Raw genomic sequence first — 44,121 nt, forward strand, 5'->3', positions numbered from 1 at the left:
AACCGCCGGTGGCATAGGCCGCGGTCACGACACCGTGGGTGGTCACGGTCTTGCCGGCCAGCGGGGACTGGGTGCCGGTGCCCTGGATGTCAGCGATGGTCGCTGCTTCCGGCTCGGGATCACCGCCTCCGTTGTCCTCGCCGGAGCCTTGCGGGGAGATGTCTTCGCTGAGGCTGAAGTCCGCCGCGTTGTTGTTGCTGTCGGCACCGTCGGCGCGGTTCATCGACCGCACGTCCGTGTTGCTCTTCGGCGGCTGGGCCGCTGCGGTCTCGAAGGTGTTCGAGGTGCCGTAGCCCAGCAGGTCCACCACATTCCTGCGGTCGACCACCGAACCGCTGCCCAGATCGGCCACTGCGCCGGCCTGGTTGGCTAGCAGCAGGGTGCCATTGGTCCCGGAGGGCGACAGGCTGGTCACCAGGTCCGGTTCCGGCAAGTCCTTGCCGCCGGGACCGTTGGAGTTGGCCTGCACCAGGAAGTAGCCGCCGGCCTCGATGCTGCCGGACAGCGCCGCCACACCCGTGGGGGTGGCGGTTCCCGTGGCCGGCCGGTACTGCAGCGACCAGCCGTCCAGGCTGACCTCGGCGTCGGTGGGGTTGTAGAGCTCGATGAACTTGTTCCGGTAGGCAGCGCCGGCGCTGCCGCCGGACAGGTACGCCTCGTTGAGCACCACATGGTCGGCACCGGTGCCGCCGCCGGCCTTAATGGCGGAGGGCAGACGGAACGTGGTTCCGGAGGCGGCAGCGCTCAGTTCGAAGTAGCCGCCGTCCAGGTTGGAAGGAGCGGTGAATTCGATGGAGGCACTGCCATCTGCCACCGGGAAGGTGCCCAGCTCGGTGCGGGTGCCGGCCGCGTCAACGTAGGCCAGCGACACCTCCTTGTTGACCGGGGCGCCCAGCGAGGTCAGGTCCAGCTTGGCCAGCTTCACGCTGACCTGCTGGCCGGGGCCGATGGATTCCGGTGCCCCGGTCACCTGCATGGTGCGGCGGGCGAAGTCGGGCGAGAGCGGGCTGTTGTCCTCGATATAGGCGATCCAGGCGTCTCGGTCCACCAAGCCGGAGTCGCGGGTGTCAGCGCCCTTGGTGAAGACGTGGAAGTTGTCGCCGCCCTGGGCCAGGAAGCTGAAGGTGCCCACCCGGTAGCCGCGTTCCGGGTCCAGCGGTTCGCCGTTGACCCAGACGCCGGTGATGCGCTCGCCTTCGGGCAGCGCCGCGTCGTAGGTGTAGTTGACGTTCTTGCTCAGGCCCAGCTGCAAGTAGGCGCGGCTGGGCACCTCGCCGGCTGCGGTGCGCTGCCATTGCTGCTCCAGCATGGTCTTGAGCTGGGCGCCGGTCAGCGTGGTGGTCCACAGGTTATTCAGGAACGGCAGCACCCCGTTGGCCTCGGCGTAGGTGACCGTGCCGTCGGGCGCGTAGTAGAGCTCGTTCCGCAAGCCGCCGGGGTTCACAACACCGATTTCGGCACCGCCGCGTTCGGCGGAGGCCAGGGATGCCAGCAACGAATCGGCCACCAGGTTGCCCAGCGTCGATTCGGAGCCGCGGTCGTCCCGGTCCGGCGCGGAATCCGCGTCAGGCCCGTCAGGCAGGAACGCGGTGGTGATGTCGCCAGTGACCGAGCCGACCGGCTGGGCGCCGACCTTTTCGGCGTTTTCCAGCGCGGCCTGGACGATCGAGGATACTTCGGCCATCCGCGGATAGGCGGATACCAGTTCACCATCGGCGGTGCCGGTCCGCGGCACGACGGCAGCGGTATGCGCCAGCACCTCACCGGTTTCGGCGTCGTAGCTCAGCTGGACCTGGCCGATGTTCGCGCCGTAGGAACCGGTCTGCACCACGGGCCGGGTCTTGCCGTCCGCGCCGGGAATAGGGGCGTCGAAGCTGTAGGCCTGGTGGGTGTGGCCGTTGAAAATAACGTCCACGATCGCGCTCGTCTCGTTGACGATCCGGTTGAACACGGCACTCGCCGCCACGGCGCTGGCCAGGTCCGCGTTCGTGTTGGCGCCCTCGTGGTAGGAAGCCATAATGACGTCGGCTTCGTCCCCGGCGCCGTCCGTCAGCTCCGCCGCCACCCGGTTGACGGCGTCCACCGGATCGCCAAACTCCAGGTCGGCGATCCCGCCCGGGGACACCAGCGAGGCAGTTTCCTCGGTGACCACGCCGATCACGCCAACGGTCACGCCGTTGACCGGGACCAGCTCGTACTCCGGCAGGGCCGGTTCAGAGGTGCCGGCCCGGTACACATTGGCGCCCAGTTGGGGGTACTTGGACGCAGGGGCCACACGGTCCCTCAGGTCGGCGAAGCCGCGGTCGAACTCGTGGTTGCCCACCGCCGTCGTCGCCAATTCCAAGGCATTGAGCACATCGATGGTCGGCTGGTCCTGCTGCGTGGAAGACGCGAAGACCGAGGCGCCGATGTTGTCGCCGGCGGAGGTAAGCAGCGTTCCCTCGGGGTTCTGCGCCCGGAGTTGTTCCACGGTGCCCGCGAACTTGACCGTGTTGGCGTCGATCCGGCCGTGGAAATCGTTAATGCTCAGAAGGTTGAGTTCGACCGGATCGGCCGCATGCGCAGGTAACGCCGCGAAGGGCGCCGCCACCAGGCCTGCCGTCAGGACCGCAGCCAGCGCGGTCTTCGGTGATGAAGTAGCCATTTGGCCCTATCTCTCAAGGTGAAAGTGATGATCCGCGCACCCAGGGAACGGCTGCGGCACGGCTGCACGGTGCAAGCACCGCTCCCCAGTCCAGCTGGCAGGGATGAACGGGAGGTTACCCGAGGGCCAGAACCAGCGGAATACTTCTGTGAAAGAACAGCTTCAAAGGGGATGAAACGTTCGCTAGGGCTTGACAGAAAGGTCTAGGCCTGTAGGGCCAGTGGACCCGGCGGGCTTCGGGCATGCTAGGCAGAGTGGTGCAGGATCCGTGGGCCCTTGGGCAGGGCGAGCCGCGGCCGTGCGCGACCCGCTCGACTACCGGCGGCTGTCCTTGAGCGTGCCGGTGGTGGGCTCATCCTTGGCGCCCACCAGGCAGAGCAGTTCGCGGTCCTGCTCGCTGCTCCAGCTTGCCTCGGTGGGGTTCAGATGGATCAGCTCCAGCGCAGAGTCGTCGTAGGGGATGCCGGCGAAAGCCTTGAACTCTGCCACGCAGAACTCTTCGGCCTTGGCCGCCACTTCCTTGTCGCCGGGGTAGTCGCCGTCGGGCAGGTTGCTGGACGCGAACGCCTCCAGTTCGTGCGGTTGATCGCACGGCACGAACTCCACCTCGGTGAGGCGCTCGGCGCGCGGGTTGTTCAGGCAGTCGCCCACCTTGATGGTGTACGCGCCGGCGGAAGCGGCTTCGGTCACGGCACCGGATGCATCCCGCGGCGGCTCCTGCGGGCCGCCCAATCCGCAACCGCTCAGCGCTGCCATGAGGACGACGACGGCGGACGCCTTGAGCGGGCGGCGGCGGACAGGCGCGGACTGATTGGGCACGGGGTCTCCTCGGCTTAGGGGTGCAACGACTCGTAGCCGAGGGTATACCGGCGGCGCGGGCGAGGCAGAATACGCGCCCACCTTGACCGTGAGGTTCCCCGTCTTATGACGTGAAAAGCAGCAGGTGCCCGGCCGGACGGCCTGGACACCTGCTGCTGAAGCGGAAGGTATGGGATTTGAACCCATGAGACGGGGTTACCGCCTACTGGTTTTCAAGACCAGCTCCTTCGGCCGCTCGGACAACCTTCCTCGCCTTGTAGTCTGTCACGGAGGGGCGCGCGCGGGCAAAGTGCGCGCCCGCAACGTTTCTGCGTCCGGACAAGGCAAGTGAGGCTGGCAATGAGAGCGGTGTTTTATGAAGGAGCAGGCGGCCCCGAAGTCCTGAGGCTGCGGGACACTGAAGCCCCGCAGCCGGCCGAGGGCGAAGTGGTGATCGACGTGGCTGCCGCCGGCGTCAATCGCGCCGACGTGCAGCAGCGCATCGGCGTCTACCCGCCGCCTCCCGGCGCCTCCGAGATCCCAGGCCTGGAAGTGTCCGGCCGCGTGTCCGCTGTCGGCCCTAACGTCACCGCACCCCGGGTCGGCGACGAAGTGTGCGCCCTGCTGGCCGGCGGCGGCTACGCCGAACAGGTTGCGGTCCCGGCAGGACAGGTGCTGCCGGTGCCCCGGGGCGTGGATTTGGTGACGGCCGCGGCGCTGCCGGAAGTGGCCGCCACGGTCTTCTCCAACCTGTTCATGGCCGCCGGCGTGCAGGCTGGCGAAACCGTACTGATCCACGGCGGGGCCGGCGGCATCGGCACCATGGCCATCCAGTTGGTCGCCGCTTTCGGAGCCGTCCCGGCGGTGACGGCCGGCAGCCAGGAAAAGCTCGACGTCGCGCGTGAACTGGGTGCCGAGGTGCTGATCAACTACCGCGAGGAAGACTTCGTGGAGCGGATCAAAGAGGCTACCGGGGGCCGCGGCGCGGACGTCATCCTGGACGTCGTGGGTGCCAAGTACCTGCAGCGGAACGTGGACGCCCTGGCCACCTCCGGTCGGCTGGTCGTGATCGGCCTGCAGGGCGGGGCCAAAGCGGAACTGAATCTGGGCCAGCTCATGGCCAAGCGCGGCGCGGTCATCGGCACCACCCTGCGCTCGCGGCCTGCGGAGGAAAAGGCCGCCATCATGCACGCGGTTGCCGAGCATGTCTGGCCGCTGGTGGTGTCCGGGGACGTCAAACCGCAGGTGCACCGAACCTTTGCTTTGGCGGATGCTGCCGCGGCCCATGAGTACTTCGATTTGGGCGCTCACACCGGCAAGATCCTGCTCACCACCCGCTGAAAAGGGCGGCTCCGTTCCCTGTAGACGGCCGCGCTGCTACGGTGCATCGTTAATAGCATCGGCGTTCTATGAAGGGGGAGCATCATGAGTGAGAAACCCACCGGAGCCCTGCCCGGGCAAGCCGGAAACGAGCCGGATTCCGACCTGCTGGTCCAGGACCCGAACCTGCCGCCGGTAGCGCTGGATCCGGCTGCGGAGGCCGCGCAATACAAATGGACGCCTACCAAGGTTGTTATCTGGGTCGCCATCGCGCTGTTGGGCGGGGTCAGCTGGAGCATGCTCGCCTTTTCGCGTGGTGAAACGATCAACGCGATCTGGTTCGTTTTCGCCGCCGTCTGCACGTATTTCATCGGCTACCGCTTCTATTCCAAGTACATCGAGAACAAACTGACCCGCCCCAACGACCGGCGAGCGACGCCGGCGGAGTACAACGCGGACGGCAAGGACTACGTGGTGACGGACCGCCGCGTGCTCTACGGCCACCACTTCGCCGCCATCGCCGGCGCTGGACCGCTGGTCGGACCCATCCTGGCCGCGCAGATGGGCTACCTGCCCGGCACGCTGTGGATTATCGTCGGCGTCGTCCTGGCCGGCGCGGTGCAGGACTACCTGGTGCTCTTCTTCTCGATGCGCCGCGGCGGCCGCTCGCTTGGCCAGATGGCCCGCGAGGAACTGGGCCTTATCGGCGGCACCGCCGCCCTGATTGCCACGTTGACCATCATGATCATCATCGTGGCCATCCTGGCCCTGGTCGTAGTCAACGCCTTGGGCGAGTCGCCCTGGGGCGTCTTCTCGGTCTCAATGACCATCCCGATCGCCCTCTTCATGGGCATCTACCTGCGCTTCCTGCGGCCGGGCAAGGTCAGCGAAGTCTCCATCATCGGCTTCGTGCTGCTCATCGCAGCCATCGTCGGCGGCGGGGCGATTGCCGAAACCGGATGGGGCGCGGCAATCTTCACGCTGGACCGGACCACCATCGCCTGGGGCATCATCATCTACGGCTTCATCGCGGCCGTGCTGCCGGTCTGGCTGCTGCTCGCTCCGCGCGACTACCTCTCCACCTTCATGAAAATCGGCACGATCCTGATGCTGGCACTGGCCATCGTGCTGGTCCGGCCAGAGATCAATGTCCCGGCCTTCAGCGAGTTCGCGGGCCGATCCGACGGACCCGTCGTCCCCGGTTCGCTGTTCCCGTTCCTGTTCGTCACGATCGCGTGCGGCGCGCTCTCGGGGTTCCACGCGCTGATTTCGTCCGGCACCACGCCAAAGATGCTGCAGAAGGAGAAGCAGAGCCGCTTCATTGGCTACGGCGGCATGTTGATGGAGTCTTTCGTGGCCATCATGGCGCTGGTCGCGGCCATCTCCATCGACCGCGGGATCTATTTTGCAATGAACTCCTCGGCGGCGGCGACCGGCGGCACGGTGGAAGGCGCGGTGGCCTTTGTCAACAGCCTGGGCCTGTCCGGCGTCAACCTGACGCCGGATATGCTCACCGAACTGGCCCGTAACGTGGGCGAGCAATCAGTGGTCTCGCGGACCGGCGGTGCGCCCACCCTCGCCGTCGGCCTCTCGCAGATCATGCACACGATGATCGGCGGCGTCACGATGATGGGCTTCTGGTACCACTTCGCCATCATGTTCGAGGCGTTGTTCATCCTCACCGCGGTGGACGCCGGAACCCGCGTGGCCCGCTTCATGCTGCAAGACACCATCGGCAACGTCCTGCCGAAGTTCAAGAACATGTCCTGGCGCCCCGGTGTCTGGATTTGTACAGCCATCATGGTGGCCGGCTGGGGGTACATACTGATCCTGGGCGTCACCGATCCATTGGGCGGCATTAACACGTTCTTCCCGCTCTTCGGCATTGCCAACCAGTTGTTGGCGGCCATCGCGCTCGCGGTCTGCCTGGCGATCGCGGCAAAGCGCGGAGCCTTCAAGTACCTGTGGATCATCGCGCTGCCGTTGGCCTTTGCCTCCGTGATCACCATCTGGGCTTCGATCTTGAAGATCTTCAGCCCGGATGTGAAGGTGGGCTACTGGGCCAACAACATCGCCAACCGCGATGCCCTGGCGGCTGGCAAGACCAGTCTGGGGAACGCCAAATCGGTAGAGGAAATCGAGGCGGTGATCCGCAACACCGCGGTGCAGGGCACGCTGTCAATAGTCTTCGTCGTCCTAACCATCATTGTCATCGCCACCGCATTGATTGCCACCTACAGATCCTGGCGGCTGGGCGGCGAGCCCTCGCACGAGGACCCCGCAGTGGTGTCCTCCATTTACGGGCCGGCAGGCCTCATTGCCAGCGGGCCGGAGAAGGAACTGGAGAAACAATGGAACGCCTTGCCCGCTGCGGCCGGGCGGGGAAGGACGGGCCAGAGTCATGTCGAGCATTAACTGGCCCCAGGCACGGCGCGGCTGGCGGAGCTTCGCTTGGTACTTCAAAGGAGTGATGGGCGAACACGCCTACCAGGACTATTTGGAGCACCATCGGCGGACCCACCCGGGCACTGAACCGATGAGCGAACGCGAGTTCTGGCGGGACAAGACGGACCGGCAGGAGAACAACCCGCAAGGCCGCTGCTGCTGACTCGAAAATAACGACGGCGGTGCCCGCACCGGAGCGCTGACAAGGAACGTTCCGGTGCGGGCACCGACGCGCCCTGAACAGGACGGGGTCCGGTCTGCGCCGGGTGGCGGTCTCTGGCAAGATGAAAACATGAGCGAAGAGCAGACGTCGCAGCCCGAAGAACCGGTCATCGTCGGCGCACTGTCCGGCCAGCCCCAGGAAGGCGGCGAACCGCAGCCCGAGGAGGCCGACGCCGACGCGCCCCGGTCCGGCCGCGGCGGCTCCAAACTCGCGGACCTGGTGGACGAACCGGCCAAGGTGATGCGGATCGGCACCATGGTTCGCCAGTTGCTGGAAGAAGTACGCAGCGCACCGCTCGATGATGCGGCCCGCACTCGGCTGGCCGAAATCCACGAGCGGTCCGTCAAGGAGCTCGAGGACGGGCTGGCGCCGGAGCTGGTCGAGGAGCTGCACCGCATCAACCTGCCCTTCACCGACGACTCCACACCGTCGGACGCCGAGTTGCGGATTGCCCAGGCGCAGCTGGTCGGCTGGCTGGAGGGCCTGTTCCACGGCATCCAGACCGCCATCGCAGCACAGCAGGCGATCAGCCAGCAGATGGCCGCGCGGATGCAGATGCGCCAGCTGCCGCCCGGCACCATGATTGCCCCGGGCGTCGTGATCGGCGATGACGGCGAACCGCGCCGCGCCACCGGGGCCGAGGGGGAGAACGCCGGCCAGGGCGCCGAACGCCACGTCGGTCCCGGGCAGTACCTCTAGGACCGTGGCGCTCTTCGGCGTTGCCCGGCAGGCCCGCCGGGACGATAAGGAACTCGGCAAAGGAATCTGGCGCCGCGCGCATGACCGGTTCCGGCGCGCCCTGGAACGCTACCATCAAGTCCTCGAAGGCGTGCAGGACGACGGACTCTACGGCGAACTGCTGCCCATTGCCAACCAGCTGGCGGCGCTGTTGCCCCGGGTGCGCAACTGCTGTGTCGCGGCGCAATCGAGGCATCCCACCGACGGCTTGGACATTCCGGGCGGCGCCTTGGCCGAGGTCCACCGAAGCCTCTCCAAGGCCGGCAACTCGCTGGCTGCCACAGCGCAGGCAGCAGCCATGGCGAGGCTCGGCGGCCCCCAGGGCTATGCAACCGGTGTAGAGAACGTGCGTCGCCACGCCGCCGTCGTCCTATCGGATCTCGCCGAGGCCGAGCGGCTGCTGGCCGGCCTGGAGCGCGGCGGCGCAGGGCAGCGTTAGCCGGCACCAGGCTATCGCCACCGTGGCCTCCGGGATCTGGCCGTGCCATCATGTTGGCAATCAGGTGCCAGTGTCGACGGCCCGGTGCCGGGCGGAATGGACGCACGCTCATGGCCTACATCAACTATCTCGGCGATGTGGGAGAGGGGGATCTCGTCGCGGCCGGTGGCAAGGGCGTTGGCTTGGGCGGCCTCATCCGGGCCGGGGTACCGGTGCCCCCGGGCTTCGTGCTGAACACCGCGGCCTACGCAGCTTTCGTTGACGCCAACCACCTTGCGGCGCGCGTCCAGGAGCTGGCCAATCTGGGGCCGCAAGCGGCGATGCAGGACTACCAGCGGGCCTCGGAGCAGATCCGCACCCTGTTCACCGGCGGCATCATGCCGGACGACGTCGCCGCTGAACTCGGCGCTGCGTACCAGGCGCTAGGTGACGGGGATACGCCGGTGGCGGTGCGCTCCTCCGCCACCGCCGAGGACCTCGCCGCGGCGAGCTTCGCCGGACAACAGGACAGCTACCTCAACGTGCACGGCGCCCAGGCCCTTGCCGCCGCCGTGACAGACTGCTGGGCTTCGTTGTGGACGGCCCGCGCCATGGCCTACCGGGCGCGTGAAGGCATCGGACCTGCGTCGGTGCGCCTGGCGGTGGTGGTCCAGCGGATGGTCAGCGCCGACGCGGCCGGGGTCATGTTTACCGCTAATCCGGTCAACGGCCGCCGCGACCAGATTGTGATCAGCGCCGCCTGGGGCCTGGGCGAATCCGTGGTCAGCGGCACGGTCACCCCCGACAACATCGTCATCGACGCGGGGACTGGCCGCGTGCTCTCGCGGCGGACAGCCGGCAAGGAAGTCATGACTGTGAGCGCCGAGCAAGGCACCCGGGAGCAGCCGGTTCCGCAGGAGCTCCGCCGCCAGCAGGTACTGGATGATCCGGCCGCTACGGCGCTGGCCCGCTATGGAGCGCGGATCGGGGACCACTTCGGGGCGCCGCAGGACATCGAGTGGGCACGGACCGGCGACGGGTTCTTCTTCCTCCAGTCGCGGCCCGTTACGGCGCTGCCTGAACCGGCGGCTGACCCCCTGGACAGCTGGCCCCTGCCCTACCGGAACGGGCTCTACTTCCGCGCGAGCATCGTGGAACAGTTGCCGGACCCGCTCTCGCCGCTGTTTGCTGACCTGGTTGACGGCGCGGTGTCGCGGTCGCTCAGAGCCCTGATGGACGAAGCCGTGGGCAAGAACGTGATTCACGACGGCGATGTGGGGCTGCCCACCGTCAACGGCTACGCCTACTATTACTACCGCAGCCGGGCGATGGTGCGGATGATCGGCCGGACGCCCACCGCGATGATGGCACTGGTGCGCGGCAAGGCCCACATGGGAGTCACCGGATGGCGGGACTACTCCCACCCCCGCTACGAGCGGATCGTTGCGGACTGGGCGGCGAAGCCGGTGCGGGAACTGTCGGGCGGGGAACTGTTCGGGGGCGTGCAGTCCTTGGTTGATGCTTGTGCCGTCTACTACACGGCGGTGCAGTCCATCATTCCGCTTGCCGCGACCAGCGAAATCTGCTTCACCGCGTTTTATAACAAGGCCGTCCGCCGAACCGAAGATCCGCCCGCCGTGACGTTCCTGCTGGGTTATGACAGCGAACCCATCCGGGCGGAAAAGTCCCTCTATGACCTCGCTGCCTGGGCCCGTGATGTGCCGGGGCTGGTCACGGTGCTCCTCGATACACCGTCGACAGTGCTGGCCGAATCACAGCGCGAGGGAACCCCTCCAGCCGGGGTGGATCCTGTCCTCTGGCGGCAGTGGCAGCCGCGGCTGCAGGCCCACCTCGACCGTTTCGGGCATGCGGTCTACAACCTCGACTTCATTCATGCGGTGCCGGCCGATGATCCTTCACCGCTGCTGGAAACCGTGAAGTTCTACCTGCGCGGCCAGGGCCACGACCCGTACGAACGCCAAAGCATGTCGGCCGCCCGCAGGGAGGACCACACCAACCGCATCGCCGCCCGGCTCGGGCAAACCCGCAAGGCCGCCGCATTCTTCCGGTTGCTGCGGTGGGCGCAGAACGTCGCCCCCATCCGCGAGGACGCACTGGCCGACGTCGGCCTGGCCTGGCCGCTGGTCCGCCGGATGCTGCTGGAGCTCGGACAACGGCTGGTCGACGCGGGCGTGATTGCAGAACCTGCCGACGTGTTCTGGCTGCGCCGCCAGGAACTGGCCAGCGCCGTCGACTTCGGCCTCGCCGCCCCGCGAAACCGCGAAGCCCCGGCGATCCGCGGCCCGGAACAACCCGGAACACCGACGGTAGCCATCACTGGAACAGACCGTCCCGTTCGGGCAGACGCAGTCGAGGAGCGCAAGATGCTGTGGCGCGGCCAGCTCAAAGCCGCCGCTCCGCAATTGCTGCCCGAAAGCCGGCTGATGGAACGAGCCTTCGGGTCCATGATGCCCGCACGTCCGCAGCAGGCTGAGGGCGCCATCAAAGGGATAGCAGCCAGTCCCGGCCGGGTCAGCGCTCCGGCTCGGGTTTTGGGCGGGCCGGAGGACTTCGTCCGGATGACTCCTGGAGATGTGCTGGTCGCCCGCATCACTACTCCTGCCTGGACGCCGCTGTTCGCGATGGCCTCGGCCGTGGTCACCGACGTCGGCGGGCCCTTGAGCCACAGCTCCATCGTGGCCCGGGAATACGGCATCCCCGCCGTGCTCGGCACGGCAGTGGCCACCCAACGGCTCGCCAGCGGCCAGCGGATCCACGTCGACGGCGACGCCGGCACCGTCGCGATCGACAACCCGCCCGCTACCTAAGGGGTATGTGTTCGTCGCATTTCTTCGGCAAGGGCAGGATTTTGATGTTCTAGCTGGGCGATGACGTTCTGCACGACGTCCGGCTGCTTGTTCTGGCTGAGCTTCGCTCTCGCGTCGAACCGTTCCACGAGCATCCGCAGTCCGACGGTGCCCTTGGCTATGCGGCGGGTTCCCTCTTCGTCTTCGCTGAGGTGCCGGCCGCCGGGATGATGCTGCTCAAAGTGCTCGGTGAGACGGGTGAGCATGTCGTAGTTCTCCTCATCGCTGAGGATTTCCGGCGTTCCGTAAAGATGTGCGGTGACGTGGTTCCAGGTCGGCACCAGATCGCCGGGTGCGTACCAGCTGGGGGATACATAGTCGTGTGGGCCCTGGATGATGACGAGGATTTCGTGGCTGCCGAGCTCGTGCAAAGTGTCGTCGGGGCGGCCGAAGTGGCTGACGATGGTGATCTCGTCACGGTCTTCGTCGAGCAACACCGGGTAGTGCGAGGCAACCAAGCCGTTGTTTGTGGCGGAAACGAAGGTGGCCCAGGGGTTGTTCCGAATCAGACGCTTGACTTCGGCCGGATCGGACAGCAGGTAGGCGGGCGTGTGCCGCATGAGGGGAGTTCCTTTCGGGAATGCGCCGAGGCAAGCCAGGTGAACAAGGGTCTACCCGGCCAGCATGCCACCTTCTCAGTCCTCAGGGATACGAAAAACCCCTAGAACCATGGGTCCTAGGGGTTTGCTGGAGCCCCCTGCCAGAATCGAACTGGCGACCTTTTCATTACGAGTGAAACGCTCTACCGACTGAGCTAAGGAGGCGGGACGCTGCACCGTTGCCGGGCTGAATCCACGAAGAACAACTATATGGGAGCCGTGGCGGGACGGTCAAAACGGACCGGCCCGCCGGGACCGGCCGGCTCAGGAGCAGACGGTGCCTTCGGCAGGCATGGCCCCGTCGGCGAAGTAGCTGTCCACGGCCTCGCGGATGCAGGTGTTCCCACGACCGTAGGCTGTGTGCCCCTCGCCCTCGTAGGTCAGCAGCGTGGCTGACTGCAGTTCCTTGGCCATCGATTCGGCCCACTCATAGGGGGTGGCGGGATCCCCGGTCGTGCCGATAACCAGGATGGGGGCGGCGCCCTCGGCGTGGATCGGGGCGCGTTCGCCTGTCGGTTCATACGGCCAGTCCCGGCAGTTCGCCCCGCCGAAGGCCAGGTAGCGGCCGATGGTGGGGGAGGCCCGCTCCAGTTCCTTGGCGTCCTGGCGCATGCCGGCCAGATCGGTCACCATCGGGTAGTCCAGGCAGTTGATCGCCATGAACGCGTCCGTGGTGTTGTTGGTGTAGTGGCCGTCGGGATCGCGTCCGGCGCCGGCGTCCGCCAGCAACAGCATGTTGCTGGGATCACCCCGGAACGCGGTGCTCAGGGCCTGCGTCAGGACGGGCCAGCTGGCGTCGTCGTACAACGGGACCAGCAGGCCGGACACGAAGGTCCCCACCGGGACCAGTCGGCCGTCCGGCGCGGTAAGCGGGCTCTCTTCGACGGAGCGGATCAGGTCCCGCAATTGGTCAACGGCGTGGTCCACGCTGCCGCTCATCGGGCAGTCGGCATTGTCCAGGCAATACGCCGTGTAGGCGTGTATGGCATCCTCGAAAGCGGCCGCCTGGCCCAGCGTGACCTGCTCGTAGCTCAGTGCGGGATCCAGCGCGCCGTCGAGCACCATCCGCCCCGTCCGTTCCGGGAAAAGCCCGGCGTAGGTAGCACCGAGGAACGTGCCGTAGGAAAAGCCCAGGTAGTTCAGCTTTTCGTCACCGACCACAGCGCGCAGGATGTCCATGTCCTTGGCGGCGCTGACCGTATCAACATGTCCCAGCACCGGACCGGTCTTCTCCTCGCACTTGGCCGCGAGTTTGGCGGCGTCGTCGATGGCCCGCTTTATATCCGCATCCGAGTCGCGGTCGTAACCAGTCTGCCGGGCCTTATCGCGTTCGGCATCGGTCTGGCAGGTCACCGGTGCGGACCGCTGGACCCCGCGCGGGTCGAAACCAACCAGGTCGTAGTCGCTGCGGAGCTGCTTGGAGAACATCGTCTGCAGGCCGTCGCGCAGCAGGTCGTAGCCGGAGGCGCCGGGACCGCCCGGATTCACCAGGATGGACCCCTGGGCGGAACCGCCGGCGTCGCTTCGGATCGCGGCAATCTTGATTTTTTCGCCGCCGGCGTCCGCGTAGTCCAGCGGCACGTCTATATCGGCGCACTCCAAACCGTTCTCGCAGGGCTTCCAGTCAACGGTCTGCGTGTAGAACGGCATCAGCTCTTCGGCCACGCCATCGGTCACTTGGGCCTGGTCCGCGGGCCCGCGTGCCTGTTCCGGTGCGATCACCGAACAGCCGGAGCCCAGCAGAAGGACGACGGCGGCCAGCACCGCCGCAGCGGAATGGCGCAGCTTTGAGGCGGGAAGGCTGGTGCGGGGCATGCGGGCGGCTCCTGGGTAGTGCTGCGGCGAAAATCGGGTAGGACTCAGAGCAGGCTAACGGCCATGGCTTCCATGGCTAAAACGGGGGCAACGTTGGTGCCCAGGCGCTGCCGGGCCTGGGCGATGGCGTCCATCCTGCCCAACGTCTGTTCGGGGGTGGAACGTTCCGCGTAGCTGATCAGGTCCTGGCGCAGGTAGTCGTTGACCAACTCGGTGCCGGTGCCCAGTTGCAGGGTAAGCACGTCCCGGAAGAAGGTGCTCAGGTCGATCAGCACCCGGTCCAGCGAGTCGCTGAGGCTGCGCTTGGCACGACGTTTCTGGTCTTCTTCCAGCCGCTTGAGCTGGCTGCGGATGGCCGGCGGCATGGCGCCTTTTTCCGGCGCACCCAATGCGATCAGCAACGCTTCGCGTTCGGCTTCGTTGCGCTGTTCGGAGGCGGCTGCGGCGTCGGCGTTGGAAATATCCACCAGCTCGCCGGCGGCGGTGACGGCATCGGCCACTCCGCGCAGCCGCAGCGGCAGCCGAACAATCGTGTCGCGCCGATGGCGCGCGTCGGCGTCGGAGGCCAGACGGCGGGCCACACCGATGTGGCTCTGCGAGACCCGGGCGGCGAAAGCGGCCAATTCAGGATCAGCGCCGTCCCTGCGGACCAGCAACGCCGCAACGTCGTCGGCCGGCGGAATGCGCAGGCTGACCGGGCGGCAGCGGGAGCGGATGGTGACCAGCACGTCCGCCGGGCTGGGAGTGCACAGCATCCAGATGGTCCGCGGCGGCGGTTCCTCGATGGCCTTGAGCAGCACATTGGTGGTGCGTTCGGTCATCCGGTCCGCGTCCTCGATGATGATCACACGCCAGCGGCCCGAGGACGGCTTGTCCTGCGCCTTGCCGACCAGCTCGCGCATCTCCTGAATGGAAAAGGTCACGTTCTCGGTGGCCACCAGGGTGGCGTCCGCGTTGGAGCCGGCCAACACGGTGCGGCAGGCGTGGCAGGTTCCGCAGCCGCGCTCGGCCGGATCCTGCTGTTCGCAGAGCAGCGCGGCGGCGAAGGACTTGGCGGCGTTGCTGCGGCCGGAGCCGGGCGGGCCGGTGAACAGCCAGGCGTGTGCGGGGCGTTCGGCGGCCGCCGCGCGGCTGAGCTGTTCAATCACCGCGCTCTGGCCGGGCAAGTCGGACCAGACGCTCACGAGATCAGCTCCTGGACCCGGTCCATGATGGCTTCGGTAATGTCCTCCCGGGCGGCGCTGGCGTCCAAGACCAGATATTTTTCCGGAGCAGCGCCGGCCAGCTCCAAGAACGCCCCGCGGATCCGCGAGTGGAAGTCGTCTGGCTCGGACTCCAGCCGGTCTTCGGCAGCGTCGTCGGCCGTACGGCGGTCGCGGCCCTGCTGCGGGGCGACGTCCAAGAGCACGGTCAGGTCCGGCAGCAGCCGCTCCGTGGCCCAGAGGTTGAGCTCCCGGACTTCGGTCAGGCCGAGTCCGCGGCCGGCACCTTGGTAGGCCACCGAGGAGTCGATGAAGCGGTCGCACAGCACCACGTCGCCGCGTTCCAGCGCCGGCCGGATGACCTGTTCCACGTGGGCAGCGCGGGAGGCGGAAAAGATCAGTGCTTCGGTGCGGGCATCGATCTCGCCGTGGCCGTGTTCGAGCACCAGCGCACGCAGCTTTTCGCCAACCGGCGTGCCGCCCGGCTCCCGGGTGCGGAGCACCGTGCGCCCCATCGCCCGGAGGCGGTGCTCGACGGCGGTGGCTTGGGTTGATTTTCCGGCCCCGTCCCCGCCTTCGAATGCGATGAAGAGGCCGCTGGCGTGGGCGGGCTGGCGGTCGGAACTCACCTGATTAGCCTAGCCGGAATCGTCGGGGCACGCGGGACGGTCACAGTTAACGTGTGGATGGGGGCGGGTACTAATCTGCTGTCATGACTGACGCCTCCTCCCGCGACCTCCAGCATGCTGAGCATCTTGCTCCGGACACCGTGGTGGTGGCTGCCGGACGCCCGCCTCGGGACCACGATGCCCCGGTCAATCCGCCGGTGGTGCTGTCCTCCACCTTCTTTGGTCGTGGCGAAGTGGTCCAAGGGGACCGCGCCTACGGGCGTTATTCCAACCCGACCTGGGATCCCTTTGAGGAGACCTTGGCCGAGCTGGAGGGCGCCTCGCTGCCCGGCCTTGTCTTCGCGTCGGGCCTGGCCGCCGTCTCGGCGGCGTTGTCGCTGATTCCCTCCGGCGGGGTGTTGGTGATGCCGCGGCACAGCTACCAGGGCAGCCTGGCCATGGCCGAGCAATTGGCCGAGCGGGGCGAACTGGAGTTGCGCACGGTGGACATTGCGGACACCGACGCCGTGACAGCGCAGCTGGGCGGCGCCGACATGTTGTGGCTGGAAAGCCCAACCAACCCGATGCTCGAGATCGCCGAAATGGAGGCTCTGGCCAGCGCCGCCCATCAGGCCGGTGCCCTCGTGGTCGCCGACAATACCTTTTCCACGCCGTTGGGGCAGCGTCCGCTGGCGGCGGGGGTCGACGTCGTGGTGCATTCGGTGACGAAATATCTGGCCGGCCATTCGGACGTGGTGCTGGGCGCCGTCGTGACCTCCAACGAAGAGCTGCGCTCCAGGCTGCTGGTGCACCGGTCGCTGCACGGGGCCATCGCCGGTCCGTTCGAGACCTGGCTGGCGCTGCGCGGCGTGCGGACCCTGGCGCTGCGGGTCGAGCGCTCCCAGGCCACCGCCGGCGAGTTGGCCCGCAAATTGCAGCAGCACCCGGCGGTGGAGGCCGTGCGGTATCCGGGCCTGCCCGAAGATCCAGGCCATGCCCGGGCCGCCGCCCAGATGGACGGCTTCGGCTCCATCGTCGCCATCCAGGTGAAGGGCGGTGCTGCCGCAGCGGACAAGGTCATCGACGCGCTGCAGCTGTGGCTGCCGGCAACCTCGCTCGGCGGGGTCGAGTCGCTGATCGAGCGGCGCCGTCGCCATGTTAATGAGCCGGACAGCGTGCCGGAGGACCTGCTGCGGCTCTCGGTGGGGATCGAGAACCCTGCCGACCTGTGGGCGGACCTGAACCAGGCGCTGGTCGCGGCCGACGTGTGAGGCTGCCGAAACATACCGCCACCAGTTAGGCTTAAGGCGTGCAACTTGCCTACGAGATCCAGTACTGGCTTTACATGGTCCTGGGGCTGATAGCCCTGGTTATTGAACTGTGGGCGCTGGCCGATTGCGTGGGCCGCAAGGCCGACTATTTCCAGGCCGCGTTCAAGAAGACCAAGGGGTTCTGGCTCGGCGTGCTGGTGGCTGCCACGGCAGTCGGCGCGTTGGCCGCTTTGGGGGCCGGCGGCCTGGGTACGTGGATGATCTTCCAATTGGCTGCCGCCGCGGCGGCCGGCGTCTATCTGGCGGACGTCAAGCCCGCCCTGATCGAGGTCAAGGGCGGCGGGTCGGCTTACCCCTGGTAAGCGGACCGCAACATGCATCGACTGTGCTGATCTGGTCCACCGCCTGAGGCGATTCCGGGCGTTACAGCGGTTGGGGAGCAACCGCTTTCCACGCGACGGTGACCTCGCCCAGACGCCAGCGCGAGGGGCCATCCAAAACCGGCCATCCGGCGTCGTGCAATGATTTGCACATGGCCAGCCAGCGCTGCCGGTGCCCGAACGGGGCCAGTGGCGCCGCGTCTGCCCACGCGCGGTCCAACGCCCGCAGATAGCGGTGCACCGGCTCGCCGGGCACGTTGTGATGGATCAGGGCCTTGGGCAGCCGCTCGGCCACTTCCGACGGCCGCGTGAACGCGCCGAAGCGCAGCGAGATGCTCAGCGAGAGCGGTCCTTCCGGGGCGACGGCGATCCACGTGGCCCGGCGTCCGATTTCATCGCAGGTGCCGTCGACGAACAACCCGCCGGGGGCCAGCCGGCCGCATACGGTGTCCCAGGCTGCGCCGAATTCGGACTCTGGGTACTGCCGCAGCACGTTGAAGGCGCGGACCACCGTGGGCCGCCGGCCGGAGACCGGGATTTCGAACCCGCCCTGGCGGAAGCTCAGGCCCGGGCGTTCCAGCGGCTTGGCGACGGCGACGCGGGCCGGCTCGATTTCAATGCCGATCACTTCAACATCGGCGCGCACCCGGCAGAGGCGGTGATGGAGTTCGACGGCGGTGGTTGGCGCGGCTCCATAGCCCAAATCGATGACCAGCGGGTCCGCCGCCCGGCGCAGGCGGGTGGCTTCGGGGCCGGCTAGCCAGCGGTCCATTCGCCGCAGCCGGTTGGGGTTGGTGGTGCCCCGGGTAACAGTTCCAATGGGTCGGCGGACCGGCCGGCTGGCGGTCGTGGTGGTCTGGGGCACGAAAAAAAAGAATAAGCGGCCTGCTGCCCGGCACAGGTCGCAGCGGGGCCGATTGTGCCCAAGCTCACGCGGAAATTTCTTCCCTGCACCGGCAAGTCCGACGGCGTAACGTCGCGGCGGAGCCGCCGGTGTGGGGCGGCACTCCGCTAGGATTGCTGCCATGACAGCCACTTCGAAACACACGCTGGTCCTGTTGCGCCACGGGCAGAGCGACTGGAACGAAAAGAACCTCTTCACCGGCTGGGTCGACGTCCCGCTGACAGACCTGGGACGCAAGGAAGCGCACCGGGGCGGCGAACTGCTGGTCGAGCACAACCTGCTGCCGGACGTTCTGTACACCTCCCGGCTGAAGCGCGCCATTGTCACCGCCAACATTGCGCTGGAGGCCGCCGACCGCAGCTGGATCGACGTCAAGCGCAGCTGGCGGCTGAACGAGCGCCACTACGGTGCCCTGCAGGGCAAGGATAAGGCCCAGATCCGCGACGAATTCGGCGAGGAACAGTTCATGATGTGGCGCCGCTCCTACGACACCCCGCCGCCCGCCTTGGACGACGCCAGCGAGTGGTCGCAGGTCAACGACCCGCGCTACGCCGATCTGGGCGACAACGTTCCGCGGACGGAGTGCCTCAAGGATGTGCTGGAGCGCTTCCTGCCGTACTGGGAGTCGGATATCTCCGTGGATCTGACGTCCGGCAAGACCGTGCTGGTGGCCGCCCACGGCAACTCGTTGCGCGCGCTGGTTAAGCACCTGGACGGCATCAGCGACGATGACATCGCCGGGCTGAATATCCCCACCGGCATCCCGCTGGTGTACGAACTGGACGAGAACCTGAAGCCGGTCAACCCGGGCGGCACCTACCTGGATGCGGACGCCGCGGCGGAAGCCATCCAGGCCGTGGCCAACCAGGGCAAGAAGTAACCGCTGGCTTAAACCGGAAGGCCGGCTCCCCGCGGGGAGCCGGCCTTCCGGTTTAAGGGTCTGGCTAAATGGACTGGGCGTTGGGCCGCCACTCGCCGGTCACCAGGTAGGTCACCTTGCGGGACACCGAGACGCCGTGGTCGGCGAAGCGCTCGAAGTAGCGGCTGGCCAGCGAGACGTCCACCGTGGTCGGTCCGGATGAGTTCCATGCCGGATCGGCGATGGCCTTGAAGACGCCGGCGTGCAGTTCATTGACGCGGGAGTTGCTCATGTCAATCTGGGCGGCGAGGTCCAGGTCGCGGGTCTCCAGCAGTTCGGTCAGCTTCTCGGAGATCGCAATGTCCTGCACCGCGAACTCCCGGAACGTCGGGCGCATCGACTCGGGGATCACGTAGTCCGGGTAGCGCAGGCGGACCAGCTGGGCGATGTGCCGGGCAAGGTCGCCCATCCGCTCCAACGAGGCGCTCATCCGCAGGGCGCCCACGATCATGCGCAGGTCGGAGGCGACCGGCCCCTGCAGCGCCAGGATGTCGATGGAGCGCTCGTCCAGATCCGTCTGGAGGAAATCGATCCGGGCGTCGGCGGCAATGACTTCCTGGGCCAACTCGATGTCTGCGGTGTCGAGCGCAGTGGTTGCCTTTTGCATTGCCTCGGTGACGAGCCGGGAAATCTCTACCAGCTGCTCTCCGACTTGATGGAGCTCGGCCTGGAAAACCTTGCGCACTGGCGTCCTTTCGCTTGTGTTCGTGAGCATACGGGACCTAGCATCCCATTCGCATCACACCTTGTCAGGCTGCGGTTAACTATTACGTTGCCTCAGGTGAACGTTAGTTGAACGCCCTGACGATTACTACTGGATCGGCCTGATGCTGTGCGGCGCTGCGCCTAAGCTAGAGGCGTGGATCCACTGTTTATTGGCCTCCTGGCAGGCCTCGTCGGCTTGGCGCTGGGCAGCTTCGGAGTGCTCGCGTTCGGCCTGAGCGACCGCCAGCGGCGCCGGCTGCAGGAAGTTGCCGAGCCCACCTTGCCGGACGGCGCTGCCGAGGTGCTGTCCGTCGTCGGCCGCGCCTACGTGGTGGTGGACGCGATCGACGGGGTGGTGCGCGCCAGTCCGGCCGCCTACGCCTTCGGGCTGGTTCGCGGTCACACGATAGTGCACTCCGAACTGTTGGAGCTGACTGCCCGGGTCCGCCGCGACGGCGTGATCGAAGAACGGCAATTGGAACTGCCGCGCGGACCGCTGGGCCAGGGCACCATTGTGGTGCAGGTACGGGTGGCGCCGATCGGCGAGGAATACATCCTGCTGCTGGCCGATGACCGGACCGAAATTACCCGGACCGAGGCGATGCGCAACGACTTCGTCGCCAACGTGTCGCACGAGCTGAAGACTCCGGTCGGGGCCATCTCGCTGCTGGCCGAAGCCATCGACGACGCCGCCGACGATGCAGAAGCCGTCCGGCGTTTCGCCGGCCGCATGCACAAGGAAGCCCGCCGGCTGGGCGCGCTGGTGCAGGACATTATTGAGCTGAGCCGGTTGCAGGGCGCGGACGTGGTGCAGGGCGGTACCGAGGTGGACCTGAACGCAGTGGTCGCCGAAGCCGTGGACCGCAACAAGCTCACCGCGGAAAGCCGCCACATTGAACTGTCGGTGGGTGGAAGCATTGGTGTCCCGGTCTTCGGTGATGCCGAATTGCTGACCACCGCGCTGCGGAACCTGATCGACAACGCGATCCGCTACGCCCCGGAACGAAGCAAGGTCGGCGTGGGACTGCGCGTGCGCGAAGGCCTGGCGACCGTTTCGGTGACCGACCAGGGCCCGGGCATCACCCCCGACCAGCAGGACCGGATCTTCGAGCGGTTCTACCGCCTCGACGATGCCCGCTCGCGGCAGACCGGTGGAACGGGCCTGGGCCTGAGCATTGTTAAACACGTCATCTCCCAGCACGGCGGGGAAGTATCGGTGTGGTCGCAGCCCGGCCAGGGCTCCACCTTCACCATACGGCTGCCGGAAATGGAGCAGGAAGACGGTGGCACCACTGAATCCGTGGAGCCGCGTACGCAGGGCGCCGGTGTGGCGCATGAACAAGGAGTCGGTGCTTGACCCGCATTCTGGTCGTCGAAGATGAAGAGTCGCTGAGCGATCCGTTGAGCTATCTGTTGGGTAAAGAAGGCTTCGAAGTCGAGGTGGTGGATAACGGGCTGGATGCCATTGTGGCGTTCGACCAGGCCGGCGCGGATCTGGTCCTGTTGGACCTGATGCTGCCGGGACAGTCCGGAACGGAAGTATGCCGGCAGTTGCGGCAGCGTTCCTCGGTCCCGGTCATCATGCTCACCGCCAAGGACTCGGAGATCGACAAGGTCGTGGGACTCGAATTGGGCGCCGACGACTACGTCACCAAGCCCTATTCCTCGCGCGAGTTGGTGGCCCGGGTGCGTGCGGTGCTGCGCCGCCAGGGCGAACCGGAGGAATTGGTGCCGAACACCGTGTCCTCCGGCCCCGTGCGGATGGATGTGGAAAGGCACGTGGTCAGCGTGGACGGCGAACCGGTATCGCTGCCGCTGAAGGAATTCGAACTGCTGGAGATGCTGCTGCGCAATTCCGGCCGGGTGCTGACCCGCGGGCAGCTGATTGACCGGGTCTGGGGCTCCGACTACGTGGGCGACACCAAGACCCTTGACGTACACGTCAAGCGGCTCCGCAGCAAGATCGAGCCGGATCCGTCTGCACCGCGCTACCTGGTCACCGTGCGCGGACTGGGTTACAAGTTCGAACCGTAAGCCCGCAGTCGCTGCCAGCCAGCCATCTCAAAGGCCGGGCCGCTTCCTGGAAGGGAAGCGGCCCGGCCTTTGAGATGTGACAGCGGGATATCAGGCGCCGGACTCTTGGGTCGCCTCGCCCGACGGTGCGGTGCTTTCCTTCGGCGCGGACGTTTCGCTCGGCGCCGGGGTGGGGACGTAGCTGCTGTACTCCGGCAGCGTGCCGTCCAGCACCGGGACCTTCACGTCGGCCGATTCGTTGTTCACGCGGACCGTCACATTGGCCAGGGCGCCGGGAGCGGCCCCCGGGCGGTCAACGGTGGTCTTGTTCGCCTCGTCCTCGAAGCGGATCTGACCGTCGGCCGGAACGGTGACGGTGGCGGTGCTGCCCGAGCCCGTCAGGCTCAGCTGCACGGGGGAATCGGACTTGTTCACCACGGTGCCGAGGAGGCGCCCGGTGGAGTCAGCGTTCTCGGCAACAACCATCAGGTTGCGCAGGCCGATCGGGCCAACGTTGGCCACAATGCCGTCGCTGGCGGAGTAGGACTTGGTGGTGGCCTGTTCGTTGATTGCGCCGCATCCGGTCGATGCGAGCAGGGTGAGCGCGGCGGCGCCTGCTACAAGGGTGCGCTGCACACGGTTCTTCGGCGCAATCTTCACGGCAGAAACTCCTCAGTATCAATCAGGTGCGGTGCTGCAGATCTAGGCAGCTTGCCTCGCCTAGCCTATCGGCAAACCGGTGAAAAGTAGGATTCGACGTTTGTAAGAATCCGCTCGGATGCATCAAATCTGCAATCCGTCAAGGGGGTCAGGGGCTGCATTTTAGCCCCCGGACAGCCTGCTTGCCCTGCAAACTCGCGGAAGTGGCTAAATCATCCGTGGTAAACTAGTGGTCGGGAAAGGGGATACTACAGATGGTATTTGAGGTCGGCGAGACGGTTGTTTACCCTCACCACGGTGCCGCAAAGATCGAAGAGATCAAAATGCGCACCATCAAAGGTGAAGAGAAGATGTATCTCAAGCTCCGGGTTGCCCAGGGCGATCTGACAATTGAAGTTCCGGCGGAGAATGTGGACCTGGTCGGGGTTCGCGATGTGGTGGGCAAGGAAGGCCTCGAGCATGTGTTCGATGTGCTCCGTGCCGAGTTCACCGAAGAGCCGACCAACTGGTCCCGCCGTTACAAGGCGAACCTGGAAAAGCTGGCCTCCGGCGACGTCATCAAGGTAGCGGAAGTTGTTCGCGACCTGTGGCGCCGGGACCATGACCGCGGCCTCTCCGCGGGCGAGAAGCGGATGCTGGCCAAGGCACGGCAAATCCTGGTATCCGAACTCGCGCTGGCCGAGAAGACCGACGAAGACAAGGCGGCAGAAGTCCTCGACGAGGTCCTCGCTTCCTGATTGTGCTCCAAAGCGGCCGGCATCCACAGGGTGCCGGCCGCTTTTGCATGCCGCGGACGGTGCGGGTTCCCCGATTAGGCTAGGGGGATGAGCACAGCAGAGGCATCAGTGGGCGTGATCGTGGTGGCGGCCGGCTCCGGCACCCGGCTGGGCTACGGCCTGCCGAAAGCACAAGTCCCGCTGGCCGGTGAGCCGATCCTCGCGCACGCGCTCCGCGGCGTCCTGGCAGCCGGGGTGGCATCACGTATCTGCGTGGCCGTTCCCGCCGGGGATACAACGCTGCGGCAGGTCTGTGCCGGCTTCGCTGCTGACCATCCGGAGGTAGCGATTTCAACGGTCGACGGCGGTGCCTCCCGGGCGGCCTCGGTCGCCGCCGCGCTGCGCGGGCTGGGGGAGGGCGCCGCCTCGGTCCTGGTGCACGACGCCGCCCGGGCACTCACCCCGCCCGAAGTGTTTCAGCGGGTCGCGGGCGCGCTGGCGGCCGGCGCCCGCGCCGTCGTTCCCGCGGTAGCAGTGGTGGACACCATAAAAACCGCGACGCCGAGCACCGGAGCGGAGGCGGACATTGCACCGGAAAAAGTGGCAGCGACGGTGGACCGCACACAACTGCGGGCCGTGCAAACGCCGCAGGGGTTCGACGCCGCGGCGCTGGCCCAGGCGCATAACGGCCTGGCCGACCTGGCGCCGGACGAGGCCGACGGCATCACCGACGAGGCGCTGCTGATGGAACGCAGCGGCGTGGAGGTCATGCTGGTGCCCGGCTCGGCGCAGGCCCTGAAGATCACCACGCAGCTGGATCTGGCCGTGGCCGAAGCCCTGCTGGCAGCCCGCCAGCCTCGACACATCATGGAAGGCTGACCGTGCCTGAATTTCCGTACCCCATCCCGCGCACCGGCATTGGTGTGGACGTGCACGCTTTCGCCGGCTCGGACGACCCCCAGCCGTTGTGGCTGGGCGGACTGCTCTGGGAGGGCGAGCAGGGCCTGGCCGGCCATTCCGACGGCGACGCTGCTGCTCATGCAGCCGCCGACGCGCTGTTCTCCGCAGCCGGAGTGGGCGACCTGGGCACGCACTTCGGCACCGACCGGCCGGAGTACGCGGGCGCATCGGGCGTGCAGCTGCTGTCCGAAGCCGCCCGGATCGTCCGCGAGGCCGGGTTCGAGATCGGCAACATTGCGGTCCAGCTGGTCTGCAACCGGCCCAAGTTCGGACCCCGGCGGCAGGAATCCGAGGCCGTGCTCAGCGAGGCCGCGGGCGCATCGGTCAGTGTCTCGGCCACCACCAGTGACGGACTGGGGTTCACCGGCCGTGGCGAGGGGATCGCGGCGGTGGCCACCGCCGTCGTTGTACCGCTGCCCTGAGCAACGCACGGCATTCAGCAACACACGGCTTTCAGCAACGCACGGCTTCCAGCAACGCACCCGGCGGGCCGTTGGCCGAGTTCAACGGCGGACCCGCACCGGGCGGGACCAAGCAGCGGTTCGCACCGGTACCGCGCGCGCGGCTACGCTAGAGCGGTGAGCCTGAGATTCTATGACACCGCCACCGCGCAAGTCCGCGAGTTCGTCCCGCTGGTTCCGGGTAAGGTGGGGCTCTACTACTGCGGTGCCACGGTGCAAGGCGACCCGCACGTGGGGCATATCCGCTCGGCCATCGCCTTCGACCAGCTCACCCGCTGGCTGCGCTACAGCGGCTATGACGTCACAGTGGTGCGCAACGTGACGGATATTGACGACAAGATCCTGGTCAAGTCCGCCGAATCCTTCCGCCCGGATGCGGCCGAGGACCCGCTGGTGCCGGTGCCGAACGAGCCCTGGTGGGCGCTGGCCTACCGTTATGAGCAGGAGTTCGCCAAGGCCTACGACACGCTCGGGGTGGAACGGCCCACCTACGAACCGCGCGCCACCGGGCACATCCCGGAGATGCACCGGCTGATCCAGCAGCTGATCGACCGCGGCCATGCCTACCCTGCGCTGGACGATTCCGGCGACGTCTACTTCGACGTGCGCTCCTGGCCTGAATACGGCTCGCTAACGCACCAGCGGATCGAGGACATGCAGGCCGCGCCCGACGCCGGCCCGCGCGGTAAGAAGGATCCGCGCGACTTCGCGTTGTGGAAGGGACACAAGGAAGGGGAGCCGGAGACCGCCAGCTGGACCAGCCCGTGGGGCGCCGGCCGGCCGGGCTGGCACCTGGAGTGCTCCGCCATGGTCACCAAGTACCTGGGCGCCGAGTTCGACATCCACGGCGGGGGACTGGACCTGCGGTTCCCGCACCACGAGAACGAAGTGGCGCAGTCCCGGGCAGCTGGCCACGGGTTCGCCAACTTCTGGATGCACAACGGCATGGTCACCTTCGAGGGCGAGAAGATGTCCAAGTCGATCGGCAACATCATCACCCCGGCGCAAATGCTGCAGGACTCCAGGCCACTGGTGGTCCGCTACTACCTGGGCCAGGCACAGTACCGGTCCGCGCTGGATTACAACCCCGGCTCACTGGTGGAAGCGGCCGCCGCGGTGGAGCGGATCGAGGGCTTCATGCAGCGGGCGCTGAAGTTCCTCTACGGCGAGGGGCAGTTCGGGCTGATGGTCACCGAACGGGTGCCGGAGGCCTTCGCCGCCGCGATGGACGACGACCTCAACGTGCCGCAGGCGCTGGCCGCGGTCCATGAGACGGTGCGGGCCGGCAACACTGCGCTGGACGCCAAGGACAAGGAAGCAGCCACCCGCGCGCTGCACCAGGTCATGGCGATGACCGACGTGCTGCACATCAACCCACTGAACCCGCACTGGCACGCCGGCGGCGAGGACACCGCTGCCCACCAGGCCCTGGACACGCTGGTGCGCGCCCAGCTGGAGGAGCGCCGTGCGGCCCGGGCGGCCAAGGACTGGTCCCGCGCCGATGCCATCCGCGACACGCTGGCCGCGGCCGGAATCGTGGTGGAGGACTCGGCCGAGGGCGTGAGCTGGAGCCTCGGCTGACGGCAGCTTGCACGGTTGGCGGTACCCTTAAAGCCAGACGGTTCCCGTCGGGCTAACCGGCCACCGCCGGTGTGCGCCAGTGGGAACGCACCTTCCCCAACACCAAAGGTAGTTTTCGATGGCCAACAAACCTCGCCCCGGAGCGGTGCGCAAGTCCAAGAAGGGACCGACCACAGGAACCGGCGGCCACGGGCGCAAAGCGCTTGAAGGCAAGGGGCCGACGCCGAAGGCCGAAGACCGCCCCTACCACAAGGCGTACCGCAGCAAGCAGCTCTCCGAACGCTCCGCCGCCAAACACCAGGGCGGCCAGCGCGGCCCCTCCGCCCGCCGCGGCAAGTCCGCCGGCGAGATGGTGACCGGACGCAATTCCGTGGTGGAAGCGCTGCGCGCCGGGGTGCCGGCCAAGGCACTGCATGTAGCGGTCCGGATCGAGATGGACGACCGCGTCAAGGAGTCCCTGAAGATCGCCGCCGAGCGCGGCATCCCGGTGATGGAATCGCACAAGCCGGAACTGGACCGGATGACCGACGACGCCGTCCACCAGGGCCTGGTCTTGCAGATCCCGCCCTACGAATACCAAGACGCGTTGGAGCTGGCCGAGGAAACCATGGCCAAGTTCAAGAAGGGCTACATCAACAACGCGCCGCTGTTCGTGGCACTGGACGGGATTACCGATCCGCGCAACCTCGGCGCCATCATCCGTTCCGCGTCCGCCTTCAGCGGCCACGGCGTGGTGGTGCCCGAACGCCGCTCCGTGGGCATGACGGCCTCCGCCTGGAAGACCAGCGCCGGCGCGGCCGTGCGCGTGCCCGTGGCCAAGGCGAACAACCTGACCAACACCCTCAAGGCCTTCCAGCAGTTGGGCATCTTCGTGCTGGGACTGGACGGCGAGGGCGACGTCTCGCTGCCTGACCTGTCCCTGGCCACCGAGCCGGTGTGCCTGGTCGTCGGGTCCGAGGGCAAGGGTCTCTCCCGGCTGGTCCGCGAGAATTGCGACCAGATCGTCTCTATCCCGATCGATTCGGCAATGGAATCGCTCAACGCCTCGATGGCCGTGGGCATCAGCCTGTACGAAATATCGCGGCAGCGAGCCCGCTAGGAGCTGGACCGTTTGGCCCGTCACGCCAAGAGCATCGCCCCCAAGCTGAGCGCCCGCCCGCAACAGCTTTCGCGTGCCTTCCCGTTGGGCATCAGCGACGCTGCCCCGGGTTTGCCGCCGATCCCGGGTGCGGTGAACGTGGCGGTGTTCGCCCCTGGGCTTGCCACCATGGACGTGCATTTTCAGGACGCCGGCGGTGTGTGGCAGTGCGTTGAGCTGGATGCCTTCACGGACGGCGTCCACCACGGCACCGTTACAGGGCTGGTTGCGGGCAGCCGTTACGCCTTCTGGCCGCACGGCGAGGCGCTCCCGGCCTCGGGGCAGCTGCTGCTGGACCCCTATGGCCGGGCCATTGACGACGACGGCGGCGTGCTGCGTTCGGTGTACGTCACCGGCAGCTTCGACTGGGGGAACGACGCACGCCCGCACATCCCGTGGCGCGACACGGTGGTCTACGAGTGCCACGTGAAGGGCCAAACCATGCTGCACCCGGAGATTCCCGAGGAGCTGCGCGGCACCTATGCCGGTTTGGCGCATCCGGTCATGGTTGATTACCTGCTTGAACTGGGAATCACCACGCTGGAGCTGCTGCCGGTGCACTACCACCTGGACGAGCCGCACCTGCAGGACCTGGGCCTGGTCAACTACTGGGGCTACAACACGCTGGGCTTCTTCGCGCTCTGGCCGGGCTACGCCACCGCGGCCGCCCAAGCGGCAGGTCCCCGGGCCGTGCAGGACGAGTTCCGCACGATGGTGAAGAAGCTGCACTCGGTGGGGATCGAGGTGGTTCTGGATGTGGTCTACAACCACACCGCCGAGGGCGGGAAAGACCAGGACACGTACTCCTTCCGCGGCCTGGCCGACGACGTGTACTACCGGCACGATGGCCAGGGGAACTACCTGGACACCACCGGCTGCGGAAACACAATGAACTTCAACGAGCCGCGCGTAATCCAGTTGGCCTTGGACTCGCTGCGCTACTGGGTGGAAGAATTCCACATCGACGGCTTCCGCTTCGATCTAGCCGTATCCCTGGGCCGGGATGGGCATAACCACTTCAATCCCCGCCATCCGTTTTTGGTGGCCGTCGGCGCCGACTCCGTCTTGTCCGGAGCCAAGCTGATTTCCGAACCCTGGGACCTGGGCGATGGTGGCTGGCAGACCGGCCACTTTCCGCCGGGCTGGGCCGACTGGAACGACCGCTTCCGCGATACCGTCCGTGATTTCTGGCTGGCGGACCAAGCAGCCGCGGCGTCCGGCGGCCGCGGCGGGACCGTGGCCAGACTGGCCAGCTGCCTGGCCGGATCCACCGAGCTGTTCGCCGGTTCCGGCCGCACGGCGCTGGCTTCGCTGAACTTCGTCACCGCCCATGACGGTTTCACCTTGGCCGACCTGACATCATACCACCGCAAGCACAACGAGGCGAACGGCGAAGAAAACCGTGACGGGCACGACCACAACCGCAGCTACAACCACGGCGTCGAAGGGCATACCGGGGACAGCCGGATCCTGAATGCGCGCGAGCGGACGGCGCGTAACCTGATGGCCACCTTGCTGCTGTCGCTCGGCGTGCCGATGATCTGCGCCGGCGACGAAATCGGGCGGAGCCAGCAAGGGAACAACAACGCGTACTGCCAGGACAACGGCCTGGCCTGGACCAACTGGCAATTGGATGAGCGCGAACACCGGATGTTTGATGTCACCCGCCGGCTGATCCGGATCCGCCGTTCCTTCCTGGCCCACCAGCCCTATAACTATCCGGCGCGGGAGGAGAGTTCCTACCTGCTCTGGTTCAATGCCGACGGCGAACCGATGACGCCGGATGACTGGAACGACCCGGACTGCCGCATGGTCCAACTGTTGATGGGGTCGCCGCAAGGCATGATCGACGGTCTGGTGGTCATCAACGGGGGGCTGCAGCCGCAAAAGATCGTGATGCCCGCTCCTGGAACGTTGCAGGATTTTGGCAAGCACCGCGGTGAAAAGATTCCTTTCGAGCTGCTCTACACCACCTCGCACGTTGATGATCAACGGCGCGGGGCCAAGGTCCGCAGCGGTGAGAAGGACATCATCAGCGCCAACGCCATCTCGATCTACCGTTCCTGACATGCATCCGGCGCCGGGGGCCTTGAGGGCCCATCCGGCGCCGGATGACTACGCGGCGGAACGCGATCCGAGGCGGATCAGATCTGCCGCGGCGGCTCCTGCACATTCCCGCGGGCCTCCTGTGCCCGGTCCTTGACGTCCTGCGCGGCGGACGTGCCTTCGGCCTTGACCTTGTCCATCGAGTCCTGCGCAGAGGACTTCAGGTCCTCGGCCGCCTCCCGGGCCGGCTCCTTCATGTCCTGGGCCACCTCTTGGGCGGCGTCCTTGACTTGCTGGACAACCGGCTGGGCTCCCTCCTTGACCTTGTCAGCAGCCTGCTGCTCTACGCGGCTGGCGGGGAACAGCGAGGACAGCAACCAGCCTGCACCGAAGGCGATCAGACCTGCCGCCAAGGGGTTGCCCTCCGCCTTGCGGGCAATCTGCTGTGGGACGTCGCTGGCCATCTGGCCGGCGTCGTGCATCATGGACTTCGTGCCGCTCCCGGCGTCCTGCATCATGGACTTCGTGCCGCTGCCGACGTCGTCCGCGGCGCCCATGACCTTGTCCTTGACCCGGCCCACGGAATCTTTCACCTTGTCCGTCTGCCGGTGGACAATGTTCGACGGCGAGGCTTTCTCCGCCACAGCGTCCACGTCCGTGCCCAGCCGTGCGCGTGTCCGTTCGATGTCGGCTCGGATTTCTTCTGGTGACTGGCTCATAGTGCTTCCTCACTTGGCTTCAATGTTTCCGGAATCTTTTTCACTGACTCGGTGGTCCGGGGCATCCCCTGGACGGTCTTCATCTTCTTCCTGCCGGCCGAATAGAGAATGGCGGCGACGATCGCCCAAATGACTGCCACAATCAGGGCGGACCACGCCAAGCCGATTCCGTAAGCGATCAGGGCCCACAGGGCGAGGGACAGGAAGAGCAGGACGAAATGCCCGGCGACGCCGGCTCCGCCCAGCATCCCTGCGCTCTTGCCGGCCCTGGTGCCGGTCTCCTTGAGTTCGGCCTTCGCCAACTCCAGTTCCTGCCGCATCAGCACGGAGATGTCCTTGGTGACCTGGCTGAGCAGGTCGCCGAGCGACTCATTCTCGGCCTTGATCTCCGCCCGGGTAGGTTGGGCGCCATCCTGACCGGGCACGTGCTGCTGGCTTGGGCCGGGCACCTGCTGGTGACTCATAGCGTACCTCCGCCTTCATAGGGGTTTCGGTCCGGAATTGCGGTGCCGCGGCCGCCCAAGGGCGGTTCGCCGGCCGGGTAGGTGGTCTCTGGCTGTGCCGGTGCGCCGCCGATCGCAGAGCCCGTCTGCGCCCCCGGTGCCGCAAAGCCCGCAGCGCTCTGAGTGTCATAGCCGCCAACCGTCTCTGGCGAAGCGTAGACCGGGCCGGCGGTAGCACGATGCGTGCCCATGCCTTGCCCCATTCCGACGCCGCTGCCCGATCCGCTATCGGCGGTCAAGCCCTTGGTCAGCCTGCCGGCCAGGACACCCGCGCCTGCCGCGATGGCCAGGAAAGCACCGGGACGCTGGCGGGCAAAGCGCTTGACCTCGTCCAGCAACGAGCCCGGGTCGCGGTTTTCCAGCCAGCCAGCCACGGAGTCAGCCCTGTCCGCGGCTCGGCTCACCAAATTGGTCGCGGTCCCGGACTGGTCCGAGTTGCGAGCCATGGAGCTGAGCTCTTCCCCGATCGAGCGCAGGCCGGACGCCACGCGCTGCTGCTGGGTGTGGGCCTGGCCGTAGACGTCGTCGCCCAGTTCGGACATCAGGTTGCGGGCCTTTTCCTTGGCCTCTTGGGCCACCTGCTTTGCTTCGCCCTTGGCCGTTTCGGCCACATGCTGCCCGGCTTCGACCCCTTCGCGGCCTACGTCCTTGGCCTCGGTCTTGGCCGTCTCGCTCCTGGACTGGCCGGTCATCGGCGGAGTCGTGGGCGGCGGGACTGCCGCGCCGCCGGCCGGGTAAACGGGAACTCCCTCGTCGTAACTGCCGGAACTTGAATTCGTGGTCATGGCAATTCCTTTTCTGTAGCGGGTTTCTTCCTGTCAGTCCTGACGTTTTCAGGTGTGTTCACGGGATTCCTCCTCCTGCCCGTAGGCATGACGGAGCTTGCGGCCCCGGGCGATGTCCTCCTCTTCCTTCTCGGCGTTCTTGTCGCTCTTGCGAGTGTCACGGGCCGGAAGCTGAATGTTTTCTTCGGCGGCGATGCCGGCCTGGAGCTGCCGGCCGCGTTCGGTTTCCGCATCGAACTCAGCGCCGAACAGCAGGGCCAGATTGGCCAGCCAGAACCACAGCAGCATGACAATCACGCCGCCGATGGCACCGTAGGTCTTGTTGTAGTTACCGAAGTTGGCCACGTAGAAAGCAAAGCCGAGGGTTGCCAGAGCCAGCACCAGGAGCGCGATGAGCGCGCCGAGGCTCATCCAACGGAATTTCGGCTGCTTCACGTTCGGCGTCGCGTAGTACAGCACCGCGATCATGACCACCGCGAAGATGACCAGCAACGGCCACTTGGCGATGTTCCAGACGGTGAGCGCCACTTCGCCCAGGCCGATAAAGGAGCCGACGGTCTGTGCGACCGGTCCGGAGAGCACCAGCATCAGCATCATCAGCACCGCCAGCAGCAGCACCACGATCGTGATCAGCAGCATGACCGGGCGCAGCTTCCAGAACGGGCGGCCTTCATCGACCTCATAGATCCTGTTCATGGCCCGGCCGAAGGCGTTGACGTAGCCGGAGGCGGACCAGATGGCACCCACCAAGCCAACAACGAACGCCAGCCCCGCTCCTTGGGAACTGGCCAACTGTTCGATGGGCTGCCGGATGACATTTGCCGTCTGGCCCGGCGCCACGTTTTCGACCATGCGCATGATGGCGTCGGTGGTGGCTTCGGCCTGTCCAACCAGTCCCAGGACCGAGACCAAGGCCAGCAGGCCCGGGAACAGGGACAGGACGCCGTAGTAAGTCAGCCCAGCGGCCAGATCCGTACAGTCGTCGTCGGTGAATTCACGGAACGTCTTGCGGAAGATGTACTTCCAGGAGGCCTTCTTCACCTCTGGGGGAGTCTGAGGCTTGTCCTCATGGTCCGGCGGTGGTGCAGTGCCTTGCTCGGTACCGGTGCCCATATTCGCCTCCTTTGCGGTTCTTTAGGACGGAACACCCTCATGCTATTAGTCAGCATGCTGATAATAAAGGGGTGTGCCACACAGAAGGACGTACGAAGGGGCAGATTTTCAGCTGCTATCGAGGTGCGGACCGGGCGGCGCGCGACGAGCGAGAACCGGGCGCTTCCGCGGATTCACGGCTACTGCAGGCGCCGGGCGCCGGGAAGGCGCGGCGGCCCAGGACGGCTGCAGGAGTGGTTAAAAAATCTGTTGAATTTCACCTGCACGCCGAGTGGCTGTGGTCCCCGCCTGGGCCGGCCAGGCGGGGACCACAGTCCTTCCGGATGGCTGATCAGTTGCTGGCGTTGGCAACCAGGCCGAGTTCGGCCTGGTTCGCCAGCGCCTCATGCTTGGGCAGCACGCGCACGCTGTACCCGAACGAACCGGAACGGTCGATCGTCACCGGGCCCGTGAACAAGTAGCGACCGTCGCCCAACTGCTCCGCGACGACCAGATCATCGCTGGACGTCTGCACGAGATCGTCGTTTTCGGTCACTTGCCCATGGACCACCTGGACGGTGACATTATCCGGTGCCAGCGGGCCGAGCCGGACGTAGGCATTGACCGTCAGCGACTCGCCGATCTGCGGTTCGTCGGTAATGCCCATGGAATCCACGTGATCCACCGACACGTCACCCCAAGCATTGCGGACCCTGCTGGTCCACGCGGCCAGTTCCTTCGCCGCGGTGAAATCGTCAGCGCGGGCAGCCCGTCCGGACGTCGCTGCGGGACGGTAGAGCTGCTCCACATAGTCCTGCAGCATCCGTTCGGCGGAGACGGCCGGCCCCAGGTTGGCCAGCGTGTGCTTGATCATCGCGATCCACTGATGCGGCACGTTGTCCGTCCCGATCGGCTCGGACGGGCCCGCGGCACCGGCACCTTCGGGTATCTCCGCGGCGTAAAAGCGCGGCGCCACATGGTGCTCCACCAGGTCATAGAGTGCTGCGGCTTCTATGTCGTCCCGCTCGTCCGGGTCGAACACGTCGGCGGTCCCGGCTTCGGTGGAGGGGTTCGCCGTGGGTATCGCCCAACCGTTGTCGCCGTCGTACATTTCGTCCCACCAGCCGTCCAGCACGGAGAGATTCAGGCCGCCATTGATGGCCGCCTTCATTCCCGAGGTACCGCAGGCTTCCAGCGGACGCAGCGGATTGTTCAGCCACACGTCGCAACCCGGGAAGAGGGTGCGGGCCATGGCGATGTCGTAATTGGGCAGGAAGACGATCCGGTGCCGGACCTCCGGGTCGTCGGTGAACCGCACCAGGTCCTGGATCATCCGCTTGCCCTGTTCATCGGCCGGATGGGATTTGCCGGCGATGACCAGTTGGATCGGCCGTTCCGGATGCAACAGCAGCGCCTTGAGCCGGGCCGGATCGCGCAGCATTAAGGTCAGCCGTTTGTAGGTGGGCACCCGCCGGGCAAAACCGATGGTCAGCACGTCCGGGTCCAGCACGGAATCAGTCCACGCCAGCTCGGCGTCCGCGGCGCCGCGTTTCTTCCAGGACGCACGCAGCCGGCGGCGCACATCCTCAATGAGGTTTGTCCGCAGGCTGCGGCGCAACGCCCAAATGTCCTCGTCGGCGGCGTCGTACACGCGGTCCCACTGGCGGTCAATCACGGTTTGGTCGCCGAACGCCGACCGGGCGAACTCCGCAACCTGCGGGTCCACCCAGGTGGGCACGTGTACGCCGTTGGTCACCGAGCCGATCGGCACTTCCTGCTGGTCGAAGCCCGGCCAGAGCCCGCAGAACATGCCGCGCGAGACCACGCCGTGCAGCTTGGCCACTCCGTTGGCCCGCTGGGCCAGCCGCAGGCCCATCACGGCCATGTTGAACTTGGACGGATCTCCGCCGTCGTAATTCTCGTCTCCCAGTTCCAGGATCTTGGCTGTGGGCACATCCGGGGCGAGCCCGGCACTGAAGAAGTGCTGGATCTGTGCCTTGTCGAACCGGTCGATGCCGGCAGGCACCGGTGTGTGCGTGGTGAAGACCGTGTTGGCCCGGCCGGCGGCCAGTGCCTCGTCCCAGTTCAGGCCGGCGGCCGCCAACTCCTGGATGCGTTCGATGCCCAGGAAACCGGCGTGCCCCTCGTTGGTGTGGAAGACTTCCGGGGCCGGAGCGCCGGTGAGCCGCTGGTGGACGCGCAGCGCCTTCACACCGCCCATGCCCAGCAGCAGTTCCTGTTGCAGCCGGTGGTCGCCGCCGCCTCCGTAGAGCCGGTCGGTGATGCCACGCGCGGCCTCATCGTTGCCTGGAATGTTGGAATCCAGCAGCAGCAGCGGCACCCGGCCCACGTCGGCGCGCCAGATGTAGGCGCCGAGCCGGCGCCCGTTCGGCAGCGGCAAGGTGACCTGGGCGGGCTGCCCGTCCGCCTCGCGCAGCAGGGTCAACGGCAGGCCGTCCGGGTCCAGCACCGGATAGGTCTCCTGCTGCCACGCGTCGCGGCTCAGCGACTGGTTGAAGTAGCCGGCCGCATAGAGCAGGCCCACACCCACCAGCGGCACGCCCAGATCGGACGCGGCCTTCAAATGGTCGCCGGCCAGGATGCCCAGGCCGCCGGAATACTGCGGGAGCACGTGGGTGATCCCGTATTCGGGGGAGAAGTAAGCGATCGACGCCGGGGCCTCAGCTCCCAGCGTCTGGTACCAGCGGTCTTCGGTGAGGTATTCCTCCAAGTCCGCGTCCAGTTCGCGTACTCGGGTCACCACCTGCTGGTCGGCGGCGAGCCCCCGCAGCCGTTCGCGGGTAAAGGAGCCCAGCAGGGCCACCGGATCCTGGCCCACTTCGGCCCAGCCCTGCGGGTCCAGTTGTTCGAAGAGTTGCTGGGTTGGCCGGTGCCAGGACCAGCGCAAATTGCCTGCCAGGCGGGCCAGCGGAGCAATGCTCTCGGGGAGGACAGTGCGGACGGTAAATCTGCGGATTGCCTTCACCCGGCCTAGGTTAGCGCAGATATTTCCACCGGCGATGACCGGCAGGTGAATGCACGCCGAACTGGCCGCCAAACCGTCTCCGGGGCGCCGGGTTCCTTCGCAATCGGGAGGGATTCTCGCTAACGTCTAGTCTTGTGACGACTTCGACGCAGGAGCACAGCCCGTCCCAACCAACGCAGCGCCTGAAATTCGGCCGGATCCCGGTGGTCGATGTGTGGCCGGTGGTCGGCGGCGGCGATTTCCCGGCCAAGGCGATCCCGGGCGAGGACATAGAGGTGGCCGCCACCGTCTTCCGCGAGGGGCACGACAAGATCGGCGCCACCGCGGTGCTGTTCGACCCGGACGGCAACCCGGTCCAGCGCGCCAGGCTCACGCCCGGGGCCGCCGGCACCGACCGCTGGCACGGCCGGCTCCGGCCCACCGGCACCGGCCTGTGGACCTTCCACATTGAAGGCTGGGCGGACAACTACGCCACCTGGCAGCACAACGCCGAGGTGAAAATCGCCGCCGGCGTCGACGTGGAACTGATGCTCACCGAAGGCCAGCTGCTGCTCGAACAGGCCGGCGGGCAAGACGGGCGGCCGGAAGAGAATGCACAGGTGCTGCGCCAAGCGGCCGCCGCGCTCGCCGACGAATCGCTGTCCGTGCACGAGCGGCTGGCCGCGGGCACCTCGGCGGCTGTACTGGACGCGGTGCGCAGCCACCCGATCCGCAGCCTCGTCAGCCCGTCGAAGCAGTACCCCATCCTGGTGGAACGCGAACGGGCCGGCCGCGGCGCCTGGTACGAATTCTTTCCGCGCTCGGAAGGCGCGCACTACGACCCCGCGACCGGGATCTGGACCTCCGGGGACTTTACGACGGCGGCGGAGCGGCTCCCGGCCGTCGCCGCGATGGGCTTCGATGTGATCTATCTGCCGCCGATCCACCCGATCGGCGAGGTGAACCGCAAGGGCCCGAACAACACCTTGACCGCTGGTCCGGGGGACCCTGGATCGCCGTGGGCCATCGGCTCCAAGGACGGCGGACACGATGCCATTCACCCCGATCTGGGCGGCTTCGAGCAGTTCGACGCTTTCGTGGCGGCAGCCGAAGCGGTCGGCCTGGAAGTGGCACTGGACCTAGCGTTGCAGGCCGCCCCGGACCACCCCTGGGCCACCGAGCATCCGGAATGGTTCACCACCCGGGTGGACGGCACTATCGCCTACGCAGAGAACCCGCCGAAGAAGTACCAGGACATTTATCCGCTGAACTTCGACAACGACCCGCGCGGCCTCTCCGAAGAGGTCCTGCGGATTGTGAAGCTGTGGATCTCCCACGGAGTGAAAATCTTCCGGGTGGACAACCCGCACACCAAACCGGTGTGGTTCTGGGAGTGGCTGATCGGCACGGTGAACCGCGAGCATCCGGACGTGGTGTTCCTGGCCGAGGCCTTCACCCGGCCGGCGATGATGCACGCGCTGGGGCGCGCCGGTTTCCAGCAGTCCTACAGCTATTTCACGTGGCGCAACACTAAGGAAGAGATCGAAGAGTACTTCACCGAGGTCAGCCATGAGAGCGCGGCGTACTTCCGGCCCAACTTCTTTGTCAACACTCCGGACATCCTCACCGAGTACCTGCAGTATGGTGGCCCGGCCGCGTTCAAGATCCGCGCGGTGCTCGCGGCCACGGCCAGCCCGCTCTGGGGCGTGTACGCCGGCTATGAGCTCTACGAACACGTGGCCCGGCCGGGCGCCGAGGAGTACATCGACAACGAAAAGTACGAGTACAAGGCGCGTGACTTCGCCGCCGCGGAGGCCGAAGGGCGCTCGCTGGCGCCGTACCTGACCCGGCTGAACGCCATCCGGCGGGCCCACCCCGCACTCGGCGACTTGGGCAACCTCACCGTGCACCGCAGCACGGATCCGGCCACGGTGGTGTACTCCAAACACAAGGCGCACCTGCCTGAAATCCACGGCGGGCGGGACACCGTCATCGTGGTGGTGAATGTGGATCCGCACAGTGCGCGCGAATCCACGGTTTCGCTGGATCTGGCGGCGCTGGGACTGCGGGACGAGGACTACAACGACGACGGCACGTTCTGGGTGGACGACCTGCTCACCGGACAGAGCTGGCGCTGGGGCGAGCACAACTACGTGCGGCTGGACGCCCACGTTGAACCGGCCCACGTCCTGCATGTCCGTAGGAACCGCTGATGGCCAGTCCCTTCCAGCTGCATGCTCCGGGCCTGGCGCACGACCCGCACTGGTACCGCAAGGCCGTGTTCTACGAAGTGCTGGTGCGCGGCTTTGCGGACGCGAACGGGGACGGGTCCGGTGACTTCTCCGGGCTGATCGACAAGCTCGACTACCTGCAGTGGCTAGGGGTCGACTGCCTGTGGGTTCCGCCGTTCTTCAAGTCGCCGCTGCGCGACGGCGGGTACGACGTCGAGGACTACTATGACGTGCTGGACGAGTTCGGCACCATCGGCGACTTTAAACGACTGGTGGCCGAGGCCCACGCCCGCGGCGTGCGCGTGATCATCGACTTGCCGCTGAACCACACCTCCGACAAGCACGACTGGTTCGAGCAGTCCCGGCGCGACCCGGACGGACCCTACGGCGATTTCTACGTCTGGTCCGACACGGACGAGAAGTACCAGGAGGCGCGGATCATCTTCGTGGACAGCGAAGACTCCAACTGGGCCTTCGACCCGATTCGCCGGCAGTTTTACTGGCACCGTTTCTTTAGCCATCAGCCGGACCTGAACTTCGAGAACCCAAAGGTGATCGAGGCGGTGTTCGATGTGGTGCGGTTTTGGCTGGACCAGGGGATCGACGGTTTCCGCGCGGACGCCGTCCCCTACCTGTTCGAAGAAGACGGGACCAACTGCGAGAACCTGCCTGCTACGCACACTTTCCTGCAGGACCTGCGCGCCATGGTGGACGCCGAATACCCGGGCCGCGTGATTATCGCCGAAGCCAACCAGCTGCCGCACGAGGTAGTGGAATACTTCGGCCAGCAGGACGACGACGGCGGGCTGCGGCCGGAGTGCCACATGGCCTTCCATTTCCCGATCATGCCGCGGCTCTACTACGCCTTGCGGGACCAGAACGCCGCCCCGATCGTGGCCACCATGGAGGAGACGCCGGCAATCCCGGCCGGTGCCCAGTGGGCAACGTTCTTGCGCAACCATGACGAACTGACGCTGGAGATGGTCAGCATGGAAGAGCGCGAGGCGATGTTCGGCTGGTACGCGCCGGACTCGCGGATGCGCTCCAACATCGGCATCCGCCGCCGGCTTGCCCCGCTGCTGGACAACTCCCGGGCCGAAATCGAACTGATCCACGCGCTGCTGCTCTCGCTGCCGGGGAGCCCGTTCCTGTACTACGGGGACGAGATTGGCATGGGCGACAACATCTGGCTCGAAGACCGCGACTCCTCCCGCACGCCGATGCAGTGGAATCCGGACCGCAACGCGGGGTTTTCCAACGCGGACCCGGGCAAGCTCTACCTGCCGGTGGTGCAGTCGCTGGTGTACCACTACAACTACGTGAACGTAGAGGCACAGCTGGCGCACAACAGCTCGCTGCTGCACTGGGTGCGACAGATGCTGGCGGTGCGCAAAGCCCACCCGGCCTTCGGCCTGGGCAGCTACCGCAACGTGCCGGTGGAATCGGAGTCGGTGCTGGCCTTCCTCCGCGAGGTGCCGGAAAACAATCCGGAGGGCGTGGACAAAGAAGTGCTGTTGTGCATCTTCAACCTTTCGCAGCACCCGGTGGCTGCCCCGCTGCAGTTGCCCCAATATGCCGGCCGCGGGTTGCGCGACCTGTTCGGCGGCACCCCCTTCCCGGCCTTTGACGACGCCGGCCAACTCACCCTGACGCTGGGCAGCCACGACTTCTTCTGGCTGCGCCTGCGTTCCATCACTTCCAACCTGGCATCACCGCAGACGGAGACCCTTCCGGTCATCAGATCCACTGAAGAAACCGAGGTGGCAACAACACATGCCTAAATTCACGCCGAGCATTCCCGAACTGCTGCGCCCGTGGCTGACCGCACAGCGCTGGTTCCCGGCCAAGGGCCAGGAATTTGTGCTGCACCGACTGGGCGGCATCCGCCTGCAGGATCCGTCCGGCGAGGTGGGACTGGAAGTCCACATCGTCGCCGTGCATACCGCCAACGCCGTGCACGTGGTTAACGTGCCGCTGAGCTACCGCCGGGAGCCGTTGGCCGGCGGGGACGCTGCGCTGGTGGGGCGCGCACAGCAGGAGCCCCAAGACAGCATCAGCGGCGGCGGTGACGACGCCGCGGCCTGGGCCGGTAACGACGACGGCGGCACGGACCACGGCACCGGGGAGCGCTGGATTTACGACGGCGCGCACGATCCGGTGTTCGTCGCCGCCTGGCTGGAACTGATGCGGCGCCAGGCGGTGACCGGTGATGGGCACACCCGGGGGCATGCGGGTGCAGGGTTCGACACGTGGCCGAAGTTCTCCACGGGGCTGGAGGCCTCAGTGCTGTTGGGCGAGCAGTCGAATACCTCTGTGGTGGTCCAGTCCGAGCACGGACCGCTGATTGTGAAGTTCTTCCGGGTCCTGGAAGCCGGAGCCAACCCGGATGTGGAAGTGGGCGTGCTGCTCACGGATGCCGGCTGCCGGGAAGTTCCGGCCACCTACGGCTGGGTCACCGGCGGCTGGCTCACCCCCGGCCAGAACGACGACGGCAGCGACCGTCTGTGGGATACCGGGCACCTGAGCGTGCTCCGGGAGTTCCTTCCGGACAGCCAGGATGCGTGGCGCACAGCGTCCGGCTCGGCCTTGGACGGCACGGACTTCAGCTCACAGGCGCGCCAGTTGGGCGCTGTCACCGGCCGGATTCACCGCAGCCTCCGCGAAGCGGCCGGCAGTCACCGGGCAGATGCCACGGAAGTCAGCGCGTTCAAGGCAGCGCTGGCGGAACGCATCCGGTGGGGCTGGGCGCAGGCCGGGGCGTCCGTGGGGCCCATGGACGAGGAGGTGCAGGAACTGCTGGACCGGCTGGACCAGGTGACCGAGCTGCCCGAGCTGCAGCGGATCCACGGCGACTACCATCTGGGCCAGGTACTGGATTCCGCGCAACGAGGCTGGGTGGTACTGGACTTCGAGGGCGAACCGCTGCGTCCGATGGGCGAGCGCGGCACGGACGACGTGCCGCTGCGCGACGTGGTCGGCATGCTGCGCTCCTTCGATTACGCCGCTGGGGTGGCGCGACTGGCCGGGCCCGACGATGCGGCAGCTGCCGCCGCGGCCGATGAATGGGCGGCGCAGGCCAGTGCGGCCTTCCTGGACGGCTACCGCGAAGAGACCGGCGACCCGGTGGACACCTCGTCCACCCTGTATCTGGCGCTGCTGCTGGACAAGGCACTCTATGAAGTGGTCTACGAACAGCGCAATCGCCCGCGCTGGGTCAAGGTTCCGGTCCGCGGTGTCCGCGAGGCGTTGGCCCCGCTGGCCGGTGCGGGTGGGGAAGCCGCGGGCAGCCGCGACATGGCCGCCGCCGGAGTCGGCGCAGCCGGCAGTGCCGCAGGCGGACGGCCCGGTACGGCCGGCGCGTCCGTCCGCACCGGCGCGGAGGAGACCTCCGCGCCGCCGGCCGCAGCGCCGTCGTCGGGCCGCCGATCCGGCACGCCCGTCGCGGTCGATGCGGAGGTGCTCTCCGCCGTCGCGCACGGTGCCTACCACCAGCCGCACGCGGTCCTCGGCGCGCATCTGGACGACCACGGGCACGTCACGGTCCGGACCCGGCGTCCGCTGGCCGATTCCGTCACCGTGGTCACGCCCTCGCTGCGCGTGCCGATGGAGCACGAACACGAAGGCATCTGGGTGGCGGTTTTCCCCGCCGACGACCCGGGCCATGTGCCGGATTACCGCCTCGAGGTGGCGTACGACGGCGGTGCCCCCGACATCGTCGACGACCCATACCATTACCTGCCCAGCCTGGGCGAGATCGACTTGCACCTGATCGGTGAGGGCCGGCACGAGACGCTGTGGACCGCGCTGGGCTCCCATGTGCGGCGCTACAACTCTGCGCTGGGCGACACTTCCGGTGTCAGCTTCGCCGTCTGGGCACCGAATGCGCGGGCCGTCCGGGTTAAGGGCGACTTTAACCACTGGGACGGGTCCCGCCACGCAATGCGATCAATGGGCGGATCCGGCGTGTGGGAGCTGTACATTCCCGGTGTCGAGGCCGGCGCCGTGTACAAGTACGAGCTGCTGGGCCAGGACGGCCAGTGGCGCGAAAAGGCCGACCCGATGGCACGCTGGACCGAGGTTCCGCCGCTGACCGGCTCGCGGGTGGTCGAGTCGCATTACCGCTTCGGTGACCAGGAGTGGATGGAACGGCGTGCTGTCCGCGACCCGCACAACGGGCCAATGAGCGTCTACGAAGTGCACCTGGGGTCGTGGCGGCTGGGGCTGGACTACCGACAGTTGGCCGACCAGCTGGCCGAATACGTCAGCTGGCAGGGCTTCACCCATGTGGAGTTCATGCCGGTGGCCGAGCATCCGTTCGGCGGATCGTGGGGCTATCAGGTCACCTCTTACTACGCGCCGACCTCGCGTTTCGGGCATCCGGACGACTTTAAGTATCTGGTGGACAAACTGCACCAAGCCGGCATCGGCGTGATTCTGGACTGGGTGCCGGCACACTTCCCGAAGGACGAGTGGGCGCTGGCGCGCTTTGACGGCCAGCCGCTGTACGAGCACGCCGACCCGCGCCTGGGCGAGCACCCGGACTGGGGCACGCTGATCTTCGACTTCGGCCGCAGCGAGGTGCGCAACTTCCTGGTCGCCAACGCGTTGTACTGGCTGGAGGAATTCCACATCGACGGGCTTCGGGTGGATGCGGTGGCTTCGATGCTGTACCGCGACTACTCCCGCAAGGAGGGGGAGTGGTTCCCCAACATCCACGGCGGCCGCGAGAACCTGGAGGCGATCTCCTTCCTGCAGGAAGTCAACGCCACCGCCTACAAGCGGGTGCCGGGCATTGTCACCATTGCGGAAGAGTCCACCGCGTTCGACGGCGTGACCCGCCCGACCAGCGCCGGCGGCCTCGGATTCGGCCTGAAATGGAACATGGGCTGGATGCACGACACCCTCGAGTACATGGCCGAGGATCCGATCAACCGGATGTACCACCACGGCAAGGCCACCTTCTCGATGGTCTATGCCTACACGGAGAACTTCCTGCTGCCGATCAGCCATGACGAAGTAGTGCACGGCAAGGGGTCGATGCTGCGCAAGATGCCCGGCGACCGCTGGCAGCAGCTGGCCAACCTGCGCGCCTACCTGGCCTTCCAGTGGGCGCACCCGGGCAAGCAGCTGATTTTCATGGGCACTGAGTTCGGCCAGGAATCCGAATGGTCTGAACAGCACGGACTGGACTGGTGGCTCTCCGAAAACGTTCCGCACAAGGGGCTGCAGCATTTGGTCCGCAACCTCAACGGGATCTACCGCTCCACGCCGGCTCTCTACGAACGGGACAACGAGCCGGCCGGCTTCCAATGGATCGATGAGAACGACGGTGTGCACAGCACGCTGTCCTTCATCCGCTGGGACCAGCAGGGGAACCCGCTGGTCTGCGTGGCGAACTTCGCCGGCGCTCCGCATGAAGGGTTCCGGCTGGGGCTGCCGTGGGCCGGAGCCTGGGACGAGACCCTCAATACGGATGCGGCCGAATACGGCGGATCCGGGGTCGGCAACCTGGGAGAGGTCACAGCTGAAGAAGGCGGCTGGAAGGGCAGCCCGGCCTCGGCCGTTCTGCGCGTTCCCCCGCTCGGCGTCTTGTACCTGAAGCCCTCGGCCGGGACCGCGGCCGGGACCTCGGAGGGTGCTGCCAGATGAACAGGAGCGGAATTTACATCCCGGCCGAGCAGTGCTAGAGTTTATTTCCGCGCAGGGCGGTGAAGCCGCCAGCGCGAAGCCGACCGGAGGCCTTGGCCGCCGGAAGGAACCGGCCGGACAGTTTGACAAAGACTGAGGGCGCGGGTAAGTTAGAAAAGTTGCTCCGGAGCGATGGAGGGCCTGTGAGGGTCGTCTTGGTGCCGGGTGCTCCTGTTGTTTGAGAACTCAATAGTGTGCCAAGTTTGTTGATACCAATTATTTATTGGTTGAAAGTGCCGTGGCGTGCCGCCCCTGTGGTGTGTCGCGGTTTTATCAGCCTGGTTTGAATTTAGTGCAGTGTCTTTGGTCGTTTTCCCGGCTATTGGTGCTGTGTCTGTTTGAAACATTAACGGAGAGTTTGATCCTGGCTCAGGACGAACGCTGGCGGCGTGCTTAACACATGCAAGTCGAACGATGATCCGGTGCTTGCACCGGGGATTAGTGGCGAACGGGTGAGTAACACGTGAGTAACCTGCCCTTGACTCTGGGATAAGCCTGGGAAACCGGGTCTAATACCGGATATGACCTGTCACCGCATGGTGGCGGGTGGAAAGATTTTTTGGTCTTGGATGGACTCGCGGCCTATCAGCTTGTTGGTGGGGTAATGGCCTACCAAGGCGACGACGGGTAGCCGGCCTGAGAGGGTGACCGGCCACACTGGGACTGAGACACGGCCCAGACTCCTACGGGAGGCAGCAGTGGGGAAT

Annotated in this window: 34 protein-coding genes, 2 tRNA genes and 1 rRNA gene (1 of these 37 only partly in view); 21 read left to right on the forward strand and 16 right to left on the reverse strand. The window is 66.6% G+C overall.

Annotated features, from left to right (window positions below; genetic code table 11):
• From AC5RWX_RS09395 to AC5RWX_RS09405, 3 genes are all read right to left on the reverse strand, one after another.
• Window positions 1-2,644, reverse strand: the 5' portion of a protein-coding gene (locus AC5RWX_RS09395; protein ID WP_494097280.1) for an ExeM/NucH family extracellular endonuclease. Its footprint begins 1,763 nt before the window's first position; 2,644 of the gene's 4,407 nt are visible here — the first part of the coding sequence; it begins with the start codon at window positions 2,642-2,644; its stop codon lies off the left edge, out of view.
• 315 nt (window positions 2,645-2,959) lie between these two features.
• On the reverse strand, window positions 2,960-3,463 hold the full coding sequence (locus AC5RWX_RS09400; RefSeq protein ID WP_493957363.1) for a septum formation family protein: 504 nt from the start codon (window positions 3,461-3,463) through the stop codon (window positions 2,960-2,962).
• A 161-nt stretch (window positions 3,464-3,624) separates the two neighbouring features.
• Window positions 3,625-3,712: transfer RNA gene (locus AC5RWX_RS09405), tRNA-Ser, on the reverse strand.
• A 90-nt stretch (window positions 3,713-3,802) separates the two neighbouring features.
• Between AC5RWX_RS09405 and AC5RWX_RS09410 the strand changes: the two genes are divergently transcribed.
• The 6 genes from AC5RWX_RS09410 to AC5RWX_RS09435 all read left to right on the forward strand — a co-directional run bounded on the left by AC5RWX_RS09410 (window position 3,803) and on the right by AC5RWX_RS09435 (window position 11,414).
• On the forward strand, window positions 3,803-4,783 hold the full coding sequence (locus tag AC5RWX_RS09410; RefSeq protein ID WP_493957362.1) for an NAD(P)H-quinone oxidoreductase: 981 nt from the start codon (window positions 3,803-3,805) through the stop codon (window positions 4,781-4,783).
• An 84-nt stretch (window positions 4,784-4,867) separates the two neighbouring features.
• Entirely contained in the window at window positions 4,868-7,177 is a 2,310-nt protein-coding gene (locus AC5RWX_RS09415; protein WP_493957361.1) for a carbon starvation CstA family protein, read from the forward strand.
• Window positions 7,164-7,370, forward strand: coding sequence for a YbdD/YjiX family protein (locus AC5RWX_RS09420; RefSeq protein WP_414960476.1), 207 nt, complete (start codon window positions 7,164-7,166; stop codon window positions 7,368-7,370). Before AC5RWX_RS09415 ends, AC5RWX_RS09420 begins: the two co-directional genes overlap by 14 nt.
• Window positions 7,371-7,499: 129 nt before the next feature.
• Window positions 7,500-8,129: a bacterial proteasome activator family protein gene (locus tag AC5RWX_RS09425; protein ID WP_493957360.1), complete on the forward strand. Its 630-nt coding sequence runs from the start codon at window positions 7,500-7,502 to the stop codon at window positions 8,127-8,129.
• 4 nt (window positions 8,130-8,133) lie between these two features.
• Window positions 8,134-8,607, forward strand: a complete 474-nt coding sequence (locus tag AC5RWX_RS09430) for a hypothetical protein (protein WP_493940912.1) — start codon at window positions 8,134-8,136, stop codon at window positions 8,605-8,607.
• 110 nt (window positions 8,608-8,717) lie between these two features.
• On the forward strand, window positions 8,718-11,414 hold the full coding sequence (locus AC5RWX_RS09435; protein ID WP_494097281.1) for a PEP/pyruvate-binding domain-containing protein: 2,697 nt from the start codon (window positions 8,718-8,720) through the stop codon (window positions 11,412-11,414).
• Here AC5RWX_RS09435 and AC5RWX_RS09440 read toward each other — a convergent pair.
• The 5 genes from AC5RWX_RS09440 to tmk form a co-directional block, all read right to left on the reverse strand.
• Window positions 11,411-12,013 carry an FMN-binding negative transcriptional regulator gene (locus tag AC5RWX_RS09440; protein ID WP_494097282.1) on the reverse strand — a complete coding sequence of 201 codons (603 nt, stop codon included), beginning with the start codon at window positions 12,011-12,013 and terminating at the stop codon, window positions 11,411-11,413. The genes AC5RWX_RS09435 and AC5RWX_RS09440 overlap by 4 nt on opposite strands.
• A gap of 128 nt (window positions 12,014-12,141) precedes the next feature.
• Window positions 12,142-12,217: transfer RNA gene (locus tag AC5RWX_RS09445), tRNA-Thr, on the reverse strand.
• Between the two features lie 99 nt (window positions 12,218-12,316).
• Entirely contained in the window at window positions 12,317-13,867 is a 1,551-nt protein-coding gene (locus tag AC5RWX_RS09450; protein WP_494097283.1) for an alpha/beta hydrolase, read from the reverse strand.
• A 44-nt stretch (window positions 13,868-13,911) separates the two neighbouring features.
• The gene (locus AC5RWX_RS09455; RefSeq protein WP_494097284.1) at window positions 13,912-15,051 is read right to left on the reverse strand and encodes a DNA polymerase III subunit delta'; all 1,140 of its coding nucleotides are present in this window, start codon (window positions 15,049-15,051) and stop codon (window positions 13,912-13,914) included.
• Window positions 15,048-15,698, reverse strand: coding sequence for a dTMP kinase (gene tmk, locus AC5RWX_RS09460; RefSeq protein ID WP_494097285.1), 651 nt, complete (start codon window positions 15,696-15,698; stop codon window positions 15,048-15,050). Before tmk ends, AC5RWX_RS09455 begins: the two co-directional genes overlap by 4 nt.
• Before the next feature lie 83 nt (window positions 15,699-15,781).
• Between tmk and AC5RWX_RS09465 the strand changes: the two genes are divergently transcribed.
• Both AC5RWX_RS09465 and AC5RWX_RS09470 read left to right on the forward strand, forming a co-directional pair.
• On the forward strand, window positions 15,782-16,948 hold the full coding sequence (locus AC5RWX_RS09465) for a trans-sulfuration enzyme family protein (RefSeq protein WP_493944445.1): 1,167 nt from the start codon (window positions 15,782-15,784) through the stop codon (window positions 16,946-16,948).
• Window positions 16,949-16,986: 38 nt separating this feature from the next.
• A complete protein-coding gene (locus tag AC5RWX_RS09470) occupies window positions 16,987-17,310 on the forward strand; it encodes a DUF2516 family protein (RefSeq protein WP_493942139.1) in 324 nt (107 codons plus the stop codon).
• Between the two features lie 61 nt (window positions 17,311-17,371).
• Here AC5RWX_RS09470 and AC5RWX_RS09475 read toward each other — a convergent pair whose 3' ends face one another.
• Window positions 17,372-18,100 carry a class I SAM-dependent methyltransferase gene (locus tag AC5RWX_RS09475; protein WP_493942141.1) on the reverse strand — a complete coding sequence of 243 codons (729 nt, stop codon included), beginning with the start codon at window positions 18,098-18,100 and terminating at the stop codon, window positions 17,372-17,374.
• A gap of 253 nt (window positions 18,101-18,353) precedes the next feature.
• Between AC5RWX_RS09475 and AC5RWX_RS09480 the strand changes: the two genes are divergently transcribed.
• Window positions 18,354-19,112: a phosphoglyceromutase gene (locus tag AC5RWX_RS09480; RefSeq protein WP_493944444.1), complete on the forward strand. Its 759-nt coding sequence runs from the start codon at window positions 18,354-18,356 to the stop codon at window positions 19,110-19,112.
• Between the two features lie 64 nt (window positions 19,113-19,176).
• On the opposite strand, the gene phoU is transcribed toward AC5RWX_RS09480, so the two are convergent.
• Complete coding sequence (gene phoU / locus AC5RWX_RS09485; RefSeq protein WP_493941425.1) at window positions 19,177-19,836, reverse strand: phosphate signaling complex protein PhoU; 660 nt, start codon at window positions 19,834-19,836, stop codon at window positions 19,177-19,179.
• Window positions 19,837-20,010: 174 nt separating this feature from the next.
• On the opposite strand from phoU, the gene AC5RWX_RS09490 reads away from it, so the two are divergent.
• On the forward strand, window positions 20,011-21,213 hold the full coding sequence (locus tag AC5RWX_RS09490) for a sensor histidine kinase (protein ID WP_493941426.1): 1,203 nt from the start codon (window positions 20,011-20,013) through the stop codon (window positions 21,211-21,213).
• Window positions 21,210-21,890, forward strand: coding sequence for a winged helix-turn-helix domain-containing protein (locus tag AC5RWX_RS09495; RefSeq protein ID WP_494097286.1), 681 nt, complete (start codon window positions 21,210-21,212; stop codon window positions 21,888-21,890). Before AC5RWX_RS09490 ends, AC5RWX_RS09495 begins: the two co-directional genes overlap by 4 nt.
• A 90-nt stretch (window positions 21,891-21,980) precedes the next feature.
• On the opposite strand, the gene AC5RWX_RS09500 is transcribed toward AC5RWX_RS09495, so the two are convergent.
• Window positions 21,981-22,529, reverse strand: a complete 549-nt coding sequence (locus AC5RWX_RS09500; protein WP_493941429.1) for a hypothetical protein — start codon at window positions 22,527-22,529, stop codon at window positions 21,981-21,983.
• Window positions 22,530-22,783: 254 nt separating this feature from the next.
• Between AC5RWX_RS09500 and AC5RWX_RS09505 the strand changes: the two genes are divergently transcribed.
• The 6 genes from AC5RWX_RS09505 (at window position 22,784) to glgX (ending at window position 29,452) form a co-directional block, all read left to right on the forward strand.
• A complete protein-coding gene (locus tag AC5RWX_RS09505; protein WP_127513280.1) occupies window positions 22,784-23,266 on the forward strand; it encodes a CarD family transcriptional regulator in 483 nt (160 codons plus the stop codon).
• A gap of 87 nt (window positions 23,267-23,353) precedes the next feature.
• The gene (ispD, locus tag AC5RWX_RS09510; protein ID WP_493944440.1) at window positions 23,354-24,124 is read left to right on the forward strand and encodes a 2-C-methyl-D-erythritol 4-phosphate cytidylyltransferase; all 771 of its coding nucleotides are present in this window, start codon (window positions 23,354-23,356) and stop codon (window positions 24,122-24,124) included.
• 2 nt (window positions 24,125-24,126) lie between these two features.
• Window positions 24,127-24,627: a 2-C-methyl-D-erythritol 2,4-cyclodiphosphate synthase gene (gene ispF, locus AC5RWX_RS09515; RefSeq protein ID WP_493941431.1), complete on the forward strand. Its 501-nt coding sequence runs from the start codon at window positions 24,127-24,129 to the stop codon at window positions 24,625-24,627.
• Between the two features lie 156 nt (window positions 24,628-24,783).
• Complete coding sequence (gene cysS / locus AC5RWX_RS09520) at window positions 24,784-26,247, forward strand: cysteine--tRNA ligase (RefSeq protein ID WP_493957352.1); 1,464 nt, start codon at window positions 24,784-24,786, stop codon at window positions 26,245-26,247.
• A 118-nt stretch (window positions 26,248-26,365) separates the two neighbouring features.
• On the forward strand, window positions 26,366-27,346 hold the full coding sequence (gene rlmB / locus AC5RWX_RS09525; protein WP_493941433.1) for a 23S rRNA (guanosine(2251)-2'-O)-methyltransferase RlmB: 981 nt from the start codon (window positions 26,366-26,368) through the stop codon (window positions 27,344-27,346).
• A 168-nt stretch (window positions 27,347-27,514) separates the two neighbouring features.
• A complete protein-coding gene (glgX, locus tag AC5RWX_RS09530; RefSeq protein ID WP_493944680.1) occupies window positions 27,515-29,452 on the forward strand; it encodes a glycogen debranching protein GlgX in 1,938 nt (645 codons plus the stop codon).
• A gap of 77 nt (window positions 29,453-29,529) precedes the next feature.
• On the opposite strand, the gene AC5RWX_RS09535 is transcribed toward glgX, so the two are convergent.
• The 5 genes from AC5RWX_RS09535 to glgP form a co-directional block, all read right to left on the reverse strand.
• Window positions 29,530-30,150, reverse strand: a complete 621-nt coding sequence (locus AC5RWX_RS09535) for a DUF3618 domain-containing protein (protein WP_493941434.1) — start codon at window positions 30,148-30,150, stop codon at window positions 29,530-29,532.
• Window positions 30,147-30,614, reverse strand: a complete 468-nt coding sequence (locus AC5RWX_RS09540; RefSeq protein ID WP_493941436.1) for a phage holin family protein — start codon at window positions 30,612-30,614, stop codon at window positions 30,147-30,149. Before AC5RWX_RS09540 ends, AC5RWX_RS09535 begins: the two co-directional genes overlap by 4 nt.
• The gene (locus AC5RWX_RS09545) at window positions 30,611-31,438 is read right to left on the reverse strand and encodes a hypothetical protein (protein WP_493941437.1); all 828 of its coding nucleotides are present in this window, start codon (window positions 31,436-31,438) and stop codon (window positions 30,611-30,613) included. The genes AC5RWX_RS09540 and AC5RWX_RS09545 overlap by 4 nt, the downstream gene beginning before the upstream one ends.
• A 48-nt stretch (window positions 31,439-31,486) precedes the next feature.
• Window positions 31,487-32,551 (reverse strand): YihY/virulence factor BrkB family protein, encoded by a 1,065-nt coding sequence (locus AC5RWX_RS09550; RefSeq protein ID WP_493941438.1) that lies wholly within the window; start codon window positions 32,549-32,551, stop codon window positions 31,487-31,489.
• Window positions 32,552-32,882: 331 nt separating this feature from the next.
• The gene (gene glgP / locus AC5RWX_RS09555; protein ID WP_493957351.1) at window positions 32,883-35,516 is read right to left on the reverse strand and encodes an alpha-glucan family phosphorylase; all 2,634 of its coding nucleotides are present in this window, start codon (window positions 35,514-35,516) and stop codon (window positions 32,883-32,885) included.
• Window positions 35,517-35,650: 134 nt separating this feature from the next.
• Here glgP and AC5RWX_RS09560 point away from each other — a divergent pair, with 134 nt between their 5' ends.
• From AC5RWX_RS09560 to AC5RWX_RS09575, 4 genes are all read left to right on the forward strand, one after another.
• Window positions 35,651-37,708: an alpha-1,4-glucan--maltose-1-phosphate maltosyltransferase gene (locus tag AC5RWX_RS09560; protein ID WP_493957350.1), complete on the forward strand. Its 2,058-nt coding sequence runs from the start codon at window positions 35,651-35,653 to the stop codon at window positions 37,706-37,708.
• Window positions 37,708-39,507, forward strand: a complete 1,800-nt coding sequence (treS, locus tag AC5RWX_RS09565; RefSeq protein ID WP_493941441.1) for a maltose alpha-D-glucosyltransferase — start codon at window positions 37,708-37,710, stop codon at window positions 39,505-39,507. The genes AC5RWX_RS09560 and treS overlap by 1 nt, the downstream gene beginning before the upstream one ends.
• Window positions 39,500-43,375, forward strand: a complete 3,876-nt coding sequence (gene glgB, locus AC5RWX_RS09570; RefSeq protein WP_494097287.1) for a 1,4-alpha-glucan branching protein GlgB — start codon at window positions 39,500-39,502, stop codon at window positions 43,373-43,375. The genes treS and glgB overlap by 8 nt, the downstream gene beginning before the upstream one ends.
• Window positions 43,376-43,760: 385 nt before the next feature.
• Window positions 43,761-44,121 (forward strand): 16S ribosomal RNA (locus AC5RWX_RS09575); the annotation flags it as partial.

The sequence above is a fragment of the Arthrobacter sp. SPT-J7 genome, from assembly GCF_059089965.1.

Bases quoted from the DNA above. Each gene is read 5' to 3' on its own strand.
- AC5RWX_RS09425 (WP_493957360.1), top strand. From the start codon at position 7,500: ATGAGCGAAGAGCAGACGTCGCAGCCCGAAGAACCGGTCATCGTCGGC.
- AC5RWX_RS09420 (WP_414960476.1), top strand. From the start codon at position 7,164: ATGTCGAGCATTAACTGGCCCCAGGCACGGCGCGGCTGGCGGAGCTTC.
- AC5RWX_RS09475 (WP_493942141.1), bottom strand. From the start codon at position 18,100: ATGGACCGCTGGCTAGCCGGCCCCGAAGCCACCCGCCTGCGCCGGGCG.
- AC5RWX_RS09550 (WP_493941438.1), bottom strand. From the start codon at position 32,551: ATGGGCACCGGTACCGAGCAAGGCACTGCACCACCGCCGGACCATGAG.
- glgX (WP_493944680.1), top strand. From the start codon at position 27,515: ATGGACGTGCATTTTCAGGACGCCGGCGGTGTGTGGCAGTGCGTTGAG.
- AC5RWX_RS09410 (WP_493957362.1), top strand. From the start codon at position 3,803: ATGAGAGCGGTGTTTTATGAAGGAGCAGGCGGCCCCGAAGTCCTGAGG.
- AC5RWX_RS09535 (WP_493941434.1), bottom strand. From the start codon at position 30,150: ATGAGCCAGTCACCAGAAGAAATCCGAGCCGACATCGAACGGACACGC.
- ispD (WP_493944440.1), top strand. From the start codon at position 23,354: ATGAGCACAGCAGAGGCATCAGTGGGCGTGATCGTGGTGGCGGCCGGC.
- AC5RWX_RS09450 (WP_494097283.1), bottom strand. From the start codon at position 13,867: ATGCCCCGCACCAGCCTTCCCGCCTCAAAGCTGCGCCATTCCGCTGCG.
- AC5RWX_RS09480 (WP_493944444.1), top strand. From the start codon at position 18,354: ATGACAGCCACTTCGAAACACACGCTGGTCCTGTTGCGCCACGGGCAG.
- AC5RWX_RS09435 (WP_494097281.1), top strand. From the start codon at position 8,718: ATGGCCTACATCAACTATCTCGGCGATGTGGGAGAGGGGGATCTCGTC.
- AC5RWX_RS09440 (WP_494097282.1), bottom strand. From the start codon at position 12,013: ATGCGGCACACGCCCGCCTACCTGCTGTCCGATCCGGCCGAAGTCAAG.
- AC5RWX_RS09545 (WP_493941437.1), bottom strand. From the start codon at position 31,438: ATGACCACGAATTCAAGTTCCGGCAGTTACGACGAGGGAGTTCCCGTT.
- AC5RWX_RS09540 (WP_493941436.1), bottom strand. From the start codon at position 30,614: ATGAGTCACCAGCAGGTGCCCGGCCCAAGCCAGCAGCACGTGCCCGGT.
- AC5RWX_RS09465 (WP_493944445.1), top strand. From the start codon at position 15,782: ATGACTGACGCCTCCTCCCGCGACCTCCAGCATGCTGAGCATCTTGCT.
- glgB (WP_494097287.1), top strand. From the start codon at position 39,500: ATGCCTAAATTCACGCCGAGCATTCCCGAACTGCTGCGCCCGTGGCTG.
- AC5RWX_RS09415 (WP_493957361.1), top strand. From the start codon at position 4,868: ATGAGTGAGAAACCCACCGGAGCCCTGCCCGGGCAAGCCGGAAACGAG.
- AC5RWX_RS09505 (WP_127513280.1), top strand. From the start codon at position 22,784: ATGGTATTTGAGGTCGGCGAGACGGTTGTTTACCCTCACCACGGTGCC.
- rlmB (WP_493941433.1), top strand. From the start codon at position 26,366: ATGGCCAACAAACCTCGCCCCGGAGCGGTGCGCAAGTCCAAGAAGGGA.
- treS (WP_493941441.1), top strand. From the start codon at position 37,708: ATGGCCAGTCCCTTCCAGCTGCATGCTCCGGGCCTGGCGCACGACCCG.